The sequence below is a fragment of the Microbacterium sp. SA39 genome, assembly GCF_000967865.1.
Taxonomy (GTDB): Bacteria; Actinomycetota; Actinomycetes; order Actinomycetales; family Microbacteriaceae; genus Microbacterium.
The window spans coordinates 111,440-167,000 of the sequence record NZ_JXRU01000033.1 but is presented as its reverse complement, the minus strand read 5'-3'; the positions used below and the strand labels follow the sequence as shown (position 1 = coordinate 167,000).

Below are 55,561 nucleotides of genomic sequence, written 5' to 3'. Positions count from 1 at the left end.
GCTCTGGAGCGATGCTCTCGGTTCCGCAGGGTCTTGTCTCTGCGGTCGGGAGGAGATCTGCGCTTCGGAGGAGCGGATCCTGGGATCCGGTCCTCCGAACTGCAGATCTCCTCCGCAGCGCGTGACCGTCGCCGCTACTCCGCCTCCCATCGCAGCAGGTCGCCCGGCTGGCAGTCGAGCACTTCGCACAGCGCATCGAGCGTCGTGAAGCGCACGGCCTTGGCACGTCCGTTCTTCAGCACCGCGAGGTTTGTCGGAGTGATGCCGATGCGCTCGGCCAGTTCCCCCACGCTCATCTTGCGGCGGGCCATCATCACGTCGATGTCGACCACGACGGGCATCAGATCACCTCGTTGTCGAGCTCGGAGCGAAGCGTCTGCGCTTCGGTCTCGCGCTCGATCGCCTGACGCAGCAGCGCCTTCATCACGACCATGAGGAGAGCCATGCCGCCGAGCACGAGGGATGCTCCGCAGACGAGTCCGACGATTCCGGGAGCGGTCTGGCCGGGGGCGAGCACGATCGCCAACGCCAACGCCAGCGCGGCCGCCGTCAGGATGGCGCCGATGATCACGTTGACGTACCGGAATGACGACTTCGAGAAGATCGATCCGCGCCGCACCTTGCCCAATAGCATCCACACGCAGATTCCGAACACCTGCATCGTCCGGACCCCGAGAACGACGACCCCGACGAGGAAGATCCTGCCCCACAGCTCTTCCGCCGCGAGATCGAGCCAGAGAAGCGGGGCGATGAGCGTCTGCACGGCGACCGAGCCCACCAGCGCGATCGCGATCACGACCTGCAGCACGACGATGGTCGCTCTGTTCATGACTCCATCTTTTCATCGAGGAACAGCAGGAATCTATCGTTTATCGATGGATAGCGCAAGTTCGACTTGTCGGATGCGATGAGTAAGTGTACGGTCACTCATGTGCCCACCTCGCGTAGTTCGATCCTCTCCACGGCTGACGCTCGTCGGCCGCTCGTGGCGACGGCGGCGCTCGCCGAGTTCGCGCGCGGCGGCTACCACGGCACGACCGTGGCCGACGTCGCCCGCGAGGCCAAGATCTCCCCGGCCTATGTCTTCAAGCTGTACTCCGGGAAAGAGGCGCTGTTCATCGCCGCACTCGAGGCCTGCTTCGAAGCGATCCTGATCGCGCTCGAAGAAGGAGCGGATGCTGTTGCCGACCAGTCGCCGGAAGCTGTTCTCGATGCGATGGGCGACGCGTACGCCCACCTGATCTCCGACCGGAAGCTGCTCATGCTCCAAGTGCACGCGCAGTCCGTCGCCGAGATCCCCGAGATCGGGGCAGCGCTCCGGTCAGGCCTCGGCCGCGTGACGAGTTTCGCGCAGAGCAGGTCCGGCGGCTCCGATGAAGACGTGCAGCGATTCATCGCGTTCGGTCAGCTGTGCCACCTCATCGTCACGACCCAACTGGATGGTCGCATCGAGAAGTGGGCGGAGCTGCTGACCCGTGGCATCCGTCACCCTGACTGAAACACCGCCCGAATCGGAACGGCTGATTCGGGCTTCCGTTTGCGCCGAAGAGTGAGTGAGTAATCACTCATTGATTGGAGAAGAAGATCATGACAACGACCATCTCGGCCGTTCAGGGAACCTCGCCCCGCAGCTCCCGCAGCTCCCGCAGCTCCCGCCGCTGGCTCGCCCTCAGCATCCTCGCCCTCGCGCAATTCCTCGTGGTGCTCGACGCCTCGATCGTGAACATCGCGCTGCCGGTGCTCGGTCAGCAGCTCGGCATGGACACCGTCGCCCTCGCCTGGGTGATCACGGCATACGTGCTTGCGTTCGGCGGACTGCTGCTGCTCGGCGGGCGGCTCGCCGATCGCTACGGCCACCGGCGGGTGTTCCTCGTCGGCACGGCGGGGTTCGTCGCGGCATCCGCTTTCGCCGGGCTCTCGTTCTCGGCCGAGATGCTCCTGGCGGCGCGCGCCCTGCAAGGGGCGTCCGCGGCGTTGCTCGCACCGGCGGCTCTCGCCCTGCTGACGCACCTGTTCCCCGAGGTGAAGGAGCGCACCAAGGCGCTCGGCGTCTGGGGAGGAGTCGCGGGGATCGGATCGGCGGCCGGCGTGCTGCTGGGCGGCGTGCTCACCGCGACGCTCGGCTGGCAGTCGGTGTTCTTCGTGAACGTGCCGGTGGGAGTGGTCGTGCTGGTCGCGATCCCGCTGCTGATCTCCCGAGACACTGCCCGCGTCCAGGGCCGGCTCGATCTCACCGGCGCTGTCACCGTCACGGCGGCGCTCATCTCGCTCGTCGGAGGTTTCAGCGCCGTCGAGCAGCTCGGGTTCCTGCATCCGCTGCCTCTCGTGCTGTTCGTGACCGCACTGCTGCTGGGGGCGGCATTCATCACGATCGAGAGCCGTGCGGCGGAGCCGCTCGTGCCGCTGTCGGTGTTCCGCAACCGCGATCTCGCGCTCGGCAACGTGGTGATGCTGCTCGCCGGCGCCGCGATGGTCGCCCTATTCTTCGCACTGTCCGTCTATATGCAGGCCGTGCTGGGGTACGACGCCCTCACCGCGGGTCTGTCCCAGCTTCAGCTCGCCGGCGCTCTCGTGGTCGTCGCCGGAGTCGTTCCGGCGCTGATCGCTCGTCTCGGCACGCGCCGGGTGCTCTTCGGCTCACTGCTGATGCTCGCCGGTGGACTCGTCTGGCTCGCAGCGGCCCCGTCGGATGCTGTCTTCCTCACCCAACTGCTCGGTCCGACGCTCCTGATCGGCGTGGGGCTCGGCGGGGCTTTCGTCGCCACGACGCAGCTCGCGGTCGCGGGAGTCGAGGGCGGCGAAGCGGGGCTCGCCGGTGGGCTGATCAACACGAGTCAGCAGATCGGCGGCGCGGTCGGCCTTGCCGTGCTCGGGACGATCGCGGGCCTGCGCACAGCAGAGCTCGAGAACGCGGGAGCAACCGCAGCCCATGCCCTCACCGGCGGTTTCTCCTGGCTCTTCCTCGGAGCGGCCGCGCTCGCGGTGGTCGGTGCAGGCGTGGTCGCGGTGTGGCGGAAGGGGGCGAGCGGTGCGGGTGGCGGTAGGGCGTGACGCGCTCGCACGGTGAAGGGAGGAGAACACCCTCTCGGGCGGAGGATCGGTCCAGATTCCTCCGCGTCAGGGTGAGTTCTCCTCCCGATGCTGCCCTCAGCCCTCAGCCCTCAGCCCTCAGTCCGCCCGACGCACCCGCGACACCAATGCCACGACCGCGAGCACGATCACGACGATCCCGTACCCGACGCACACCGCACCGAGCCCGACGAGCCCGACCAGCGCGCCGGCGATCACGGCCGGAACCCCGAAGGCCAGATAGGCCAGCAGGTAGATGACCGCGAAGGTATCCGCGCGCTGCGTGGTGGGGATGCGCGGGGCGAGCGACGCGACGACTCCCGAGAAGGCGGTGCCGAAACCCATCCCGGTCACGGCGGTCGCGGCGATGTAGAAGGGGAGCGAGCCGACGCTGAGAGCCACGAGCGACAGGGCTGTGCCGACGGCCAGGGAGCTCGTGCCGAAGATCACCGACGCGCGCGGCGATCGGTTTCTCATCACGAAGGCGGTGATGGCGCCGACGCCCGCGAGCATCGCCACGGCCAGCCCCTGCCAGAAGTGCGCGGTGCCGCCGAGTTCGTTGTGCACGATGTTCGCGCCGAGTGACAGGAACAGCCCTCCGGTCGCCCACCCGGCGACGACTGCGGGGGCTGCACGCCAGAAGTCTGCGCGGATCACCGCGGGGATCGACAGGCGGAAGCTCAGCGACGCCCATGCGCCCGGCGTGCGGGGCGCGGTCTCCGGAGTCAGGAGGAACAGTGCGGCCAGCACGATGTACGAGATGGTCAGCGGGGCGAACACGTCGAGAAGAGGCGCGTCGGCGAGGTCGAGGATCACGCCCGAGAGAAGCGCGCCGGTCGCGAGGCCGATGCCTGGGCTCAGCGCGTTCCACAGAGCGGCAGTGCGAGCGCGACCGCCCGGGGCCAGGTCGAGCACGGCGGCGGACAGCGCGGAGATGAGCAGACCGCTCGCGAAGCCCTGCAGGATGCGGGCGAGGAACAGCACGCCGACGGCATCCGCGTGCCAGAAGAGGAACGTGCTCGACGCGAGCAACAGGAATCCGGCGACGGCCACCGGTCGGCGGCCGATGTGATCAGAGAGGGAGCCGGCGGTGAGGAGCGTCAAGCAGCACGATCGCGTACACGGCGAAGACCGCGGCGATCACGATGGCGTCGAAGCCGATGTCCTGCGCGAGCACGGGGTAGAACGGCGAGGGCGCGCTCGCCGCGATCATCATCGCGATCTGCGCGACGATCGCGAGGATGAAGCCGAACCGGGCGCGGGGTGTGATGCTCTGTGTCGGGTCGTGCTCGGCGCGCTCTGCGGCTGACGGCAGTGCGATCGGCTGGGTCGTGGTCATGCGTGCTCCTCCAGGGTTCGAGATTTATCGAACTATCGGAGCGTACGCGCTATTCCATGATCGTTCAACTATTATCGAACCATGCCTGGCGATCTTCCGCACCCCGAGCGCTCCGAGATTCAGCTCACGGACGTGCTCTTCGCGCTCAGCGACCCGGAGCGCCTGGCTATCGCGCGCCAGCTCTCCGACGGGCCGCTCGATATGGTCGCCTGTCACGCCACCGATCCGGACCTGCCGAAGTCGACGAAATCGCACTTCATGAAGGTGCTGCGCGAGGCCGGCGTGATCCGCAACGAGCCCAACGGACGCCGACGGATGCTGACGCTCCGGCGAGACGACCTCGACGCCCTGTTCCCGGGGTTGCTGGATTCGGTGCTGCGGGGCTGAGCGCTCCTGCGGACGCGAACGAGTGTGATGGATCAGGAATGCTGGCACAACGCGGCCGGGAGCGGCGTTTCCGATCCAGCCCGGATTTCCCGCGCCCCGGATTGCGCGCGCCGGAGCGCGATCAGCGGAAGTACGAAGCCCCGTTGAGATCGAGAATGCTGCCCGATGCCCACGTCGAACGCCCCGAGGTCAGGTACGCGACGGCGTCGGCCACTTCCTCGGGAGTGCCTACGCGGCCGAACGGACTCTGACCTCTGACCCGCTCGCCCGAGGTGCCCTCGAGGAGCGTCGACTGCCGATCGGTCGAGACCACCCCGGGTGCGACCGACGTGACCGCTATGCCGTGCGGGGCGAGGGCGAGGGCCATCGACTGTCCGAAAGCCTGCAGTCCCGCCTTCGTCGCCGCATAAGCCGGGTGCTCGGCCTCGCCGCGGAACGCGCCGCGTGAGCCGACGTTCACGATCGAGCCGCCTGAGCCGCGCTCGATGAGATGCTGCGCGACGAGCATCGTCACGTTCGAGGCGCCCAGCAGGTTCACCGCGACCATCTGCGTCCACGCCTCTTGCCACTGCTCGTAAGACGTCGATCCGACCGGATGCGCGTTGGCCGCGTTCGGCGCCGCGGCCGCGTTGTTGACCAGGATGTCGAGTGTTCCGACCGCGGCGAGAGCGTCGCTGACTACACGCTTCGCCTCGACGGGATCGCCGATGTCCCCACCGACGACCGCGTGACCCGTGCCGTCAAGCGACGCGAGAGTGTCGTCGGCGGCAGCGCGATCCCTCGCGTAGTGCACGACGACCCGATCGCCTCGTCGGGCGAGCGTCTGTGCGATGGCACGGCCGATGCCGCGCGAGCTGCCGGTGACGAGGGCGTGGGCCATGTATCGAGCTCCTTCAGGGCAGGGTGGTCTCTCGCGAGCCTTTCATGTTCCCGCCGCTTCTCGCTCGGGGACTTCGACCGCGCAGTGGGCAGCGGCCGTGCGGGCGAGACGGCGATCGAGCGTGAGCAGGGCCGACCGCGTGACCTCGGCGAGCGCGACGTAGGCGGCGTCGTAGGCGCTGAGGTTGTGACGAAGATCGAGCACTCGCGGCACCAGGGGGAGCGGCGAAGACAGCTCGAGGCGCAGTCGAGCGAGGTCGGATGCCGCGCGCTCGACGCGTTCGTCGCTGAGCAGGCCGCCCCGGTTGAGCCCACGCAGCGCGGACGCCACCTCGATCGGGAGGATCTCCGGAGCGATCAGAGTTTCATCGGCCAGTCGATCGTGAAGCCGGGTCCTGCCGCCCGTCGCCGTCAACAGGTCGACGACGACGGATGCATCCACGACGATCATCCTGCGCGACGGCCGTCATGGATCGCGGAGACGATCGCGCTGGCCGGGATCGGCTGCTGCGGGGGCCGACTCGCGAAGTCAGTGAAGAGTTCGGCCAGTGTCGGTCGGCCGGCGAGCCGCGTCAGTTCCGCGGTCAGATACTGCTGCAGCGACTGTCCCAGCGCTTCGGCGCGTGCTGCGAGCACCGAATGCACGGCGGGATCGAGATCGCGGATCAGAATGTTCGGCATGCTTACAGTATGCATGCACGCCTCGAAGGGGAGCAATGGGGAGTCATGAGTCCACTGTGGGGGTCGGGATCGTGCTCTGCGGCCGCCGGTTACGCGACCCGTGGAGAGCTTCAACAGATCGCCGGTCGTGCAGTAGGGCAGCTTCTACGATGCGACGCGTCGACCCCTGGCATCCGAGGCGGCACCCGCCCCGAGCTCGGCCCAGACGGCGTCGAGCGAGAGACCCAGCACGTCGCCGATCGCCGCGATCGTGGAGAAGGCCGGCGTCGCGACGCGACCGGACTCGATCTTGCGCAGAGTCTCCGGCGAGACCCCGGCGTCCAGCGCGACGGCCAGCATCGACCGCTCGCCGCGCGCCCGCCGCAGGAGAGCGCCGAGACGTTCGCCACGTTCGACCTCCGCGGGAGTGAGCGGCATCCGGACCATCATGATGCCCATACTAATCCCGGGATAGTATTACCGGGATAGTTATCGGCATCCCATCGACTCCCGGAGAGAAGACATGATCGAGATCCTGAACGACGACCAGCTCGTCCGCGCGAGAGACGCTGGTGCGCTCGTCGGTAACATCCTGCAGTCTCTGAAGAAGCGCACCGTCGTGGGGACGAATCTTCTCGACCTCGATCGCTGGACGAGGCAGATGATCGAAGATGCGGGAGCGGTCTCCTGCTACGTCGACTACGAACCCTCTTTCGGGCGCGGACCTTTCGGTCACTACGTCTGCACAGCCGTGAACGACGCCGTGCTCCACGGCATGCCGCACGACTACGCCCTCGCGGACGGCGACCTGCTCACCCTCGATCTCGCGGTCACGCTCCGCGGCATCTCGGCCGACGCCGCGATCAGCTTCATCGTGGGCGACAGCCGCAACCCCGAGGACGAAGCGCTGATCGACGCGACCGACCGGGCTCTCGCCGCCGCCATCGCTGCCGCACGTCCTGGCGCCCGTATCGGAGACCTTTCGCGCGCCATCGGCGCAGTGCTGCGCGGCGCGGGATACTCCGTGAACCTCGAGTTCGGCGGACACGGCATCGGCTCGACGATGCACCAGGACCCGCACGTCGCGAACGACGGACGTCCGGGCCGCGGCTACGTGCTCCGTCCCGGACTCCTGCTCGCGCTCGAGCCCTGGGTCATGGCCGACACCAAGGAGCTCGTGACGGATGCCGATGGCTGGACGCTCCGCAGTGCGACCGGATGCCGCACCGCCCACACCGAGCATACGATCGCGATCACCGACGAGGGCGCCGAGATCCTGACCCTGCCTCGCGGCTGACGAGGTCCGGATTCCCACCCAACCTCCAGGGTTAACGATATATCGTTGACTATCGTTCACCGCAGACCCAGGAGGTCATCATGAGCAACTCATTCCCCTTCGGCGGCACCGGCAGCAACAACGCCGACAACCCGCTCGGCAGCCTGTTCGGCACCGGCGGACTCGGCGGCGCGAACGGCCCGGCCGGCGCTCTGTTCGACGCGTTCGATCAGTTCCGCAAATCGTTCGAGCAGCGTCCGTCCGGCGGCTCGCGCATGGCTCGAGGCGATGTTCGCGCCGCGGTGCTCTCGCTCCTCGTCGAGAAGCCGATGCACGGCTACCAGATCATCAACGAGATCGCCGAGCGCAGCGGTGGTTCCTGGAAGCCCAGCGCGGGCTCCGTCTACCCGACGCTTCAGCTGCTCGCCGACGAAGGCCTCATCTCCGCCGAGGAGCAGAACGGTCGCAAGACCTATTCGCTCACCGAGGCCGGCCGCGCTGTCGCCTCCGAGTCGTCCGAGACGAAGGCTCCGTGGGAGCCGGCCGCCGGCAAGGAAGGCCACCGCAACGACCCGCGTTTCACCGCTCTCCCCAAGGCGGGCGTCGACCTCGCGGGAGCCGCAGCCGCGGTCGGCCGCAGCGGTTCGCCCGAGCAGGTGCAGGCCGCGATCGACATCCTCGACGACGCGCGCCGTAAGCTCTACTCGATCCTCGCTCAGGACTGACGCCGGGGTGACGAAGGGGACTCACCGATGACGGATGCTGCGGCAGCCCAAGGCATCCACAAGGCCCGCTACCGCCGCATCCTGTCGTTCGCTGCCCGCGAGTTCTTGAAGGTCTGGTGGTACGAGCTCGTCCTGCCGCGCTTCGGCATGACCTCGATCGCCGAGCGGACTCGCGGTCCGCGCATGCAGAAGTTCGCCCGCCGGTTCCACGTGCTCGCGGTCGAGCTCGGCGGCCTCATGATCAAGGTCGGACAGTTCATGTCGTCGCGCCTCGACGTGCTGCCGCCCGAGATCACGGCCGAGCTCGAGGGTCTGCAGGACGAGGTGCCCGCGGTCCCCTTCGCGGACCTCCGCATCGTCGCCGAGGCCGAGCTCGGCATGCCGCTGACGCGCGCCTACGCCTGGTTCGACGAGACTCCGGTGGCAGCGGCATCCCTCGGTCAGGCGCATCGCGCCAGGCTCAACGAGACGGATGCCGCCGACACGGGACTCGAGAACGTCGTCGTCAAGGTGCAGCGCCCCGGCATCGACGAGATCGTGGCGGTCGACCTCGCGGCCCTCCGCCGCGTGGCCCGCTGGGCGATGCGCGTGCGGTTGGTCGCCGATCGCGTCGATGCCCGTGCGCTCGTCGAGGAGTTCGCGCACACGAGCTTCGAGGAGATCGACTACCTGCACGAAGCGGCCAGCGCCGAGCGCTTCCGCGAGAACTTCGCCGAGGACTCGCGCGTCGACACCCCGGAGATCGTCTGGGAGCGCTCGACCCGCCGCGTGCTGACGCTGTCGGATGTCACGGCGATCAAGATCAACGACGTCGTCGCGCTGCGCGCTGCGGGCATCGATCCGTCCGAGGTCGCCGACGTGTTCGCCGAGGTCATGTTCGATCAGGTCTTCACGCACAGCTTCGTGCACGCCGATCCCCACCCCGGGAACATCTTCGTGACGCCCGTCCCTTCGACGGGCTCAGGGGCCCAGGGTGCGTCGACGGATGCCGTCGGCAGGAACTTCCGTCTCACGTTCATCGACTTCGGCATGATGGCCGAAGTCCCCGACAACCTGCGCGCCGGACTCCGCACGCTCCTCATCGCCGTCGCCGGTCGCGACAGCCGCGGCTTGGTCGCCGCTGCGAAGGAGATCGGGGTGCTGCTGCCCTCGGCCGACACCAACGAGCTCGAGCGCGCTCTGACCGCGCTCTTCGCCCGCTTCGGCGGCATGGGGTTCGCCGAGCTGAGCAAGGTCGACCCTCGCGAATTCCACGACTTCGCGGAGGAGTTCGGCGACATGGTGCGGTCGCTGCCGCTCCAGCTGCCCGAGAACATGCTGCTGCTGATCCGCGCGGTCTCGCTGACCTCCGGCATGTGCAGCGGGCTGAACCCCGCCTTCAACGTGTGGGATGCCGCGGAGCCCTACGCCGGCCGGCTGCTGCGCGATGAGTCGGGCAACCTGATGCAGGACCTCGCCCAGCAGGCGATGGCGACCGCGGGCATCACGATGCGACTCCCGCAGCGCATCGACAGCATCATCACCCGCGTGGACGACGGCAATGTGACGTTCGACACCTCGCGCCTGGAACGCCGCCTCGACCGGCTCGAGGGCATCGCGCGCCGCATCGCGTCGGGTGTGCTCTTCGCCGCCATGCTCGTGGGCGGGGCGCTGCTCATCGCACCGCTGCCGCCCCTCGGGATCACGCTGATCTGCGTCTCGGCGCTGCCGCTCCTGCATTCGGTGTTCGCCGGGATCGGGCGGCGCGGGCCGCGTCAGCCACGCCGCGGATCAGAGCCGAAATCCTCCGCAGCATCCGTGTGATCATCCCAGTGCGCCGCGGTTGCCGCAGCTGCTGACTGGCGGCCGCAAGCCGCGTCTCGAGAACGTGCGCGCGTGTCGAGAAGTCGTTCTCGAGTGCGCGATAGCTTCGCGCTCGTCGTTGGATGGCGAAGCCGAGCGCCGCGAAACCGAGAACCGTGTACCCCGAGAACGTGGAGAGCGGGCCGGGGTTCTCCCACATCGCGGAGAGCGATGAACCGATGAACGCAGTGGAGATGACGATGATCCCGGCACCGATCCAGGTGTGAAGTTCCGCCGAATCCTTGGCTCGACGGGCGTACCGTCGTGCGTCCTCGACCGACTCGATCACGCTCGGGTCGGCGAAGCTGGGGCGCGACCGAACCGGCCAGGGGCGATCGGCTGCCCTCTTCTCAGCCTCTGTCATCCCGTCGAAGAAGGCCGCAGACCGACTCGTCCGAGCGATCCTGAGAACGCCTCGCACCGTTGCGATGTCGAGGGCGATGAGGACGCCGGTCGCACCGATGATGAGGAAGGGGCGGGCGTCCCCGAACGGATACCGCAGTATGGCGATCAGCACGAAGGTGAGTGCGACCGCCACCACGGCGAGAAGTGCAGTGCGGGACCGAGCCGAGGCGGCGAAGTGGTCGCGAACGAGATTCTTCGGGCCGACGAATGCGGTGAGCCAGCAGACTGCGGTTCCGGCTCGGAGCATGAACTGTGCGCCGAGCGCCGTGATCGCGAAGGCGAGGGCGTAGGGCAGGGCTGCTTCGATGAACTCGCGTGCGCCGGGCCACAGGAACCAGGCGATGTACCCCGCGGAGACGGATGCAGGAAACACCAGGAGCGCGAGGGATGCGAATGCCAGGATCGCCCCCGTGTTCATCGCGCCTGTTCCCATCGCGACGGTTCGCCCTGAGCGTGTCGTGAATGCCATCTGCTGAGGCTAGGCATCACGGACGCGGGCAGCGTCGGACGCGCTCAGATCGGCAGGATCGTATTCCGGTACATCGGTGCGGCGGCATCCGCTCCCACTCGCCCCGGGTGCCGGAATATCGCCGTGGGAGAATGGTTCTCCATGGACACGCCTGACGAGAAGCCGACCCCACGCTCCGCAGGAAGACCGCCGGGAACAGGTGTCGTCCCGACCGCGAAGAAGATCGTCCGCGACCTCTCGGCTGTGCCGCCGCGCAGCGTGCATCCGGCGCTCGTCCCGGGAGTCTCGGTCGAGGAGACCGGCCGCTCATACCGCACGGACAAGCTCGTCTTCGGTGTCGCTCTCGCGCTCGTGGTGGCGTTCATCGCATGGGGTCTGTTCGCGGGCGCCAACATGTCGGGCACGACGTCGGCGGTCCTCAGCTGGGTCGTCGAGTAATTCGGCTTCTTCTTCACGACTATCGCCACCGTCATCCTGGTGTTCATGCTGTTCGTCGGCTTCAGCCGCTACGGGCGCATCCCGCTGGGCCGTGACGACGAGGAACCCGAGTTCTCGATGTTCTCGTGGATCTCGATGCTCTTCGCCGCGGGCATGGGCATCGGCCTGGTGTTCTGGGGCGCCGCCGAGCCTCTGACGTTCTTCGAGACTCCGCCGCCCGGCACGGTGCAGGCGAACACTCTCGAGGCGATGCACACCGCGCAGGCGCAGGTGCTCTATCACTGGGGTCCTCAGGCGTGGGCGTTCTACGCGCTGGTCGGTGCGGCCATCGCCTACGGCGCGTTCCGCCGTGGCCGGACCCCGCTGAAGGGCACGACCGGCCCGCTCGGCCGCACGATCGACATCTTCTCCATCATCGTCACGCTCTTCGGCACCGCGGCCTCCCTCAGTCTCGGCGCGCTGCAGATCGGCCACGGAGTCGAGATAGTGACAGGCATCGGCGAACTCGGAGCTCGGCGGTCGCGCCTGAGCAGCAGGTTTCTCACCCGCTCCTTCACCCTTCGCATCCGGATACGAAAGTTGTACAATATTCTGTACAGACTCTGGAGGAGTTGTGATGGATGTGACCTCGGTCTCGGATGCGCGGGCGGGCCTCTCGCGCATCATCGGATCGTTTCGCGAGGGATCCGATGAGCCGGTGATCATCGGGTCTCACCGTCGACCGCAAGCAGTACTCCTCCCGTACGATCGATTTCTCGCTGTGACCGAGGGGAGGTCGACGACGATCGGTCTGGATCGGCTGCGGGCGCAGCGCATGCTCATCGAACGCCTGGCCGCGCTCTCCCATCTGGGTGATGTGCAGGTCTACGGATCCATCGCCCGCGGAGACCAGAACGAGCTCAGTGACGTGGACCTGCTGGTCACGCCCGACGCCGACGCCACACTGTTCGATGTCGCCCAGTTCGAGATCGACATGGAGGCACTGCTCGGGGTGCCGGTATCCGTCATGAGCGCGGCGGCGCTGAATTCCGAGCGTGATGCGACGATCCTGCAGGAAGCCGTTCGGTTGTGAATTCCGCCGATCGCGTGAATCGATGGCTCGGCGATCTTCGGGACACCCTCGCCCGAGCCGCGGACCTCGCTGAGCGCGGTCGAGATGCCTTCGACGTCGACCCTGCGCTACCACTGGCATTCGAAGCGCTGTCGAATCGTATCGGTGATCTGTCGAAGCGGCTCGTACACGCGGATGAGGCGCGTTGTTCTCACCTCGTCTGGCGTCAGGCGGCTCGCAACCGCGATTTCGTCGTGCATCACTACGACCGCATCGACAGAGATCTGCTCTGGCGCACGGTGATCACGGCTTTTCCGGAGCTCGCGGCGCGCGTGGAGGCGGAGATCGAATCAGCCGGTCACGCCTGAACAGGTAGTTCAGCGACACCCGTCTCGGCCGCGGCCGTGATCCGCGCCGCCATGCCCGCGAAGATGAAGCCGTGGAACGGCAGCACCGCCAGCCAGTACAGCCGTCCGGCGAGCCCCCGCGGAAAGAACACGGCGCGCTGCTCGTAGCGGGAGCTCGTGCCGTCGGCGATCGCGCGCAGCTCGAGCCATGCCTCACCCGGCACCTTCATCTCGGCGCGCAACCGCAGCAGCCCGGCATCCTCCTCGCCCGAGTGCGGCTGCGACACCGCTTCGACGCGCCAGAAGTCGATCGCATCGCCGATGCGTGCGGCCGTGCGACTGCGCCGTCCGCGACGGAGACCCACGCCGCCGACCAGGCGATCCATGACACCGCGCACCGCCCACAGGAAGGGCGACGAGTACCAGCCGTTCTCGCCGCCGATGCCGATGATCACGCGCCACAGGTCGTCGACGGATGCCTTCGACTTCAGCGTCCGCGCGTCGGTGAAGACCGTCCGTCCTGCCCAGTCCGGGTCGCTCGGCAGCGGGTCGCTCGGTGCGCCCGAGACCTCGGCATCCTGCCAGCTGGTCTCGATCGTGTCGGAGCCGAGGCGTCCGAGCGCCAGTGCCACCGCGCGGCGGTACGGGGTCAGCCCGTCGGCGGGCGGTGGGATGAGCTCGTCGACGACGTGGTCCTTCACCACGCACTCGTTCTGCAGCGACGCGACGAGAGGTCGCGCGATCGATCGCGGCACGGGCGTCACGAGGTTCACCCAGTGCGACGCGAGCCAGGGAGTCAGCACCGGAAGTGAGGCGATCGCCCGCTGGGGGAGGCCTGCCTCGACCGCGTAGCCGTTCATCATCTGCCCGTAGCGGAGCACGTCGGGTCCGCCGATGTCGACCGCGCGGTTGACGCTCTGGTCGACCCGCGCCGCACCGAGCAGGTAGTGCAGCACATCGCGCACCGCGATCGGCTGGATGCGGTTGCGCACCCACTTCGGCGCCGGCATGTACGGCAGCACGTCGGTCAGGTGTCGGATCATCTCGAACGAGGCCGACCCCGAGCCGATCACGACGCCGGCCTGCAGCACGAGCGCCGGCACACCCGACTCCAGGAACGTCTCGCCGACCTCGACGCGCGAGCGCAGGTGCGCAGAGAGCTTCACGTCGTCCGGATGCAGCCCGCCGAGGTACACGATCCGGTGCACGCCGGCGCGCTTCGCGGCATCCGCCACCGTCGTCGCCGCGCGCTGGTCGCTCTCCTCGAACCCCTTGCCCGCCGTCATCGAGTGGATCAGGTAGTACACGACGTCGACGTCGTCGACGGCCTTCGCGACGGCATCCGCATCGTCGGCCGACCCCTCGACGATGTCGCAGTCGGGACCCCAGGGGAAGGATGCCGCGCGCACGGCGTCGCGCGCCAGTACCCGCACCCGATAGCCGGCGTTGAGCAGTCGCGGAGTGAGCCGCCCGCCGATGTAGCCGGTGGCGCCGAGCACGAGGGCACGGGGTGCGGTGCCGTCTTCGCGGGGAACGGCGCGCAGAGCGTCTTCGCGCCCGGTGGGCTGGGTGAGGTCGGTCATGGGTCGAGCGTAAGCCCGAGGGCGAGCGGCGGGAAGCGGGTGGCGCTCGACCGGGCAGGGCTGTAAGGCCGGAGCTCACCGCCTCGATCACGGAGATCGCCGAAGGGCTCTGACCCCGGAGCTACCGGTCGAGGTCGGCTGCCTCCTCGATGGCCGACGTCATGCCGGCCAGGAACCGCGTCACGATGGCCCGCTCCTGATCGGACATCTCGTCCACGAGCGTCAGCATCCGTCGGTGCATGTCGCCGAGCGTGGACTTGACCTCGTCGTCGCTGTGGGTCGTCGGCACCACGACGCCGGCGCGGCGATCGGTCGGATGCGCCTCGCGCCGCGCATGACCGCCCTTCTCCAGCCGGTCGATCAGCGTCGTCGTCGACGCGGTGGAGATGCCCAGCGCCCGTGCGAGATCGATCGGGCGCACGATGCGTCCTGCCCGCTGCTCGCGCAGAAGGAAGCGCAGCGCCAGCAGGTCGGTCTCGTTCATGCCCATCGAGGAACGGGTCCGCGCCCGCATCGCCGTCTCGGCGCCGCGGTAGCGCCGCAGCATGTTGAGGACGTCCACCGTGCTGGCGCTCTCGGTCTCGGGGTACCAGTACCCGGAACGACCGAACTCCTCTGGGCTGTTCATTGCCACCTCGCTGCTCTGACGTCGTCCACCATCCCACCGATATACCGGCGTCATCCGCCGGGGAGCGCCGAACGGGGGCGCACGGTTTCCTGGAGTTCACATGCCTGATGAATGACGGATGCAAGATTTTACTAGAGAGTCTAGTAATCTCTACTCCGTACATTCGACGCGCTCTCCGAGGGGACATCATGGGAAGTCTGAACTACGCCAGCGCCAATGCCCCGATCCAGATGGACGACCGCGTCCTGGCACATGTCCGTGCGATCGTCGTCACCAAGCTGCGTCGCGGGGAGTCTTTCGCGTTGACGATGCCCGAGCGCGATGGGGCCACCGAGACATTGTGGATGCACGCCTCGGTCCCCCTGCGCTTCCACCTCGACACCGATGTCTCACTCGATCACGAACTGCTCACGGTCATGATGAATGAGGCATCCTCCACACGCGGCCTCGACCTCACCGGCCCACGACTTGCTCCACAGGTGGCGAGCGGCAGGCACCTGAAGGCGATGACCGCCTGACCAGTGCCTTTCGGTCGACGGTGACCGGAATATTGGACGGTGGCCAACCCTTCATCTCCCGTATACGTATACACAGGGAATAATTTCCCAGAACATAGGCTTCCCTAAGTTGACTGCATACGTATACCATCACCCGTATGGGACACACACAGCATCGAGCACTGCCGGTACTCGCTCTCGCAGCCGTGGGCATCGTCGCCCTCACCAGCTGCGGCGCGGGCTCCCGCACTGACAATGAGAACTCCACGACGGTGTCGTGCGACTACACCGCCCTCGAAGGCGAGACCACGGTCAACGTCCTCGCTTACAACTCCTCCGCGATCGACCCCTTCACCGACACGATGGTCTCGAGCTGCTCGAACGACGACGTGACGCTGAAGCACGACCCGATCGACTTCGGCGGACAGGTCACGAAGACGACGGCGACGCTCGCCGGCGAGACGGGCACCTACGACATCATCGAGACCTACGGATTCGTCATCCCGGGCTTCGGCGAAGAGGAGAAGCTCGTTCCACTCAACGACCTGTGGGACAAGTACGCCGACGACTACGGCCTCGGCGACATCAGCGAGTCGATGGTCGAGGGCATGTCCTACGACGGCGACATCTACGCGATCCCGATGCAGGCGCAGATGTTCGTGATGGCCTACCGCACCGACATCTTCGAAGACCTCGGCCTCGAGGTCCCCACCACGTTCGACGAGATGATCGAGGCGGCTGAGGCCATCAAGGCCGAGGGCCTCATGGACTACCCGATCGCGCTGCCGTGGCTCGCGACTGCCGACGTCAGCACCGGATTCCAGGGAGCGATGAACTCCCTCGGTGCCGACTTCGTCACAGCGGAGGGCGACGTCACGCTCGACACCCCCGAGGCCCAGCAGGCCCTCGAGGCGATGATCGCGCTCAAGCCGTACATGGACCCGCAGGTCACGACCTTCGACCAGCCCAAGGTGCAGCAGCAGATGTTCAACGGCACGGCCGCGATGTCGATCATGTTCTCCGGTCGCATGTTCGACCTGACGCTCGAGGCGAACTCGAAGCTGTTCGAGAACTTCGGATTCGCGGGGGCGCCGAAGGTGTCGGCCGACGCCGAGTACTCCTACAACCGCCTGTCGATCGACGGCTGGTCCATCCCGTTCAACACGAAGCTCGACCATGACATGCTCTTCGTCATGATGGCCTCCGCCGTGAGCGAAGACGCCTCCAAGGCATCCGTCCCCGCCGCCTACCCGGCGCGCGAGGGAATGGTGACCGACGAGAACTCTCCGTACGGGGCCGCGGCCAACGACTCGATCGCCAGCGCGATGCCGCCGATCGTGTCGCCGATCGTCGCCGACATCACGAACGAGATCCGGCCGATCCTGGTCTCGGTCCTCAACGGCCAGGTCACGGTCGAAGACGGCATGGCACAGATGCAGGCCGCCGGCGAGAAGATCGCCGGCTGACCCGGACCGATCGTCCATGACTGTGGCCTGAGCGCGAGTTCAGGCCACAGTCCGTCCAAGGGAGGACGAATATGAAGGCACGCGAATTCTGGCTGCTCTTCTTCCCGAGCCTGCTGGTGATGGGTGCACTCCTCGTGCTCCCCCTGGTGCGCACGGTGCAGTGGAGCTTCGAGCAGGTCCGCTACGGCACACCCGGCACCTTCGTCGGGCTGGAGAACTTCACCGACGCCCTCACCGATCCACGGTTCCACAAGGCGGTCCTCTTCACAGTGGCTGTCACGGTGGTCACCACGGCGATCCTGCTGGTGTTCGGCTACATCATCGCCACCGGCATCAACCGCATCACCACCTCGCGGCCACTCGTCCTCGGCATCATGCTCGTCTCGTACGTGCTGCCGAACCTCGTCGGCGCGGTCGCCTTCTCGTGGCTGTTCGACGACAACTTCGGTGGGGTCGTGAACCGCCTGATCGGATTCTTCGGCGGGTCGCAGGTGCTGTGGTTCACCGACCAGGTGCCGAACGCGATCCTCGTGATCGCGAACACCGTCTGGCACATGCTGCCGTTCGCGATGCTCATCATCCTCGCTGGGCTCCAGGGCGTGCCGAACGAGTTGAAGGAAGCCGCCAAGATCGACGGCGCGAACGCCTTCCAGACCCACATCAGCGTGATCATCCCGACCATCCGCGGGGTGCTCGGATTCGTGACGCTGATCACGATCATGGACGTGCTGCGCATGTTCGACAACCTCATCCCGCTGTCGCCGCAGGCGCAGAACATCGGGAACGAGTCGATCATGCTCTACGTGTACTCGGTGGCGTTCGCCGACGGAGCCGAGAACCTCGGCCTCGGCAGCGCGATCAACGTGCTCACCATCCTCCTGATCCTCATCATGCTGATCCCGTTCATCCGGGGCATCTTCAAGGAAGCGAAGGCCGAACGATGAGTCTCACCTCCGCAGAGCTCTCGACGAGGGCCATCATCACGGGCGGCGCATCGAAGCGCAAGCGTCGTGGCGTCAACCGTCCGCCGGTCATCACCGGTCTGCTGCTCGCCATCCTCTGCATCGTCATGCTGAGCCCGTTCATCTGGATGACGCTCTCGGTGACCAAGCCCACCGATGTCGCCTTCTCGAACCCACCGGTGCTCTGGGACTATCAGCCGACCCTGCAGGCTTTCGTCGACCTCTGGGAGACCACCTACTTCTCCGACTACCTGATCAACACGCTGGTCGTCGCCGTGGTCTCGACGGTGATCGCGCTGGCGATCGGCATCCCGGCGGCCTATGCGCTGTCTCGGTTCCCGAGCTACGTGTCGGCGCTGCTGCTCGTCGTCGCCCTGATCTTCCGCGCGCTGCCCCGCTTCGCAGTCGTGCTGCCGATGTACGACATCAGCCGGGCGCTCGGCATCTACGACACGACTTTCGCTCTCGCGATCGCCCTCGTGGCGATCAATCAGCCGTTCACGATCTGGTTGCTGCGCAACTTCTTCGCCGAGATCCCCCGCGAGCTCGACGAGGCCGCCATGATCGATGGCTGCACCAGGATCGGCATGCTGCGCCGCGTCATGATCCCGCTGATGGGGCCCGGCATCCTGACCGCCGGCATCTTCGTGTTCCTCTTCGCGTTCCAGGAGTACCTGACGGCCCTCGTGCTCACCGACACCTCGTCGAAGACGGTGCCGGTGTTCATCGCCACTCAGCTCGGGCAGACGCTGCCGATGCTGCAACAGGCGGGAGCCGCGTCGATGCTGCTCACGATCCCCGTGTTCGTGATCGCGTTCGTCGCGCAGAAATATCTTGTGGCAGGACTCGCAGACGGCGCCGTCAAGGGCTGACGTGTCACCGTTGGTGCTGCTGGCCGGCATGAACTGCACCGCCGATCTGTGGGCGGATGCCGGAACAGACGGGGCGGTCCAGCCGGTGCTGGACCGCCCGACCATCCCCCTTCAGGTCTCGGGGCTGCTGGCCTCGCTGCCGGAGCGCTTCGTGCTGGTGGGGCACTCGCTCGGGGCGATCGTGGCGATGTCGCTGGCGCTAGCCGCGCCTGAGCGCGTGGCCGGACTCTGCCTGGTGTCGACGAATGCGAAGGCGCCGACGGATGCGCAGCGAGCGGGCTGGCGGGAGTGGCTGAGCCGGCTCGACGCGGGGGAGGATGCGCGGGAGTTGCAGCGAAGCATCCTGCCAGCGCTGCTCGGCGCCTCGGCGATGCGCGATCGACCTGATCTGGTGGAGCGGACACTGGCGATGGGCACGGAGACCGGCGATGAGCGGCTGCGCGCGCAGCTGGAGCTGCAGCTCGACCGTGGCGACCTGCTCGGGCGGCTGCCTTCGCTGGCAACGCCGACGCTGGTGGTGTCGGGCCTGGACGACGTCATCACGCCGCCGCACTTCCACACCGAGATCGTCACGCGGATGCCCGACGCCCGACTCGTGACGCTGGATGCCGGGCACCTGCTGCCGCTCGAGCGACCCGAGGCGTTCGGCTCACTGCTGCGGTCGTGGCAGACGCAACTGGCGGATGCCGAGGCCGGGGCGGCGCGGCGCTGACCGGGTCTGCGCAGGGGAGGAGATCTGCGCTTCGGAGGAGCGGATGCTGCGCGTGCACCCTCCGTTCTGCAGATCTCCTCCGAAGTGCCGAGGCAGGCCGCGCAGGGGCGGATGCCGCCGGCTCAGCGCTGCGGTGCCGCCAGGTCGCGCAGATGCCGCATGAGCGACGACGCGAGGTTGTAGACCACGAGGTCGGCGCCGGCGGCGAAAGATGCCTCGGCCGCGGCGCGGGTGCCGACGATGTCCATCCGCAGCGAGCCGGCCGTGGCCAGAGCCGCGTGCACGGTGGCGATCGCGTCGGGCACCGGCAGGTCGTCGGGCCCGGAGCTCGCGGCGAGATCCGCCGGACCGACCAGGATGCCGTCGAGCCGGGGCGTCGCGACGATCGCGTCGACGTTCCGCACACCCGCCGGCGACTCGATCATGCCGAGGACCAGCGTGTTCTCCAGGTACCGCTCGAGGTGCTCGGCCGGCGGCGTCTCGCCGAAGCGGCCGGCGCGGCTGTACGTCGCGAACCCGCGGCTGCCGACCGGCGGGTACAGCGACGCGTCGACCAGGGCAGCGGCATCCGCCGCGGAGTCGAGGTGCGGCATCAGGATGCCCTCGGCTCCCTGATCGAGCACGCGCAGGATCTGTCCGCCGTCGTTCTCGCCGACCCGCACGATCACCGGCACGCCGTGCACCGCCGCGAGGGCGATGTGGTTCCGGAGCGCCGTGATGTCGGCCGGGCCGTGCTCGCAGTCGATGAGCACGAAGTCGAACTCGGCAACCGCGAGCATCTCCACGAGCTCTTCCGACGGCATCCGCAGCAGCGCTCCGAGGAGCTTCTCGCCCGCGCGCGCACGCGTCCGCAACCACGTCGTCATCAGGCGACCATACCGGCCGAGAGATCGACGTCGGCACCGCACATGCCCGGCATCGCCAGCATCGCGAGCACTGCGGCGCCGACCTCTTCCTCGGTCACCATGCGTCCGAGGGCGGCGCGCGAGACGAAGACCTGCTCGGCGTCGTCGATGCTCGTGCCCGAGCGTTCGGCTTCGAGGCGGAAGTTCCGCTCCATCCGCGGGCCCTGCACCGGGCCCGGCGACAGCGAGTTCACCCGCACGCCCGCAGGCCCCACCTCGAACGCCAGCGTCGAGGTCAGTCCGATGACGGCCATCTTCGACGCGCAGTACGGAGTGCGATGCGCGAGCGGACGCTTGCCCGAGACCGACGCGATGTTGATGACGTCTCCGTCGCCGCGCTCGATCATGCCGGGGAGAAGGGCCTTGCAGAGCAGGAACGTGCCGCGCACGTTCACGTCGAAGACCTCATCCCAGTCGTCGACCGAGATGTCGGTGAGCGCCGCGACCGGCCCGGGGATACCGGCGTTGTTCACCAGGATCGACACCTCGGTATCGCGGAGCGCGTCGCGCAGGGCGTCGACGGAGGCGGCATCCGACACATCGCACGCGATCCCGCGGGCCCGGGAGCCCAGAGCGGATGCCGTGGCGGCGAGCTTTCCCTCGTCACGCCCGACCAGCACGACCTCGGCGCCGGCGGCGTGCAGCGAACGGGCGATGGCCGCCCCGAGTCCGCTGCCGCCGCCGGTCACCACGGCCGTGCGACCCGTGAGGTCGGTCATCGTGCGTCCGCGACCGCACCCGATGCGACCGCCGCGTGGCTCTCGTCGATCCAGGCGAACTCGGTCCCGGCGTGGCGCCAGGCGCGGGCATCACCGGATCGGGCGTGCCCCTCGAACAGCTCGACGCGGGCCGCACGACCGCAGACGGCGCCGAGCTCGGCCGAGGACTTCGTGTTCTGCACCTCCTGGTAGGTGACGGTGCGCAGGTACTTGCCCACCCAGAGGCCGCCGGTGTAGCGGGCGGCGCCGAGCGTCGGCAGCACATGGTTGGTGCCGATGACCTTGTCGCCGTACGAGACGCACGTGTTCTCGCCGAGGAAGAGCGCGCCGTAGTCATGCATCTTCGTGAGAGCCTCGCGCGGGTTCTCGGTGAAGATCTGCACGTGCTCGAAAGCGAAGTCGTCGGCGATGCGGTACGCCTCGTCGAGGTCATCGGCGACGATGACCTGGCCCCAGTCGCGCCAGGCAGGGCCGGCATAGTCGCGGGTGGGCATGCCGGGGAGGATCTTCTCGATCCAGTCCATGACCTCTTCGGCGAGCGTCTGCGAGGTGGTCACCAGGACCGCGGGGGAGTCAGGGCCGTGCTCGGCCTGCGACAGGAGGTCGACCGCGGTGAAGAAGGGGTCGGCGTGCTCGTCGGCGACGATGAGGATCTCGGTGGGGCCGGCGAACAGGTCGATGCCGACCTCGCCGAACAGCTGGCGCTTGGCCTCGGCGACGTAGGCGTTGCCCGGGCCGGCGATCATGTTGACGCGTTCGATGGAATCGGTGCCGACGGCCATCGCCGCGACGGCCTGCACGCCGCCGAGGAGGTAGATCTCGTCGGCGCCGGCCATCTTCATGGCGGCGATGGTGGCGGCGGGGATCTCCCCGCGGATGGGCGGGGTGCAGGCAACCACTCGGGGGACGCCAGCGACCTTGGCCGTGATGATCGTCATGTGGGCGGATGCCGTGAGCGGGTACTTGCCGCCGGGGATGTACGCGCCGGCGGCCTGCACCGGGGCGTGCTTCTGGCCGAGGAAGACGCCCGGGAGGGTCTCGACCTCGATGTCGGTGAGCGAGTCGCGCTGCGCCTGGGCGAAGCGGCGCACCTGGTTCTGCACGAACTCGATGTCCTGGATGACCTGAGGGGAGAGGGTGGCGACGATCTCCTCGATCTCGGCATCCGTCAGTCGATAGGAATCGCGGCTCGACTTGTCGAACTGCTCGGCGTACTGCCGCACGGCGGCGTCGCCGTTCTCGCGGATGTCTCCGATGATCCCGCGGACGCGCTCGGCGACGTCCTGCTGCGCGGTGTCCGCGAACGTCTTCGTCGGCGCGGACTTCAGATACAGGGGCATGGCCCTTCCTTTCATTGCATACGTATGCTCTGATTATGACCGCGTATGCACAGACCCGTCAAGCGCGGTAGGATTCGCAGGTCAAGGGGAAGGCGTCAGATGGTCGTCACGAGTCGCGATGTCGCGAGGCTGGCGGGGGTGTCACAGCCCACCGTGTCTCGGGCGCTCCGTGATGATTCCCGAGTCTCGGAAGCCACGAAGACGCGGGTCCGCGAGGCGGCGCAGCTGCTCGGGTATGTACCCAGCGAAGCGGGCCGTGCCCTGTCGTCCGGCCGCACGCGGCGCATCGGGCTGCTGCTCACCGACCTCGACAACCAGTTCTACTCGCACATCATCGCGCCTGTGCACCGGGAGCTCGAGACGCTCGGCTACCAGCTCATGCTGCACACCGAGACGGCCGACAACGCCACGATCGTCGAGCGCCTGCTCGCGAACGGGCTCGACGGGCTGATCCTCGCGACGACGACCGTCGAATCCGCCGCGCCGCTGCGCCTCAAGGACCGCGGGCTGCCCTTCGTGTACTTCAACCGCACGGGCTCGCTGATCGAAGCGGATGCCACGGTGGTCGACCCGGTGCCGGGATATCAACAGGCCGTCGATCGGGCCGTCGAACTCGGTCACCGCCGCATCGGCGCTGTGCTGGGTCCGAGCAACACCAGCACCGCGCAGACGCGAGAGGCGGCGCTGCGCGCGGCTCTCCTCGCGCACGGGCTGACACTCGCCGAAGCCGACACCCGGCGGGTGCCCTACAGCGCCGATGAGGGTGAGGCTGCGGCGACCTCGCTTCTGAGCGGCGACGACCGCCCCACCCTGCTGTTCTGCGGCAACGACGTTGTTGCCTACGGTGTGTTGAATGCGGCTCACCGCGCGGGTCTCCGCGTGCCGGAGGACCTCTCGGTCGTCGGCTTCGACGACCTTCCCGAGGCGGCCTGGCCGATCGTCGATCTCGCCACGGTCGGCTACGACATCGTGGGGATGGCCGAAGCCGCGGCCGACCTCATCGTGCGGCGGATCGAGGATCGCGCGGCGCCGATCGAGTACACGCGCTTCACCTCCGCGTTCGTGCCGCGCCGCACCCTCGCGGCCGCACGCGTCGGCTGACGCCGCTTCCCGCTCTGACACCCGTGTGTCGAGAAAGAGTGTCTTGCACTCGATTGTGCATACGCATACACTGACGAAGGAAGCCCGCGATCACCGAAGAAACGCGGACTCATCTTCTAAGGAGTGAAACAGCGTGCCTCTCGATCCGGTCGCCTATCTGCCGTACAAGGACCCCGATGACTTCATCCGTGAGGTCACCGACCTGATCTGGGTGGATCGGTCGATCCACTACATCCGCGAGAACTACGAGCCCGACTCGATCGTGCACGGCGCCTACGGCACCTCCACGACGCGCGACGAGGTCATCGAGGGCACGCTCATGCGCATCTCGTCGACGCCCGACCGCACCGGCCAGGCCGCCGACGTCATCTGGGAGGCCCGCGGAGACGACGCGTTCCTCAGCTCGCACCTCGTGCTCTCCGGTCACCTGCAGTCCTCGGCGCACAGCTACACGATCGCCAACTGCCTCTACCGCAAGGGCCGCATGGTCGAGGAATGGGTCGTCCGCGATTCGCTCGCCGGCGCGCTCGAGACCGGCGAGGACCCCGACGAGCTCGCACGTGCCCAGGCCTTCCGCGGCTACACCGGGTCCTGGACCGAACCGGCACCCGCCGACGTCATCGCGAAGGGCGACTCGGGCGTGCGTCCCGACGACTACCGCTCCGAGGTCGAGACCGTGATCGACATGATCCAGACGATCTGGAACGACCGCGATCTGCAGAAGGTCGAGAAGTACTTCCACCGCGACCTGGTGCTGCAGACCGTCGGCAACAAGGTCGTCATCCGTCCCGAGGGCTACCGCCGCGCACTGCTGCACTTCCTCGAGGCGTTCCCCGGCGGGCAGTTCGAGATCCGCGACATCCAGACCAACTACGACGTGCGCTACGCGGGCCTCCGGGTCGCCGTGACGTGGAAGTTCACCGGCCTCTACAACGGCAAGCCGAACTACGGTCCGCTCACCGGCAAGCCGGTCGACGTGCTCGGCATCTCGCAGTTCACCTTCCACAACGGCGCCCTTGTCAAGGAGGTGCGCCTGTGGGACGACATCGCCCTCCGGGCCCAGATCGCCGGCATGCGCGGCGACGAGCCGGTCGGCCCCAGCAACATCTACTGATCAACGACTGATCGACACCGTCAGGAACAAGGAGAAGAAGAAATGAGCGACGTCATCGTCGACGACCGTCAGGTCACCGTCGACACGGCTGAGATCGAGCGACGCACGATCCGCCGATCGGACTGGGTCCCCTGCAACTCGGCATTCATCGACTGCCGCACGCCCGGGTCCGACCGCAAGGAGAACTACGCCTTCATCGGCGCGGGTGTCTCGCAGAACGCGAACCAGTACGTGAACCTCGAAGAGAACCACGGGTTCAACACGGGTGCCGCGGGCATGCCGAACGGCATCTCGAACAACCTCCACCTGCACTTCACCGCCGAGGTGTTCATCAACCTCGGTGGCGAGTTCCGCCTCCGCTGGGGCGTGGACGGCAAGCAGGGCGAGTACATCAGCCACGACGGCGACATCGTCACGATCCCCACCTGGATCTTCCGCGGCTTCACGAACGAAGGACCGGACGAGGGCATCCTCTACACGGTGCTCGGTCGCGACGACAACGGCGGCATCATCTGGGGCCCCTCGGTGCTCCGCGAGGCGGAGTCGTACGGCCTGCACCTCACGGCCGACAACCGCCTGATCGACACCGTCGCCGGCGACGTGCTGCCCGACGACGTCGCGCTCATCACGCCGATGAAGCAGCACTACATCGACGAGCTGACCGAGTACACGGTCGAGGACATGCGTTCGCGCGTCATCCAGCCGGCCGACCGCAAGTACTCGAAGGCCGCGCTGCTGTGCGCCGCCGTCGACGGCGGGCGCGTCGAGCTCGCCACCGCGATCGGCTACGGCATGAGCGAGAACCGCCGCCAGGTGCCGAACGTCACCGAGCCGCACTCGTTCAACCTCGCGTGGGTCAAGGCCGAGCCCGGTCAGGGCGTGCTGCGCCACCGTCACGACAAGACGCAGGCGCTGCTGTTCAAGACCGGTCGCTGGGAGGTCACTCTCAACGACGACTCGACGACGGCCGTGAACCTGGGCCCCGGCGACGCGTTCTCCGTTCCCGAGGGCGTCTGGCGCTCGTACCGCTGTGTCGAGGCCGACGAGACCGGCTCCGGCACGGTGCTCGTGATCAACGGCGGCGACGACCGCGTCTATCTCGAGTGGGCACCGGAGGTCGTCGAGGCGGCTGCCGCGGCCGACTGGACGATCGACCCGAACGGCTACCTCGCGCCGCTCGGCGTGATGGTCACCGCGACCGAAGACGACTGAGACCGACGAAGCGCGAGGGGCCACCGGCTCCTCGCGCTTCGGCGTCTCCGAGGGGAAGATGAGAGTCATGCCTGAACCAGTCGACGAACTGCGCGTCGCCGCGCTGTCTCCCGAGGTCGTGATCGGCGATCTCGACGGCAACCTCGCCCGCATCCGCGACGCGATCGTGGCTGCGGGACGCCGCGACGCCCGCCTGATCGTGCTGCCGGAGCTCGCCACCAGCGGCTACGTGTTCGAGGATCGCGCCGAGGCCGGGACGGTCGCGCTGAGCGCCGACGACCCGCGCTGGGCGCTGCTCCAGCAGGTCATCCCCGCGGATGCCGTCGTGGTGGTCGGCTATGCGGAGACCCACGGGGAGCAGCTCTTCAACACGGCAGCTGTGCTCACGCGCGACGCGCGCCTGGCCGACTACCGGAAGTCGCACCTCTGGGGTAGCGAGAAGCTCGTCTTCGATCACGGCACCGAGGCGGGGCTCGTGGTCGACACCTCATTCGGGCGTCTCGGCGTGGCGATCTGCTACGACAACGAGTTCCCCGAGGTGCCGCGCCGGCTCGCGCTCGCGGGGGCCGACATCCTCGCCCTGCCGGTCAACTGGCCACTGGTCTCTCGGCCCGAGGGAGAGCATGCCCCGGAGCTGATCCAGGCCATGGCATCCGCCCGCTCCTCCCGGATGCCGGTGGTCGTCGCCGACCGCTGGGGCTCCGAGCGCGGAGTCGACTGGACCGACGGCACCGCCATCATCGACGAGCAGGGCTGGATCGTCGCGTTCCGGGCCGTCATGGGTGCCACCGCCACGCTCTCGCTGACTGCCGTGCGCGAGAAGTCGCTGCCCCCGCACAACCACCTCTTCGACGACCGTCGGGGCGACCTGTACTGAGTCTCTCTGCCGAAACGCAGAGTGGATCAGAAGTGCTGGTTGCGGGGCATCCTCCGCTGCATTTCTGATCCACTCCGACGCTGACGGGGCTCAGTCGAGCGCGGTGCGGCCCTGATGTTCGGGCAACCTCTCGCGCAGCATCCGCTCGGCCAGGTCGGCGAGCCGTTGGGTCGCGGGTGACAGCAGCATCCCTTCCCGTTTCACGAGGGCGATCGTGTCGTGCATGGTTTCGGCGAACGGGAACGTGCGGATGCCGGCGGCGAAGCCCTCGGCTTCGGTGATCGACCGCGACACGATGGTGTCGGCGGCTCCCGCGGCGACGAGGCTCAGCGCCGTCTCGACGTTCTCGACCTCGACGGCCGGGTCGATGGTGAGGCCGCGCAGGCGGGCGCGCTCGAGCAGCTGACGCCTGGTCGGATCGTCCCACCCGGCGAACGCGTCATAGAGCACGAGCTTCGCGCCGGCGACCTCGTCGATCGTGACGGGCCCTGCGTCAGGTGCGCGCGTGGCTGATGCGTAGAGGACCTCATCGCGGAACAGCGGATGCACCTCCAGGCCCTCCTCGTCGACGGGGAGCACGAGGAGCCCGGCCTCCAGCTCACCGCTCGCGATCGACCGCGCGACGTGCGCGGAGTTGATGCCGACCAGCCGCAGGCGCACATTCGGATGCCGGTGGTGGAAGGTCTCCGCGAGATCTGCGAGGGCGTAGTACGCGGCGTTGCGCAGCACCCCGAAGGTGCAGGTGCCGCGATCGAGCGAGGTGAGCGCCTGGATCGTGTCGATGCCGTTCTGCACCGCGCTGACAGCCTGAGTCGCATGCGGACGGAGCTCGAGGGCCGCCGCGGTTGGTACGAGGCGGCGACTGCCGCGGGTGAAGAGCGTGACTCCGAGCTCGCGTTCGAGGCGGGCGACGAGCTCTGACACCGAGGCCTGCGTCATCGACAGATGCGTGGCGGCAGCGGTGAAGGATCCGTGCTCGAGAGCGGCCAGGAAGGCGGTCAGCTGGGTGATGGTCACAGCCAATGGTAAACCCGATGAATGGTCTCGGACCATCAGGCTTGTCGGATAACTGCGATCGATCTAGCCTTCCAGCATGCGTTACTCCTCACCAGTGCTCTCGCGCCTCGACGGCGCCTTCCATCACCTCAAGACTCCGCTCATCGACGCGCCCGCCGCGCAGCGGGATCCGGCCGTGATCGAGACCGTGACGAACATGCTCGCCGACATCCGCGACCGCGGTCTCGACGCCGTCCTCGACTACGCCCGCAAGCTCGACAACTACCAGGGCGCCGGCATCGAGCTCACCGCCGAGCAGATCGCGACCAGCGGCGATCGTCTCGCTCCCGACCTGCGCGCCGCGATCGAGCTGGGTGCCGCGCGCACGCAGGCGTTCGCGAAGGAGTCACGCTCCCACCTCAGCGACTTCGAGACCGAGCTCGTGCCCGGCATCGTCACCGGCGCGAAGTACATCCCGGTCTCCCGCGTCGGCGCGTATCTCCCGGCCGGACGCTTCCCGCTCACGGCGAGCGCGTTCATGACGGTCGGCGTCGCCAAGGCCGCCGGCGTTCCCACCGTCATCGCCTGCACGCCCCCGCAGCCCGACGGCAACGCGAACGACGCCGTCGTCTACGCCGCGCACCTCTCGGGCGTCGATCGCGTGTTCGTGATCGGCGGCGTGCAGGCGCTCGCCGCCATGGCGTACGGCCTGCTCGGCGAGCTTCCCGTCGACATGCTGGTGGGTGCCGGCAACGCGTTCGTCGCCGAGGCCAAGCGCCAGCTGTTCGGCACGGTCGCGATCGACCTGCTCGCCGGTCCCAGTGAGGTCGCGGTGATCTCCGACGAGACCGCCGACCCCGAGATCGTCGCCGCCGACCTGCTGGGTCAGGCCGAGCACGGTCCGAACTCTCCGGCAGCGCTCGTCACGACATCCGAAGAGCACGGCCGCGCGGTCATCGCCGCGGTCGAGCGCCAGCTCGAGACGCTCGCCACCGCCGACATCTGCGGTCCGGCGTGGCGCGACTACGGCGTGGTCACCGTCGCGAAGGACCGCGAGACCGCGGCCGCGCTGATGGACGACCTGGCCCCCGAGCACCTCGAGCTCATCACAGCCGACGACGAGTGGTATCACGAGAACCTGCGCAACTACGGCTCGTTGTTCATCGGCCCGTGGAGCACGGTCGCCTACTCCGACAAGGGCATGGCCGGCACGAACCACGTGCTGCCGACCGCCGGCGGAGCCAAGCACAGCGCCGGCCTTTCGGTCTCCCGCTTCCTCAAGCCGCTGACGTACCAGCGCATCGGGCGCGAAGCGACGCCCGAGCTGGCGAACGCCGTCCAGGTCATCTCCGACTCCGAGGGCATGGCCGCGCACAGCGCGACCGCGACGATGCGGCTCGCGACGTACCAGTAGGCCGCAGTCGTCCGGAACCCCAGTCCGGATCTCCCCAGGAGGAGTGCCCGTCACCGAGAGGTGGCGGGCACTTCTGCGCTCCGGCATCCGCTCCCGACAGCTGCACCGACGGGTGCCGACGGATTTCGCCGTTGAATCAGCCCACCGCTAATCTGGCTATATGCGAATGAGAATCATTATCACTACGGGTGCGGCGCTCGCCGCCCTGACCCTGGCCGGCTGCGGCTCGACTCCCGCGGCAATCGAGACCTCCGACGCGTCGGCATCCGACTCCTTCCCTCTGACGCTGGAGAACTGCGACACCGAGGTCACCGTCGAGCAGGCGCCGGAGCGCGCCGTCTCTCTCAACCAGTCCGCGACCGAGATACTCATCGCGCTCGGCGTCGAGGGCCGCATGGCGGGCACGTCCTACGAGACCGATCCGGTCTCCGACGACATCTCCGAGGCGTACGACAGCATCCCGCTCCTCACCGACGGCGTGCTCGGTCACGAGACCCTGCTCGAGGCGCAGCCCGACTTCGTCTACTCGTCCTTCGCCTCGTTCTTCACCGCCGAGAACGCCGGGGAGCGCGCGGAACTGCAGGAACTCGGCGTCCCGACGTACCTGAGCGAGTTCGACTGCACGTACCACGAGGCCGTCGAAGGCGGAGCGAAGTTCGACATGCTGTTCGACGAGATCGAGACGGTGGCGGAGATCTTCGACGTGCCGGATGCCGGTGCAGAGGTCGTCGCAGAGCAGAAGGCCGTCGTCGGCGAGGGTGAGGAGATCGCCGAGCAGATCGAGGGCACACCGCGGCTGGTGTGGTTCTACTCGACGGCAGCATCCGCCGCGACTCCGTCCGTCGCTGGACCGGGAGGCCTCCCGCAGACCGTCACCGAGATGCTCGGGGCTGAGAACGTCTTCGCGGATGCCGCGACGAAGTGGCCGGAGGTCAGCTGGGACGAGGTCGCGCTGCGCGACCCCGACGTCATCGTGCTCGCCGACCTGACCCGCGGCTACCCCGGTGACACGGCCGAGGAGAAGATCGAGTTCCTGAAGAGCGACCCGCTCACCTCGACCATGGATGCCGTGATCAACGACCGCTTCATCATCGTGCCCGGCCAGTACATGGACCCGTCGATCCACAGCGTGCAGGCGCTCCCCACGGTGGCGCAGGGAATCGTCGACCTGGAGCTCGGCAAGTGACCGATTCGCTCGCAGACATCGTCCGGCGCTGGGACGATCAGCAGGCGGCGTACATCACGCAGCGCGAGCAGCGCTTCGACATCATGCTCGACGTGATCGCGCGGGTATGCGAGAGCTCGGCGGAGTTCGACTCGGACGGCGCCGGCCTCGTCGTCGTCGACCTCGCGTGCGGCCCCGGCAGTCTCTCGCAGCGAATCCTCGATCGCTTCCCGGCGGTGCGGGTGATCGGCATCGACTACGACCCGGTGCTTCTCGCGCTCGCGGGCGCGTGGCTCGGTGAACGGCACGGGGCACGCTTCACCGCGGTGGATGCCGATCTCGCCGCCCCCGGGTGGCCGGAGAAGCTCGACGTCGACGGCATCCACATCGCCGTCTCGTCCACGGCGCTGCACTGGCTGGAACCGGCGCAGCTCGTCGCGCTTTACTCGACCCTCGGTACCGTCCTTCCTGAGGACGGCGTCTTCATGAATGCCGACCATCTGCGCTACGACCCGACGGTTCAGCCATTCCTCACGTCTGTCGCCGCCGCCGACGACGAGCGCACTCAGAGCGCCGCGCACTCCCAAGGCGTGCAGACCTGGGACGAATGGTGGACGGATGCCGTCGCCCACCCGGTGCTCGCCGCGCACGAAGAAGACCGGACGCGCCGCTTCGCCGACCGGCCGCCGACCCCGCACGCGCCCCTCGACCTGCACCTGAGTGCACTGCGCACCGCAGGCTTCGCGGAGACGGGTGTGATCTGGCGGCTGTACGACGACGTCGTCGTGCTCGCGCGGCGATGAGGACGTGGGGCGCGGTGCGGGCCGGTGATCCGGTCGTCCCGCCGACGCTCGACGTGCCGGTCATCGAGGCGCCCAGGCGCCGCGGCCGGCGGCTGGGAGCGTCGGCGATCATCGTGCTCTTCGTCGTCGGGCTCGGGGCGTCCGTCATCGCGGCATCCTTCATCGGCACGGCGAACATCGGCTTCCTCGACGTGCTCGCGATCGTCCTTCGGCACATCGGCCTCGGGATGCTGGCACCCGTCGAGCCGGCCCCGCCCCTCATCGACGCGCTCATCTGGGAATCGCGGCTGCCGCGGGTGCTGCTCGCGGCGACGGTGGGTATGGGGCTCGCCGTCTCCGGCGCCGTGCTGCAGTCGGTCACGCGCAACCCGCTGGCGGAGCCGTATCTGCTCGGCGTCTCGTCCGGTGCATCGACCGGAGCCGTCGCAGTGATGATCCTCGGTCTCGGCTCCGGAGCCGTCAGCCTCTCGATGGGAGCCTTCGCCGGGGCGATCCTCGCTTTCGCGATCGTCCTGGTCCTGATCGGCGGCGGTCGCGTGTCGAATCCGGCGAGAGTCGTGCTGACCGGGGTGCTCGTGTCGCAGTTCTTCTCGGCGATGACGTCCCTCGTGCTGATGCTGAACGGCGACGCCGACTCGACGCGCGGATTCACCTACTGGCTGCTCGGCTCGCTGGGCGGTGCCCGGTGGGAGCCGCTCGCCGTGGCATCCGCCGTCATCGTGGTCTGCGCGCTGCTCTGCCTGCTCTTCGCGTCGGCGCTCGACGCGTTCACGTTCGGATGGGACACGGCGGCATCCCTCGGCATCGACGTGGCTCGCGCGCGGGTGGCGCTCATGGTGCTCACCGCGCTGATGACGGCGGCTGCCGTCGCGGCATCCGGAGCGATCGGATTCATCGGTCTGCTGGTGCCGCATATCGTCCGTCTGCTCGCCGGGCCGGCGCATCGGATGCTGCTGCCGCTGTCGGGCCTGGGTGGGGCGATCTTCCTCATCTGGGTGGACGGACTCGCCCGCGTCGCCTTCGCGCCGCATGAGATTCCGGTCGGAGTGATCACCGCGCTCCTCGGTGCACCCATGTTCGCCATCGTGCTGCGCAAGGCGGCCGCGCGATGACGGCGCTCGAGGTGCGCGGCATCGTCTGGACTGTGGGCGGCGCCGGCATCCTCTCCGGAGTCTCGCTCGCCGTGCGGTCGGGCGAGGTGCTGGGAATTCTCGGACCGAACGGGGCCGGGAAGACCTCGCTGCTGCGCGTGCTCGCGGGGCTCCGTCGGCCGGATGCCGGGGTTGTGCTGCTCGGCGGTGAGGATCTGCGCGGGATGCGGCGACGCACGGCGGCGCGGCGGCTCGCGATCGTGGAGCAGTCGCCGGAGGTGCACGAGGACATCACCGTGCAGGACACGGTCGCCCTCGGCCGCACTCCGCACCGTCGCACGTTCGGAGCGCTCGACGGCGACGACCGTCGTGCGATGGACCACGCTCTCGCCCTGACCGGGATGTCGTCGTTCCGCGACCGCTCGTGGCGCAGCCTCTCGGGCGGGGAGCAGCAGCGGGCGCAGCTCGCGCGGGCGCTGGCGCAGGAGCCCGAGGTCATCGTCCTCGACGAGCCGACCAACCATCTCGACATCCGCTACCAGCTGGAGGTGCTCGGGCTGCTCGCGTCGCTGGACATGACCGTGGTCACCGCACTGCACGACCTCAACCTGGCGGCCCGCTTCTGCGACGAGGTGGTGGTCATCGATGGCGGCCGCGTGCGCGCAGCCGGACCTCCGGCGGATGTCGTCACCTCCACCCTGTTGCGGGAGGTCTACGCGGTCGATGCGATCGTTGAGGAGTCTCCACACACGGGAACGCCCGTCGCGACTTTTCTCGGGAGCGCGCGGGCGCGTTGATCGCGGGTCGGGGGCGGTCGCGGCTCGTGCTGTCCCTCGTACGCCGTCAGTGGGAGGATGCAGATCTCGGACTCGTGGAACTGAAGGAGAAGCGATGGCTGTTTTCGGAGGTCGCCGCCGCGAGGAGAACGGGGCCGTCCCGCCAGGTCAGCATCTGACGGATGGCTTCCCGGTGCTGTCGGCCGGTCCGACTCCGACGATCGAGACCGAGGAGTGGGAGTTCGTCATCCGCACCGAGGCCGGGGTCGTGCACCGCTGGTCGTGGGATGACCTGCACGCGCTTCCTTCCGAAGGCATCACCGTCGACATCCACTGCGTCACGAGCTGGTCGAAGCTCGGCACCGGGTGGCGCGGCGTCTCGCTCGACACCCTGTTCGCCGACGTCGAGACCGGCCTGGAGTTCGTCATGGTGCACTCGTACGGCGGCTACACGACCAACCTCGCGATGGAGGACCTGCTCGAGGGCAAGGCGTGGATCGCCTACGAGTACGACGGGGACGACCTCGATCCGGAGCACGGCGGCCCCGCCCGCCTGCTCGTTCCCCACCTCTACTTCTGGAAGAGCGCCAAGTGGGTGCGCGGAATCGCCATGCAGGATGACGACTACCCCGGCTTCTGGGAGGAGAACGGCTACCACCTGCACGGAGACCCGTGGCGCGAAGAGCGGTACGCGTGAGCGTTTCCTCCGCCTGGTTCCCCGCCACGCTCGTCCGCGCGCGAGCGCTGACCGCTACGGCGCGGAGTCTGACGTTCGCCGCGGACGGATGGCCGGGGAACGCGGCCGGTCAGCACGTCGACGTCCGGCTGTCCGCTCCGGACGGTTACCAGGCGGTGCGCTCGTATTCGATCGCCAGCGCGGGCGACGGGGCCGAGATCGAATTGGCCGTCGATCGACTGCCGGATGGCGAGGTGTCGCCCTTCCTCGTCGACGACATCGAGGTCGGTGACACGGTCGAGCTGCGCGGCCCTCTCGGCGGATGGTTCGTGTGGACGCCGGAGGACGAGCGTCCCGTGCAGCTCATCGGCGGAGGCTCCGGCGTCGTGCCGTTCGTCGCGATGGCGCGAATGCATGCGCTGACGGCGAGCGCTGCCCCGATGCAGCTGCTCTACTCGCTGCGCAGCCCGGCGGACGCGTTCTACGCCGAAGAGCTGTCGTCGTTAGGCGGGCTGGAGACGGCGTGGCACTACACGCGTGCCGCCCCGTCCGGCTGGACGCGACCGGCAGCACGCATCACGGCGGACGACCTGCAGCGAGAGACGCTCGCTCCGGATCTGGCCCCGTCGATCTTCATCTGCGGACCGACCGGGTTCGTCGAGACCGTCTCGCGCGCGATGCTCGAACTCGGGCATGCCGAACGCCTCATCCGCACCGAACGATTCGGAGGCACGTGATGGATCACCTCGACGGGAACGTCCTCGCCGGACCGCTCGGTGCCGTCCTGGCCTTCGAGCCGACGACGGCCGAGGGGCAGTGCCGCGGATGCGGCGATGTCGCGGTGCTCGCGCAGGCGGTCGTGTACGGACAGCCCATGGGCTTCGTGCTGCGCTGTCGCGTGTGCGACGACGTGCTGATGGTGGTCGTCGAGCGGGACGGGCGGGCTTCGGTGAACGTGCGCGGGATGCGGTGGGTCGCCGGGAGAGACCGCCTAGACCCGATAAGCGGAATAGAGGGTCGGTGAGCCGAGTATCGGCAGAGTTTCGCCCGTGCCCGTGGTCGTCACGCCCAGGTTCCGCTGCTGCTGCGGGGTCGGAGCGGTTCCGGCCACCGTCCAGGTGAACGGAAGGATCTGCTCGCCGCCACGTGCGGTCACAGTGACCGGCATGTCGGTGTAGCGGACGACGAACACTCCGTTCTCGGCCACTCGTGCCCCGTAGGACGTGCCGTTGATCACGATCGGCGTGGCCGAAGGCTGAGGGAACGTCCACGGCGGCGCGTAGCGCGTCGTCACGGTTCCGTTGAACGGCGCCTCCGTGGTGTTGCGGACAACCAGTGAGGGTGTGCCCGCAACGCTCCCGGCCCCGCCGGGGGTGACGGCCATCCACAGCAGCTGATAGGGCGATGCCACGGTCGCGGCACCCACCGGGGTGATGGTTCCCAGTGTCGAATCGATCGACGCGGACAGGGGCTGCACCTCGGGAGCCGGGCTCGGGTACGGTCCCGTCCATTCCAGATCGATCTGGAGTGACTGCCCGGCCGGGAGGAACACCGCAGGAAGCGTCCACGTGATGTTCGTTCCATCCGTGCCCTGCACCATCACCTCGCCACGGTGCGTTCAGACCCGGTAAGCGGAGTAGATGGTCGGTGAGCCGAGCAGGGGCAGCGTTTCGCCGGTGCCCGTGGTCGTGACGCCCAAGTTCCGCTGCTGCTGTGCGATGGCCGGCCCGCCTGGCAAAACCCACGTGAAGGGGAGCGCCTGCTCTCCCCCACGCGCAGCGACGCTCACCGGCATGTTGTTGTACCGAGCGACGAAGACTCCGTTCTCGGCGACTCGAGTCCCGTAGGACGTGCCGTTGATCACGATAGGCGTAGCCGACACCAGCGGGAACGTCCACGTCGGCGTGTAGCGCGTCGTTACGGCTCCGTTGAACGGCGTCTCGGTCGTGTTCGCGATGAACAGAGACGGCGTTCCATTGACGTTCCCCGCCCCGCCCGGGGTGACGCCGAACCACAGCAGCTGGTACGGCGATGCCACGGTCGGGCCGCCGACCGGAGTGATGGTCCCCAGAGTCGAGTCGATCGACGCGGACAGGGGCTGCACCTCAGCGGTGAGGGGCCAAGCTCCTGTCGTCCATTCCAAATCGATCTGGAGCGACTGCCCCGCCGGGAGGAAGCCTGCCGGAAGCGTCCAAGTGATGTTCGAGCCATCCGTGCCCTGCACCATGACGGCGGAGGTGAACGGAGCGATCGTCGCCCACGCCGGCGTCGAGAACACGATCGCGCCGGTGAAAGCCTCCGTGCCCGTGTTGGTCACCGTAAGCGCCTGGGCCCCGTACGGGGCGTCGATGTCCACGAGCGGCGCAACGGCGAACGTCAGGGCCGCCGCCCCTACTGAGGCCGCGGCCAGCGGTGTGGAGACCGCTACGGCCACGACCGGAATCGACCATGCCGCGGTCTTGATGACCGTTCGGCGCGGCACCCCCTTCGCTCCGTCCGGCCCGTCTTTCACGTCAAGATCCTTCATTTTTCCCTCTCCCCGCCACGACCAGTGGCGCCACTGTTTCGACGGAGACCAGGTGGCGTTCGCCGACGAAAAAAGGCTAGCCGGGCACGCGCTGCTGCTCGCCACTCGGGGGGTGAAAAGCAGGGGTGAATTAACGCAAAACGGCGATCACTGCTCTCGCCGAAACGACATGCTTGCTGAGGCCTGAGCGAGCCCGTTGGAACCTGATGGTGCCCAACGGGTGTGCCGTCTGAAGGGGACGGGGGCTATCCGTGAGCGCACGCGCGCACCGGTATGTACAAGGGGAGAGCAGTCTTGATTTTTCGTGGTGCCCAGAAGAGGCAGTCGACACCAACGTCTCAGCAATCGTCGGAGCGACGCCGTTGGCAGAAGGGCCTGAAGAGGCTGGTCAGTAGTTTCGTCAGTACGGCCGTCGTCGCATCGTCGATGGTCTTCGTCGGCGGCACGCTGACAGCGGCTCCCGCATCGGCCGCGGAGGAGTTCCTCTGCACCCCGGGCGCTGTCTACGTGCAGAGCGCCACGCAGATCCGCGAGTTCGCGGTGAACGAGCAGGGCGGTGCCCCTGGTGACGGCGGCACGCTCGGCTCCACCGGCTTCGGCGACAATCACTCCGACAACGGCCTCGGCATCTCCGCGGGCGGTCGCTACGCCTACACGGTGACGAACAGCTCCTCCAGCAAGGTGCTCGCCAAGCACGATCGCGTCACCGACACCACCACGCGTACGTCGTTCACCCTGAACTCGGCCGTGCTGCGCGGTGCGGTGCATCCGGTCACCGGCGTCTACTACTTCGCGAGCAGCACGTCGAACAACGCGATCAACCTGTTCGCCTGGGATGAGAGCGTCTCGCCGCAGACCTATGTCCAGGTCGGCACGCTGCGCCCGACGGCCGGCAGCAGCGCGTTCGGCGCCAACGGCGACATGGCGTTCAGCGCCTCCGGCCAGCTCGTCCTCGTCGCCGACCGCTACATCTACTCTGCGGACCTTCCGACGACCCTCGAGTCCAGCACGGCGACGATCGACGCCAAGCAGGTGCACGACATGGGTGACGGCATTCAGGGCAACGGCATCGCGTTCGGTAACCGTGGTCACATCTTCGTCTCCGTCTCCGGCGGTGGCAGTCGCATCCTCGAGGTTGACCTTCCCCGCGGCGAGACCGTCAACACCACGTCGCTGGGCAGCTTCGCGCCGACCGACATGTCGAGCTGCACGTTCCCCAACACCCTCACGCTCAAGAAGGACCTTCCGGGTGGCCGCCAGGCGCCCACCGACCAGTTCGGGCTCAGCGTCCAGGCTCCCGTCGGCTACCAGGACCTGCAGACGGATGCCACGACGACAGGTACCGCGTCCGGTGTGCAGCCGGACTACGCCGGTCCGATATTCACCAATCAGGGTGATGCCTTCGAGCTCGCCGAGACGGCCTCCGGGACGACCGACCTGAACCGCTACGACGCATCCCTGGTCTGTGAACAGCTCAACCCGGACGGCTCGACCACGCCGGTCGCCGTCACAGCATCGAATCAGGTCACGCAGCCCGCCGGCGCGCTCGGCACCGACGTGGTCTGCACCTTCTCCAACGCGCTGCTGGTGCCCGGACTCGAGCTGCGCAAGTCGTCCGACCCGGCCGCAGGCACCGCCGTCGCCGCAGGTCAGCAGATCACCTACATGGTCGAGGCCGAGAACAGCGGCACGACGACCCTCGATCCCGTCCAGATCAGCGACGACCTCTCCGGGGTCTTCGACGACGCCGAGTACCAGGGCGACGTCGCCACCGAGATCGACGGCACTCCTGTCACCTCGGGCGCGGCATCCGTCACGGGAGACACGCTCGCCTGGACCGGCGCGCTCGCGCCCGGCCAGATCGTCGGCATCACCTACTCGGTCATCGTCGACGACGACGTCGAGGGCGCGAGCATCGACAACAGCGTCACGGCCTCGGGCACGCCTCCCAGCGGATTCGACCCGATCATTCCTCCCGCCGTCACGACTGGGCACCCGGTCGCCGGCTTCGAGATCGCCAAGAGCGCCGACCCGGCTTCCGGCACGGTCGTCGAGCCCGGTCAGGTCATCGAGTACACGGTGACCGGCACCAACACCGGCGGCACGACACTGAACCCGGCATCCGTCGCCGATGACCTGGCGGATGTGCTCACTCACGCCGCATACAACGCCGACATCTCGACCGCGATCGACGGCGTCCCGCTCACCACGGGAGGCGCGACCCTCACGGGCAGCGACCTCTCCTGGAGTGGCGCGCTGCAGCCCGGACAGGTCGTGACGATCACCTACTCGGTGACCGTGAACGACGGCACGTCCGGCGAGATCCTGAGCAACGTGGCCTCCGGAACGGCCACCCCGACCACGCCGAACCCTGCCGACCCCGCAGGTCCGCAGATCCCTGGCCAGCCGATCGTGCCTCCGACGGCGACGACCGAGCACCCGGTGATCGGTTCCGGCTTCACCATCAGCAAGTCGGCCGACCCGGCCTCCGGAACCGCCGTCGAGGCCGGGGACAGGATCGAGTACACGATCACCGGCACCAACACGGGCGACACCGATCTCGACCCCGCCGAGATCGTCGATGACCTCTCCGGAGTGCTCGACGACGCGGCGTACAACGATGACGTGACTGCCGACCGGGGCACTCCGACCATCGCCGGCTCCACCCTCACCTGGACCGGCTCGATCCCGCAGGGCGAGTCCGTCACGATCCGCTACAGCGTGACCGTCGACGAGGGCGTCGAGAGCGCTCTTCTGGAGAACGTGGCGAACGGCGAGGCGACCCCGCTCATCCCGGTCGATCCCGCCGACCCCGACGGCCCGACCACTCCGGGCACGCCGATCACTCCGCCGCAGGCCGAGACCTCGCACCCCGTGGTCGACTCCGGCTTCGAGGTCAGCAAGTCCGCAGACCCGGCCTCCGGCACCGCCGTCAGCCCGGGTGACACCATCGAGTACACGGTCACCGGTACGAACACCGGCAACACGGTGCTCGACCCGGCGACCATCTCCGACGACCTGTCGGCCGTGCTGACGGATGCCGTCTACAACGGCGACGCCGTCGCCTCGGTAGGCGCCGTGAGCGTGGTGGGCACGAGCCTCAGCTGGACGGGCGCACTCGCACCCGGCGACGACGTCGTGATCACCTACACGGTGACCGTCAACGCCGGTGCGACCGGGGTCCTGCTGCAGAACTCTGCAGATGGAGAGGCCACACCGCTGATCCCGGCGGATCCGACTGATCCCGGCAGCCCGACGACGCCCGGCGCTCCCGTCACGACGCCGCCCGCCGTCACCGAGCACCCGGTGGTCAACCCCGGCTTCACGGTGGCCAAGACGGCCGATCCCGTGTCGGGGACGGCAGTCGATCCGGGCAGCGTCATCGAGTACACCGTGACCGGCACCAACACGGGCGACACCGTGCTGGACCCCGCCGAGATCACGGATGACCTCGCCGCTGTCCTGGCCCACGCCTCGTACAACGACGACGTGGTCGCCTCTCGCGGTACTGCCGACGTCACGGGCGCGGCGCTGATCTGGAGCGGTTCGCTCGCTCCCGGTGAGAACGTGTCCATCACCTACTCGGTGACGATCGACGGGGATGCCGGCGGCGAGACCGTGCGGAACTCCGTGACGGGTTCTGCGACGCCTCTGCTGCCGGAGGACCCGAGCGACCCCCAGAGTCCGACCACACCCGGCACGCCGGTCGTGCCGCCGACGGTGACCACGGAGCACCCGGTCAACGAGCCCGGCTTCGCGTTCGCCAAGACCGTCGACCCGGCATCCGGGACCGCGGTCGACCCCGGGCAGGTGCTCACGTACACGCTGACCGGCATCAACACCGGACAGACCGCGCTGGACACCGTCGCGATCGTCGACGACCTGTCCGGAGTGCTCGATAACGCCTCGTTCAACGATGACGCCTCGGCGACCATCGGAGGGGCCGCCGCTGGACCCGTGGAGCTCGTGGGTGACGAGCTCTCGTGGACCGGAGCGCTGGCGGTCGGCGAAACGGTCACCGTCACCTACTCGGTGACGGTCGGCTCCGGTGCGGCCGGAGCGGTGCTGGAGAACACGGCGACGGGTACGGCGACGCCTCCTGGCGGTGACGAGATCGTCTCTCCCGACAGCGTCACCGCGAACCCGGTCAACGTGCCCGGCTTCTCGGTCTCGAAGAGCGCGGCACCCGCGACCGGAACGGCGGTCGACCCCGGCAGCGTCGTCACCTACACGGTGACCGGCACGAACACCGGGCAGACCGCGCTGAACCCGGTGGAACTCGTCGACGACCTGTCCGGTGTGCTGGCGCACGCCGCGTACAACGGAGACGCCAGTGCCACGATCGACGGTGCGCCCGCTGCGGCGCCTTCCCTCACAGGTGACGAGCTCTCCTGGGCCGGTGCGCTGCCTGTCGGCGCGGTGGTGACGATCACCTACTCGGTGACGGTCGCCGCCGATGCCGGTGGCGAGACGCTGGAGAACTCCGTCAGCGGTCTCGCGACGCCTCCGGGCGGCGTGACTCCGATCGCGACACCTCCGGCGATCACCGAGCACTCGGTCAACCAGCCCGGCTTCGAGCTGGTCAAGTCGGCTGATCCCGCCTCGGGAACCCGCGTGGACCCGGGCAGCGTCATCACCTACACCGTGATCGGCATCAACACGGGTGAGACGGCCCTCGACCCGGTGTCGATCGCCGATGACCTGTCGGGCGTGCTCGCTCACGCCGCCTACAACGGGGATGCAGCGGCAACGGTGGCCGGAGCATCCGCCCCGGCACCGGTGGTCGCCGGGGATGAGCTCACCTGGCAGGGCGAGCTCGCGGTCCGCGAGCGCGTCGAAATCACTTACTCGGTGACCGTGAACGGCGATGCGGGCGGGGCGACCATCGCGAACGTCGCGACGGGCATCGCGACCGCGCCTGGTGGCTCCGAACTCGATCCCGCTCCGTCGGAGACGCAGCACCGAGTCGGAGAGCCCGGCTTCACGTTCGTGAAGACGGCCGACCCGAGCTCCGGAACAGCCATCGCCACCGGCAGCGTGGTGACGTACACGCTGACGGGCGTCAACACCGGCGAGACGGCCCTCGACGATGTCGTCATCATGGATGACCTCAGCGGAGTGCTGCGTCATGCCGCCTTGGTGGGCGACGCCGTGGCGACGATCGGCGGCAGCCAGGTCGCCGCTCCGATCATCGACGGAACAGACCTGCGCTGGGCCGGCAGCCTCGCCGAAGGTGACACCGTGACGATCACCTACGCGGTGAAGATCGACGCGGACGCCGCGGGCGAGACGCTGGAGAACCTGGCACTCGCATCCGCGACAGCTCCCGGGGGCGAGACGATCGCACCGCCCGCGAGCGGTACGACCCACCCGGTGCAGACCCCGTTGGCAATCACCGGTGGACAGGTCGCGCCCTGGCTCCTGCTCTTCGCGTTCGGTCTGCTCATCACAGGTGGGGTACTGCTGGTGCTGCGGCGCCGTCAGGCCACCATCTGAGAAAACTCCGGGTGTGTGCGGGTTCCCTCGCCTGCGCACACCCGGACACCCTTTCTGGACGTGAAAACGTCGGTACAGGCGGGTAAGACGTCGGGAAAGTCGTCGGAATCACTGCTCGGAGAGCAGGCTGTACCCGATGGCCTTTTCCACCGCGTCGGACCGGTTCTTCGCTTCGAGCTTCCGGTAGATGCTGCGCAGTTGCGTCTTGAGCGTGTTCTGAGACACGTTCAGATCGGCGGCGATGGACTGCAGCGAGGCGCCCGACGTGAGCGCGCGAAGTACGACCTTCTCCCTCGATGACAACTGCGGACGAGTCGACATCGACGGGAGGAGCGCCGTGACAGAGGAGGTGTCGACTCCGCGCTCACCAACGAGATCCCGAAGGAACGAGAAGTCCTCCGGGTCGAGGAGCGAAACGGGCGTGACCAGGTCGCGGTCCGCGAGTTGGATGCTCAATGCCTCGGCGGACTTGGCAGCCGCTGCCGCACCGGCTGTGTGCAGGAGCGCGGCGCTCAGCACCGCGGCCCGCTCCGCTCGTTCGCGGGCGCTCTCCGGTTCCAGCCGGGTCTGCGCCAGCATCCGCGAGGCGTCCGAGGCGCGCCCCTCCAGCATCGCAAGTCGCGCGCGCTCGAGGACGGTCCCGAACCGATCGGATTGCGCATCCCGCTGCAGTGTGTCCTTCGCTGACCGGGTATCCCCGAGGGCGAGGTGCAGGAGCGTTCGCGGCCGGCTGAGGGTGTGCCGGGCGTGGGTCGCCCCTGCCTCGCGACCGCGCGATCGGGTGAGCGACTCCAGTTGTTCGAGCCCCGCGGCAGGGTCTCCCTCGTGGAGAGCGACCCACCCTTCGACGACACCCATCGTGGCCCAATGCTCACTGGTCGAACGATGCGGTCCGAAGACGCTCACGTGCTCGCGCGCCGAGGCCGTGTCGCCGGCCTCGACGGCGAGGATCGCCTCGGCGACGCGATAGAACGTGCCGCGATATCCGTCCCTGAAGCTCTCGTCCCAGGGGCCTTCGCGGACGAGGTCGACGTAGTAGCGGGCCTCGGGCATATCGCCGTTCAGGGCATGGATGCCGCTGAGCAGGCAGACGCTGTGAAACGCATTCTGGATCTCATGCGATGCGGCCAGAGACGCGGCGTAGTCGAAGCACTCCAGCGCCTGCGGGCGGCGCCCGCCGTAGTAGAGGGAGAGACCGAGTTGCGTGTAGAGCAACGGCACTTCAGCGGCGTACGCTTCCCAGTCCGACTCCGGAGTGCTGCTGAACAGAGTGAGTGCCCGTGTGGCGACATGACTCGCCCGATCCATCATGCCGATCAATCGGAGGGCAGCGCTCTCGGCGGTCCAGATGAACAGCCGCTCCGGCGCGGACAGTCCGCTGCGACGGGAGTTCGCCGCAGCGATCGCGACTCGGAGCAACTGCAACCCGCGAATGCGCCGAAGCCTGCTGGCGAGGTAGCAGATCGCCAGCAGCATGGCGACGAGCGGTTCATCCTTCAAGCGCGAGACCGGGAGCTGACCCAGCAGCTTCACGACAGCCTTGCCATCGTTATCGAGCAGGTGGGTCCAGCCCGTCATGATCACGTGAGTGGCAAGCGCGAGGTCATCCTGTTCGATCGCGAGGCGGAGGGCCTCGAACGGTGATCTGCGGTGCAGCGCGCTGTGAATCGCTTCGCGTTTCAGCCGCGGGGTCTCATCGAGGTGAGAGCGATGAAGCTCGCGGCGCAGGAGAACACGCGCCACGGGGGCGAAGGTGAAGATCCGGTCACCGGACGTCGACCAGCGCCCGAACCCGAATGCCTCGGCATCGTCGAGGATGCCCGCCACGTCCGTGACACCGGTCAGCGTCCGTGCGAGTTGCAGGTCGAGCGCATCCGACACGCTCATCTTCACCAGGGCTTCGAGAGCCTTCGGATCGAAACCGGAATGCTCGATCCGGGCGCGCATGTACTCTTCCACCGCCGTGGCTGCATCATCCAGGAGCGTCTCTTCCTTCACAGGGAGGGACCGTCTCGCTGCGGCGTGGATCACAGCGGGGAAACCGCCTGTCGATGCGAGAATCTCGGATGCTGTCGTCGCGTCGACACCCAAGGCGCGGGCTATCTCATCTCCGTCGAACATGAGCTCGTCCGGAGCGACCACCCTGCGATCGATGACCAGGTCGAGCCCATCGCCGTCGAACGGACTGCGTCGGTTCGTCGCAGCGATCACGCGTGCTCTGCCTGCCGCGGCGACGACACGGCACACGTCGAACACGCTTTCGCGCGTAAGCGCCGCGGCGTCGTCGAGAACGAGCACGATCGGTTGGGGCGCTGCTCGAAGCGCTTCCTGGACGGCTCTCCAGGGGCGGTCCGACGTGTCACCGGTGAAACTGCCGAGTCCTCGTCGCTCCATCGCCCGCATCACGTCGCGCGCGAGATCAACGCTTGTTGCCGCGCTTGCGTCGACATCGACCCAGACGGCGATGGATGGAGTCGTGTGCGCCCATTCCGCGAGCGCCACGGTCTTGCCGGTTCCGGATGCGCCGCGGACAAGCGTCAGAGGACTGTCGTTCTCCAGTGCTGCAACCAGTCTGGGCCGCGCGATCACATCGCTCGGAACGCGAGGGGCGTCAGAGCGCAGCTGTGCGACGGATGCCGTCATCGTTCCTCCCCGGGTAGTGCACAACTAACGATATTCCGAGATATCGCTGCGGGGGGAGGTACTGCGGCGCTCAGCTCGAAGAACGGGGACGGTTTTGCAGCAGCCGGCGCACGTGAATGTCAGCCCCAGCGGTCTCTCCGGCTCAGTCGCGCGCGATCGCGGCAAATCCGCTTGATGGAATCGAGACCTAGGATCGACAAGTGAAATTTGCCCGAGTCGAGACGCCCAGACGCGTAAGCACGAGCGCACTCCTGGTGAGTGCCGCATTCGGCGCCGTGCAGTCATTGCTGTTCGTCGCCGTCGTGCCGCTGACGACGGTGCTCGCGCTCTCCGCGCCCCCGGCGTATGCGCTGATCGCCGGCGTGCACAGCCTCATGCCGTTTCTCGCCCGGATCGTCACCCGAACTCCCGGGATGGCCACCTTCACGGCTTTCGTGACCGGTCTCCTCACCTCAGCGATCTCTCCGATCGGTCCCCTCGCCGCCGTGCCCATGCTTTTGGCAGGGCTGGCGTTCGACCTCTCGCTGCCGTTGCGGCGAGAGAAGCCGACGCGCAGCCGTCGTATCCTCCTGGCCGCGGCCGGAGTCGGAGTCGTGCTCTTCTTCGTCGCGCTTCCGGTTTTCTCACCCGAGCACCTGGTCCCCCCGGTGCTCATCGCCACCTTCGCCGCGCGCGTCGCCGGCGAATTGGTGATCGGCGGCGTCGTGATCGCCGTTCACAAGGCTCTCGTGCGCGCAGGCGCGGCGCGATAGCAGGACCACAGCCCGACGACATTCGAACTTCGGCGCTCGCTCTCCTGCCCGAGAATCCTCTTGACACGGCATCCGCTTCGCTCTAACCTACAACCAAATGGTTGTACAAAGAGAACTCAGCGAAGCGGAGGTCGACCGTGTGTTCCACGCATTGGCGACGTCGACCCGGCGTGACATCCTGCGCCGGACGATCGAGCGGGAGCAGTCCGTCTCGACCCTCGCATCCGAATACGAGATGTCGTTCGCAGCAGTGCAGAAGCACGTGGCCGTGCTCGAAGCCGCGAACCTCATCGTCAAGCGCGCCGAGGGACGCGAGCGGCTCGTCCGCGCGAACCCCGAGATGATCGCCCGCGCCAGGGCGCTCCTCGCCCGATACGAAGAGCTGTGGCGGTCGCGCATCGCCCGACTCGACGACCTGCTCGCCGAGCCGGCCGTCACCGACGACAAGAACGACCGACCTGAGGAAAGAGACTGACAATGCCTGTCACCGACGTCATCACCGACACCGAGAACCTGACCATGACGGTCGTGGCCGATTTCGCGGCACCCGTCGAACGGGTGTGGAGCGCATACAGCGACCCGCGCCAGCTCGAGCGCTTCTGGGGCCCTCCCGGATGGCCGGCGACCTTCAGCGAATGGGACCACACCGTCGGCGGACGAGCCCAGTACACGATGAACGGTCCGCGCGGTGAGCGCTCCTCCGGCTCGTGGGAGTTCCTCTCGATCGAGGCGCCGCACCGCTTCGAGGTGCTCGATTCCTTCGTGGACGAAGACGGAAAGCCGCTCGAGGGCTTCCCCGCCCAGCGGATGTCGTTCGCCTTCGAGCCGACGGATGCCGGTACCCGCATGGTGACGACGAGTCACTTCGCCTCGGTCGACGCGATCGAGCAGGTCGTGTCGATGGGCCAGGTCGAAGGCCTCAAGCTGGCGATGTCGCAGCTCGACATCGTGCTGCAGGACCTCCGCGAGTACGCCCAGGGCAAGGGGCTGACCGTCGACCTGCTCGACGACGTGCATGTGCGCATCACCCGCCTCGTCGAGGGTCCGCGCGAGCTGGTCTGGCGCGCCCACAACGAGCCGGAGCTGATGAAGCAGTGGCTGCTCGGCCCCGACGGCTGGGAGATGACGGAGTGCATCGTCGCCACCGAGGTCGGCCAGACGCACCGCACCTCGTGGGCGCCGGTCGGCGACACCGAGGGTGAGCCGTTCGGATTCGAGGGCGAGGCGCTGGTCATCGACGCCCCGCGCCGGTCCGTGCAGACCGAGCGGATGATCGGGATGCCGGTCGAGACGCTCAACGACCTGAACCTCTACGAGGAGGACGGCGCGACGCTCATCACGCTCTACATCGAGTATCCCGACAAGGAGACGCGCGACATGATCCTCGCCACCGGCATGGCCGACGGCATGGAGGCCTCGTACGCGCGACTCGAGCAGGAGCTGCTCACCGTCTGACCGTTCACAATTCAGTCAGAAACCGGCCGATCCGCCCGGATCGGCCGGTTTCTGCCGTCGCCGCGAGATTCTTGCTGAGTTGTGAACGCTCGGATGCTGTCGCTCGAACCACCCGGGCGGGATAAAGTGGCGACACGATGAGGATCACGCGCCGCACTCTGCTCATGGGCGCCGGAGTCGGTGCCGTCTCGGTGCTCCTGGCGTCGTGCACACCGGACCCTGAGCCCACGCCCACCCCGACGCCGACCCGCGAACCGAAGCCGCAGCCGGGCATCCCAGAGCCGTCCGCCCGCCGCCGCAGCACCTGGACCACCGACCCGTTCTCCTACGGCGCCGTGAGCTTCACCCCGGTCGGCGTCCTCGCCGAGACCCGATCCCAGCTCGCCCGGCCCGTCGGCGACCGCCTGTTCTTCGCCGGCGAGGCGACGGACGCCGACGAACCAGGCACCATGCGCGGCGCGATCCGATCCGGGGCTCGCGCGGCGGATGAGGTCGAAGACGTCGCCGAGCCGGGAGAGCGCGTCGCCATCATCGGTGCAGGCCTCGCCGGCGCGACGGTCGCTGCTCGTCTCGCGGCTGCCGACCTGCAGGTCACGGTCTTCGAGGCGCGCGATCGCATCGGCGGCCGTGTCCACTCGGTGACCGACGACTCCTGGCCGATGCCCGTGCAGCTCGGTGCCTGGCTCTTCGCCGAGGCCGACGATGACCTGCGCCGCCGGATGGAGGCCTGGGAGATCGGCACCGTCGACCTCACCCCCGAGCAGTGGCAGGCGCCGGAGGGGGAGACCGATCCGGTCGACCCGCAGCCGCTGCAGGCCGCGATCGCCTCAGCGCAGGCGGCCCCCGCCGATGTCTCGCTGACGGACGCGCTCGTCGACGCGGGTGCCGACCCCGAGGACCCGTCGACCGCAGCGCTCCTCGCCTACCTCGCGACGACGGCGGGCGCGGATGCCGCCGAGCTGTCCAGCTGGTTCCCGCCACTGCTTCCGGCGGCGCCCGTGGCGGGTGCGCGTGACGATCTCACCCCCCTCGTCGAGGACGCCCTCGACGGCGTGAAAGTCTCGCTGTCCTCGCCGATCAGCCGGCTCGCGTACGACGACACCGGCGCGAGCGTGCGGCTCGGCACGGGCGAGGCGCTGTCGTTCGACCGCGTCGTGGTGACCGTGCCGCTCGGTGTGCTGCAGGAGCAGGACATCGAGTTCGTCCCGCCGCTGCCCTTCGTCAACCGCACCGCCATCGGCGCGCTCGGCATGGGACGCATCGAGACGATCTGGCTGCAGTTCGATGAGCCGTTCTGGGACACGGATGCCGCGATCTGGCACACGGTGGGTGCCGATGTCGGCATCCGCACCTGGGTCAATATGCGCCCTGCGACGGGCGAGAACATCCTGGTGGGGATCGTCGGCGGTGCCGCCGCCGAGGAGTTCGCCGCGCTCGACGACACCGAGGCGCTCGAGTCGGCGCTGGCGTCGCTCGCGATCTACGCGCCCTGACGCGCGCTCAGCGCCAGCTCGTCGCGATCTGGGTGCGCCCGCGCCTCGGATGCAGGAGCACGCCACGCCTCCCGCGTCGGCATCCTACTGATCAGCACGAGTCCCGAGGCGACCAGCGCGAACACCGCGAGAGCCACTCCGGAGAACGCGAGGAACTCCGCCGGCCCGCTGACCTGCCGCGGGTCGAGGAAGTAGTACGGGTACCAGCCGATGAGGGGGCCGCGCCACAGCGTGAAAGCTCCCCAGAGGAGCGGGTAGGCCAGGGTGATCGGCACGACCCGCCACGGCACGGAGCGATGCCCCGGCGCCAGCGCCCACGCGGCGATCGTGCACGCCGGCAGCCAGAAATGGAGCACCTGATCCGACCACGGCACATCGATGCGGATGCCGCGCTCGCCGCCCTGCCAGACCATCACCGCGAACACGATGCCGGCCGTGATCGTCCAGGAGAGCACCAGTGCGAGGGCGACCGTGAGCCACCGCGGGTCCTCCGCACGACGCAGCGCGATGACGCCGGCGATGATCAGCAGCACCACGAAGGCGATGTTGGACTGATTCGTCAGGTAGGCGAAGAAGTTCTGGCTGGCGATCGTGTTCGACGCGAGACCCCAGGCCAGCCGGTGGATCAACGAGACGAGGCAGATGGCGGCGGCACCGAGGCGGAGCACGCCGAAGACCGTGCGGGCCTTCACCGTCGCGTCACCGTCCATGCCATCAGCCGAGTCTACGGATCGTCGTCCGAAGAGCCGCTCAGCGGATCATCGCGAGAAGCAGGTGTCCGGCCTCGTCGCGGGACGGGGCGGTGAACATCGGGAGCGTCAGCACGTAGCGGCCGAAGACGAAGCCGACGACGGCGACCGCGATACGACGCGCGTGCTCGCGACCGAAGTCGTCGACGAGCGGCTGGAAGACCGCGTGCTGGATGTACTCGCTGATCGATCCGGCGGACCCGTCGCCGGTCGCGAGGCGGCGCGCGAAACCCGCGAGCCGTGCGCCATGCTCCGGGTGCTCCCACACCGCCAGGATGCCGTGCGCCAGACGCGACAGATCGATCACGCCGTCGCGATCGCGAGAGAGCGCGATGACGTCGTGCGGGGCGGCGCGCAGTGCGATGGCGGCGGCGACGAGACCGTCGCGGGAGCCGAAGTGATAATTGACCAGCGTGTGGCTGACACCCACCTCGGCGGCCAGGTCTCTCGATGAGACTTCGCTGAGATCACCGCGCTCGAAATGCCGCTGTGCGGCATCCATCAATCGTTGCTGCGCCGTCGACGACCCTCGCGGGCGCCCGGGGCGTTTATTGACCATGCTCGCATCGTCGCACTCGCTGCAAGACGCTGTGAGCATGGACACGCGAAGCGACACCGACTGCATCATCGTCGGCGGTGGACCCGCCGGTCTCATGCTGGGGCTGCTGCTCGCCCGGCGCGGGCTCGACGTCACGGTCGTCGAGAAGCACGCCGACTTCCTCCGGGACTTCCGCGGCGACACGATCCACCCGTCGACGCAGCAACTGCTCGGGCAGCTCGGCCTCCTCGACGAGTTCCTGCAGAGGCCGCATGCCGACATGTCGCGAGTCACCCTCAGCTGGCACGGCACCGAGCTCACCCTCGCGGACTTCGCCCACCTTCCCACCGCGCGCAAGGTCATGACCTTCATGCCGCAGTGGGACTTCCTCGATCTGCTGGCCGACGCCGCGGGTCGGCATCCGGGCTTCCACCTGCTCCGCTCGACCCGCATCGACGGCGTTGTCAGGGAGGGTGGACGGATCACCGGCGTCACCGGCACTGGCCCCGAAGGTGCCGTCGAGATCCGTGCACGGCTCGTCGTCGATGCATCCGGTCGGGACTCCGAGGTCCGGACGGCCGCGGGGTTGGCGCCGACGGAGGTGGCCGCCGCCATGGACGTGCTGTGGTTCCGCCTGCCGAAGCACGAGGGCGAGGCCTACCCGTTCGTCCAGGCGGGGGCGGGCATGATCATCACGATCGATCGCGGCGACTTCTTCCAGATCGCACACGTCATCCCGGCCGGCACCTGGACGGGAGAAGCCGAGGACGTGCCCGAGATGATCGCGCGCCTCCGTCGGATCTCGCCCCGCCTCGGCGAGGCCGCAGCCAGCCTGACCCGCGACGACGTGCACCTGCTGCGGGTGCGGCTCGAACGGCTGCGCCGCTGGTACGTCGACGGGCTGCTGTGCATCGGCGACTCCGCGCACGCGATGTCGCCGGCCGGAGGCGTCGGCATCAACCTCGCGATTCAGGATGCCGTGACCACGGCTCGTATCCTCGGGCCGGTGTTGGAGAACCGGGCGCCGCTTCCTCGCGACCTCCGCCGGGTCCAGCGGCGCCGGGCGTGGCCGGTCATCGTCACCCAGGCGGTGCAGCGTCAGATGCAGCGTCCGCTGCTGACCACGACGCAACCGGGGGCGCCGTTGCCTCGTCCGTTGCGGATGCTGCGCGACCACCCCGCCCTGACGCGGATGACGGGCCGGTTCGTCGGGCTGGGGGCGTGACCCGAGCGACTCTGACGGCGGCATCGGGCACGCCGGCTCAGGCGTCCGCGCGGAATCAGGCCGCAATCGCGGGAACGCGCCTGATTCGAGGTGTCTGCCTGATTTCGCGGGGCGAGGAGTGACCGTCAGCGACGAGGTTCGCGCGTGGACCAGAGGGCCAGCGCGACGAGCACGGGCTGGAAGAACAGGCGCACGAAGCGCTTCATCTCGGTGTCGAGCCCGAAGCCGTCGCGATGGTGCATCCACTGCGCCAGGTTCCCCGGGAACACCGCGACGAAGAACAGCGCGGCGATGATGCCGACGCGCCGCCGGTGGCCGTGCGCCCAGAGCAGCGCGGAACCGAGCGCCACTTCGGCCACCCCTGAGGCGACCACGGTCACGTCGGGATCGAGCGGCAGCGACTCGGGCACCTGCGCCTGGAACTCCTCACGCGCGAAGGTGAGGTGCGAGACGCCGGCGAAGACGAGGGAGGAACCCAGGAAGATACGGCCGATCATGCGGGCGGTAGTCGACATGATGCGAGTGTACGCCTGGCATCCGCTGTCAGATCAGGCGGCGGAGCGCCTCTTCCAGGGTCACGCCCTGCGCCTCGGCACGATCGCGGAGTCGCGCGTGCTCGTCGCCGGTGAGCGCGAGGCGCACCTCGATCGGGTCGTCGACGGGGGCGTCCAGACCGTCGAGCAGATCGGATGCCTCGGCCCAGAGCGGCTCGGCCGTCGCGGCCCGTGCGGCCGGCGGCGGCGTCGCGGGGGAGCCTGCGCTCGCGGCGATCGGAGCGGATGCCGCGACGGCGGCCCCGGCATCCGTCGCTCGTGTGAAGCCCGGCCCGCGGCGCGGCTCCTGCTTGTTCTTGTACGCGTTCGCTGCGGCGTTCGCGCGCTCGTCGGCTGCTTCGTTGAGCTCGTCGCCGGCGTGGCCCTTCACCCAGGAGAACTGCACGTCGCGTCCGCGCATGGCCTCGTCGATGCCCTCGAGCAGGTCGCGGTTGAGCACCGGGCCGCCGTCGGACTTGCGCCAGCCCTTGCGCTTCCATCCCGGCATCCACTTGGTCACCGAGTCGATCACGTATCGGCTGTCGCACCAGATGTGCAGCTTCTCGTCGGTGCCGGCGGTGGCCTTCAGCAGTTCGAGGACGGCCTGGAGCTCGCCCTGATTGTTCGTGCCGTGCGCGGACCCGCCCGCCGCCCAGTTGTCGTCGTCGATGTACCAGGCCCACCCGTTGGGGCCGGGGTTGCCCAGGGCGGAGCCGTCTGCGGCGGCGGTGATCGTCATCCTTCCACCGTAGCCGCGGCGGGCGACGCAGCCCGACCAGGGCGAGCGGCGAGAGACGCAGCCCGACCGACGTCAGTCGTCGGTCTCGTCCTCCGGCTCACTGTTCTCCGTCGAGACGGCATCCGGCACCTGCGGCGCGACCGGGAAGACGATCGAAGTCACCTGCGCACCGAGACCGAGCGCCATCGGATCGACCGGAGGCGCCGTGTCGAGCACATCGGCGGCTCCGCGGTCGAGCGGCTCGGACGGAAGGCCCGCCCATTGGTTCTCTTCTTCCTTGCGCTGCTCGAACATTCCCATGCGACCCATTGTCGCCCCGCCCGACGGGAGACCCGAGCGATTCACACCCGATTGATCGGATGCCGCGGGCGTCAGCTCTCGCGGCGCGACGCCGCGCGCACCGCATCGACGAGCTCGCGCCACGGGCCGTCGACCTCGGAGTCGCTGAGCTCTCTCTCGCGTCGTTCCGAGGGTGTGCGGGCGCGGATGCTCCAGACGAACCGGTCGGCCCCGGCCGCGGCATCCGCTTCCTGATCCCAGGGGCAGCTGTCGATCAGGGTGATCCAGTCATCGGCGTCGGGCGCCTCCGCCTCGACCCGCCACTGACGGCGGATGCCGGCGATGCCGCCCGAGCGCACCACCGCGATCACGACGCGGATGTCAGTCGGAGGAGGGGACTCGCTCATCCTCATAGACTCCCACGCCGGTCCACGCGCGTCGAGCGGCTGTGGCCAGACGCCGGCGACCGTCCCCCGACACTCCGACGACGGCAGGCGGAATCCGGCCAGGTGGCGGGGGTGCTCTCGTCTGGTGACGGATACCGCGGACAGCCGGCAGCGCCGAGGCTGACGGAGGCAGCGTCACGGGTCGCTGCATGGATGAACGTGATCGTGCGTGTGGCTGTGTCGGGTGGGGCTGTGTCGGGTGGGGCTGTGTCTGGTGAGGTCGAATCTCGGAGCCGTGCTGCTCGCCGGAGCTCGGAGTCGGCACCGTACGAACTCTCGGACTTCTCTCGTGTCCGCAAGTTCGACGCCCACGTGCACCTGAACGTCGAGGACCCGACTCTTCCCGATCTCGCTCGGGAGAACGGGTTCGAGCTGCTGTCGATCAACGCGGACTCCCCGGACTTCCCCGACCTCCTCGACCAGCGCGCGGTGGCGGCCGCACTGGCGAAGGACGACCCCGCGCGCATCCACTGGGCGACGACCTTCTCGATGATGGGCTTCGGGACGCGTCGCTGGCTCGGTCGCGTCACAGCCGGGCTGGCCGAGGCGAAGGCCGAGGGCGCGTGCGCGGTGAAGGTCTGGAAGAACATCGGCATGACCGAGCGAGACGCGGACGGCCGACTGATCCTGCTGGACCACCCGGTCCTCGAGCCGGTGATCGACCATGCACGGTCGTTGGGGTTGCCGGTGATCGGCCACCAGGGCGAGCCGCACAACTGCTGGCTGCCGCTCGAGCACATGACGACGGACAGCGACCGACGGTATTTCGAGCGGCATCCGCACTTCCACATGCATCGGTGGCCCGATCGGCCGAGCTACGAAGACCTGATCGCGATGCGGGATCGCTTCCTCACGACGCATCCCCGACTGCAGTTCGTCGGCGCGCACATGGGCAGCCTGGAGCACGACATCGACCGGCTCGCCGGATTCCTCGACCGGTTCCCGCGCGCCGTCGTCGATCTGGCATCGCGGATGAGCCATGTGCAGTGCCAGTCGCTGCGCGACCACGAGCATGTGCGCGCCTTCTTCATCCGCTACCAGGACCGGCTGCTCTACGGCAGTGACATGACCTTCAACGCGCACACCGATCCGGTGCGATTCCGCCGCGTCGCGCCGGCCATCTGGGTGTCGGACTGGCGCTACCTGGCGACCGCGGAGAGCCAGCGCGTGGGGAGTCTGCGCGCCGACGTGCCAGGCCTCGCCCTGCCGCGCGACGTGATCGACAAGGTCTACTGCCGCAATGCCCTGCGCGTGTACGCGATCAGTGGTGACGGATGCTGATCGTCAGGGTGTGAGCTCCGTCGGGCTCGATCCGTGTCGTGAGCGTTCCGCCGAGGAGCTCGGCGCGTTCGCGGAGACCGATCAGGCCGTGCCGTGCGGAGGGGAGAGTCATCGAGGGTGTGGTGCCGGCGGTGTTGTGGATGGCGAGCGTGATGTAGTCCCCGGCGGTGCGGCCGGTGATCCGGACGTCGACGCCGGGGGCGTGCTTTCGGATGTTCGTCAGCGCTTCCTGCACGGTGCGGTAGATGGTCCGAGGCGCATGCGCCGGCAGATCGGCAGGCAGGTCGAGGGCTGCCGTGGCGCGGATGCCGGACTCCTGGATGAGCCTGCCGAGGTCGTCGAGCGTGGCAGGAGGCTCAGGGTGGAGGCAAGGGATTCCACGGACGCGAAGGACGGCGACCATCTGACGAAGCTCGTCGAGAGCCTTCACGGCGTGTGAGCGCATCCGTCGAGCGGTGGCTTGCACCGCAGGATCCGTCGCCTGCATCTGAAGCGCACCGGCCTCGACCGCGATCAGGGAGACCTGGTGGGACACGACATCGTGCATCTCGCGGGCGATCCGCGCGCGCTCCGCGGCGAGGATCTCTTCGACGACGTGGCGACGTTCGACGTCGTGCGCGTGTTCGAGATGACGCAGACGCGTGGTCAGTTCACGGCGGGTGCGAGCAAGCAGGGCGAGGACGATGATCGCGGCGACCGTGACGGCGGAGGTCGCGACGGCGACCGCGACGAGGAGCGAATCGGCCAGGGCGGGCGAGTGCTCACTCCAACCCGCCGTCATCGGTCGACCGCGGAGAATGACGTGGTCAGACCCGCACGCTCGGACACGAGAGCGGCCTGCAGCCTGGTGGCCACGCCGAGCTTGCGGAGGATCGCGCTGACATGGTCCTTGATCGTCCCCACGCTGAGGTGCAGGGTGCTGCCGATCTCGCGGTTGGACTCGCCCGCGACCAGTCGCGCCAGCACCTGGCGTTCGCGTTCGGTGAGAGCCTCGATCAGCCTCGACGCGGCGCGATCGCCCGCGCCGAGATACCCGTCGATCACCGTGCGCGAGATCGAGGGTGACAGCACTATGCCTCCGGCGGCCAGAGAACGTACGAGGGTGGGGAGCTGTTCCGGATCGGTGTCCTTGACGAGAAAACCCGCAGCGCCGTCGCCGAGAGCGCGAGCGATGTGATCGTCGGAGGCGAACGTGGTGAGAACGGCCACCGCGGGCGGAGTCGGCATCTCCCGGATGTCGTGGAGGATGTCCAGGCCGCTGCGGCCCCGCATCCGAATGTCGAGCAGCACGACGTCGGGCTTTCCACCGACGATGGCGTCCGTCGTTTCGGAGCCGTCGAAGGTGCCGACCACTTCGAGGTCGGGTGCGGCGCTGAGGATCAACCGGAAGCCGGAGCGCACCAGTGCTTCGTCGTCGACGATCGCCACTCTGATCACAGGGCCCCTCTCCCGGCTCGCGCCATCGCCGCTGTTGCAGCGGGATCGGCGGACAGCCCCCACCGCAGGTGTTCCTTCTTCGTCATACCCAGTCCATCCATCGCCGACCACTCCGTCGGCAAGGGTGGACGCGCCGCGGGGGAAAGTCAATCAGCGAGCGCGATATAGCGGT

General features: G+C 68.2%; 58 protein-coding genes and 1 pseudogene. 34 read left to right on the top strand and 25 right to left on the bottom strand.

The annotated features are described in order from the left end of the window. Positions 1-134: 134 nt before the first annotated feature. Together RS85_RS09685 and RS85_RS09680 are read right to left on the bottom strand one after the other, a co-directional pair. On the bottom strand, positions 135-341 hold the full coding sequence (locus RS85_RS09685) for a helix-turn-helix domain-containing protein (protein WP_046013232.1): 207 nt from the start codon (positions 339-341) through the stop codon (positions 135-137). After that, positions 341-829, bottom strand: a complete 489-nt coding sequence (locus RS85_RS09680; protein WP_046013231.1) for a DUF2975 domain-containing protein — start codon at positions 827-829, stop codon at positions 341-343. The genes RS85_RS09685 and RS85_RS09680 overlap by 1 nt, the downstream gene beginning before the upstream one ends. Positions 830-931: 102 nt before the next feature. On the opposite strand from RS85_RS09680, the gene RS85_RS09675 reads away from it, so the two are divergent. After that, a complete protein-coding gene (locus tag RS85_RS09675) occupies positions 932-1,498 on the top strand; it encodes a TetR/AcrR family transcriptional regulator (protein ID WP_235282400.1) in 567 nt (188 codons plus the stop codon). A gap of 89 nt (positions 1,499-1,587) precedes the next feature. Then, a complete protein-coding gene (locus RS85_RS09670; RefSeq protein WP_046013286.1) occupies positions 1,588-3,051 on the top strand; it encodes a DHA2 family efflux MFS transporter permease subunit in 1,464 nt (487 codons plus the stop codon). 117 nt (positions 3,052-3,168) lie between these two features. Here the strand turns inward: RS85_RS09670 and RS85_RS09665 are convergent, their stop codons facing one another. After that, positions 3,169-4,173, bottom strand: coding sequence for an MFS transporter (locus RS85_RS09665; protein WP_235282399.1), 1,005 nt, complete (start codon positions 4,171-4,173; stop codon positions 3,169-3,171). Then, the gene (locus RS85_RS20010) at positions 4,142-4,408 is read right to left on the bottom strand and encodes a hypothetical protein (RefSeq protein ID WP_235282398.1); all 267 of its coding nucleotides are present in this window, start codon (positions 4,406-4,408) and stop codon (positions 4,142-4,144) included. Before RS85_RS20010 ends, RS85_RS09665 begins: the two co-directional genes overlap by 32 nt. An 81-nt stretch (positions 4,409-4,489) precedes the next feature. On the opposite strand from RS85_RS20010, the gene RS85_RS09660 reads away from it, so the two are divergent. After that, positions 4,490-4,795 (top strand): ArsR/SmtB family transcription factor, encoded by a 306-nt coding sequence (locus tag RS85_RS09660; RefSeq protein ID WP_046013229.1) that lies wholly within the window; start codon positions 4,490-4,492, stop codon positions 4,793-4,795. Between the two features lie 121 nt (positions 4,796-4,916). Here RS85_RS09660 and RS85_RS09655 read toward each other — a convergent pair whose 3' ends face one another. From RS85_RS09655 to RS85_RS09640, 4 genes are all read right to left on the bottom strand, one after another. Then, positions 4,917-5,675: an SDR family NAD(P)-dependent oxidoreductase gene (locus tag RS85_RS09655; protein ID WP_046013228.1), complete on the bottom strand. Its 759-nt coding sequence runs from the start codon at positions 5,673-5,675 to the stop codon at positions 4,917-4,919. A 42-nt stretch (positions 5,676-5,717) separates the two neighbouring features. Then, positions 5,718-6,116 (bottom strand): type II toxin-antitoxin system VapC family toxin, encoded by a 399-nt coding sequence (locus RS85_RS09650; RefSeq protein WP_200894817.1) that lies wholly within the window; start codon positions 6,114-6,116, stop codon positions 5,718-5,720. A gap of 5 nt (positions 6,117-6,121) precedes the next feature. Then, positions 6,122-6,355 carry a FitA-like ribbon-helix-helix domain-containing protein gene (locus RS85_RS09645; protein ID WP_052703510.1) on the bottom strand — a complete coding sequence of 78 codons (234 nt, stop codon included), beginning with the start codon at positions 6,353-6,355 and terminating at the stop codon, positions 6,122-6,124. A 144-nt stretch (positions 6,356-6,499) separates the two neighbouring features. After that, positions 6,500-6,781, bottom strand: coding sequence for a helix-turn-helix transcriptional regulator (locus RS85_RS09640; RefSeq protein ID WP_046013285.1), 282 nt, complete (start codon positions 6,779-6,781; stop codon positions 6,500-6,502). A gap of 76 nt (positions 6,782-6,857) precedes the next feature. On the opposite strand from RS85_RS09640, the gene map reads away from it, so the two are divergent. From map to RS85_RS09610, 7 genes and pseudogenes are all read left to right on the top strand, one after another. Beyond that, the gene (gene map / locus RS85_RS09635) at positions 6,858-7,631 is read left to right on the top strand and encodes a type I methionyl aminopeptidase (protein ID WP_046013225.1); all 774 of its coding nucleotides are present in this window, start codon (positions 6,858-6,860) and stop codon (positions 7,629-7,631) included. An 80-nt stretch (positions 7,632-7,711) separates the two neighbouring features. Beyond that, the gene (locus RS85_RS09630) at positions 7,712-8,335 is read left to right on the top strand and encodes a PadR family transcriptional regulator (RefSeq protein WP_046013224.1); all 624 of its coding nucleotides are present in this window, start codon (positions 7,712-7,714) and stop codon (positions 8,333-8,335) included. Between the two features lie 27 nt (positions 8,336-8,362). After that, the gene (locus RS85_RS09625) at positions 8,363-10,138 is read left to right on the top strand and encodes an ABC1 kinase family protein (protein WP_046013223.1); all 1,776 of its coding nucleotides are present in this window, start codon (positions 8,363-8,365) and stop codon (positions 10,136-10,138) included. Positions 10,139-11,192: 1,054 nt separating this feature from the next. After that, positions 11,193-11,489 (top strand): hypothetical protein, encoded by a 297-nt coding sequence (locus RS85_RS20005; protein WP_235282397.1) that lies wholly within the window; start codon positions 11,193-11,195, stop codon positions 11,487-11,489. Positions 11,490-11,501: 12 nt separating this feature from the next. After that, a pseudogene (locus RS85_RS20000) lies at positions 11,502-12,182 on the top strand (BCCT family transporter); the annotation flags it as partial. A gap of 67 nt (positions 12,183-12,249) precedes the next feature. After that, positions 12,250-12,561: a nucleotidyltransferase family protein gene (locus RS85_RS18990; RefSeq protein WP_235282395.1), complete on the top strand. Its 312-nt coding sequence runs from the start codon at positions 12,250-12,252 to the stop codon at positions 12,559-12,561. Continuing rightward, positions 12,558-12,908, top strand: coding sequence for a HepT-like ribonuclease domain-containing protein (locus tag RS85_RS09610; protein WP_046013222.1), 351 nt, complete (start codon positions 12,558-12,560; stop codon positions 12,906-12,908). Before RS85_RS18990 ends, RS85_RS09610 begins: the two co-directional genes overlap by 4 nt. Here the strand turns inward: RS85_RS09610 and RS85_RS09605 are convergent. Together RS85_RS09605 and RS85_RS09600 are read right to left on the bottom strand one after the other, a co-directional pair. Further along, positions 12,899-14,470 (bottom strand): SDR family oxidoreductase, encoded by a 1,572-nt coding sequence (locus RS85_RS09605; protein ID WP_046013221.1) that lies wholly within the window; start codon positions 14,468-14,470, stop codon positions 12,899-12,901. The two genes, RS85_RS09610 and RS85_RS09605, sit on opposite strands and share 10 nt — an antisense overlap. A gap of 121 nt (positions 14,471-14,591) precedes the next feature. Next, entirely contained in the window at positions 14,592-15,098 is a 507-nt protein-coding gene (locus RS85_RS09600; RefSeq protein ID WP_046013220.1) for a MarR family winged helix-turn-helix transcriptional regulator, read from the bottom strand. Between the two features lie 188 nt (positions 15,099-15,286). Between RS85_RS09600 and RS85_RS09595 the strand changes: the two genes are divergently transcribed. The 5 genes from RS85_RS09595 to RS85_RS09575 all read left to right on the top strand — a co-directional run bounded on the left by RS85_RS09595 (position 15,287) and on the right by RS85_RS09575 (position 19,607). Continuing rightward, on the top strand, positions 15,287-15,616 hold the full coding sequence (locus RS85_RS09595) for a DUF7882 family protein (protein ID WP_046013219.1): 330 nt from the start codon (positions 15,287-15,289) through the stop codon (positions 15,614-15,616). Positions 15,617-15,753: 137 nt separating this feature from the next. After that, complete coding sequence (locus RS85_RS09590) at positions 15,754-17,061, top strand: ABC transporter substrate-binding protein (RefSeq protein ID WP_082087569.1); 1,308 nt, start codon at positions 15,754-15,756, stop codon at positions 17,059-17,061. 71 nt (positions 17,062-17,132) lie between these two features. Further along, entirely contained in the window at positions 17,133-18,005 is an 873-nt protein-coding gene (locus RS85_RS09585; RefSeq protein WP_046013217.1) for a carbohydrate ABC transporter permease, read from the top strand. Beyond that, positions 18,002-18,895 (top strand): carbohydrate ABC transporter permease, encoded by an 894-nt coding sequence (locus tag RS85_RS09580; RefSeq protein ID WP_046013216.1) that lies wholly within the window; start codon positions 18,002-18,004, stop codon positions 18,893-18,895. Before RS85_RS09585 ends, RS85_RS09580 begins: the two co-directional genes overlap by 4 nt. A 1-nt stretch (position 18,896) precedes the next feature. After that, complete coding sequence (locus tag RS85_RS09575; RefSeq protein ID WP_052703508.1) at positions 18,897-19,607, top strand: alpha/beta fold hydrolase; 711 nt, start codon at positions 18,897-18,899, stop codon at positions 19,605-19,607. Between the two features lie 122 nt (positions 19,608-19,729). Here RS85_RS09575 and RS85_RS09570 read toward each other — a convergent pair whose 3' ends face one another. From RS85_RS09570 to hisD (RS85_RS09560), 3 genes are read right to left on the bottom strand one after another with little or no spacing between them, the layout of a single operon-like run. Then, the gene (locus tag RS85_RS09570; RefSeq protein WP_046013215.1) at positions 19,730-20,473 is read right to left on the bottom strand and encodes an HpcH/HpaI aldolase family protein; all 744 of its coding nucleotides are present in this window, start codon (positions 20,471-20,473) and stop codon (positions 19,730-19,732) included. Further along, entirely contained in the window at positions 20,473-21,231 is a 759-nt protein-coding gene (locus RS85_RS09565; protein ID WP_046013214.1) for an SDR family NAD(P)-dependent oxidoreductase, read from the bottom strand. Before RS85_RS09565 ends, RS85_RS09570 begins: the two co-directional genes overlap by 1 nt. Further along, complete coding sequence (gene hisD, locus RS85_RS09560; RefSeq protein WP_046013213.1) at positions 21,228-22,571, bottom strand: histidinol dehydrogenase; 1,344 nt, start codon at positions 22,569-22,571, stop codon at positions 21,228-21,230. The genes RS85_RS09565 and hisD (RS85_RS09560) overlap by 4 nt, the downstream gene beginning before the upstream one ends. Positions 22,572-22,616: 45 nt before the next feature. Between hisD (RS85_RS09560) and RS85_RS09555 the strand changes: the two genes are divergently transcribed. The 4 genes from RS85_RS09555 (at position 22,617) to RS85_RS09540 (ending at position 26,875) form a co-directional block, all read left to right on the top strand. Next, positions 22,617-23,672 (top strand): LacI family DNA-binding transcriptional regulator, encoded by a 1,056-nt coding sequence (locus tag RS85_RS09555; RefSeq protein WP_152642379.1) that lies wholly within the window; start codon positions 22,617-22,619, stop codon positions 23,670-23,672. A gap of 133 nt (positions 23,673-23,805) precedes the next feature. After that, a complete protein-coding gene (locus RS85_RS09550) occupies positions 23,806-24,786 on the top strand; it encodes a nuclear transport factor 2 family protein (RefSeq protein ID WP_046013211.1) in 981 nt (326 codons plus the stop codon). Positions 24,787-24,828: 42 nt separating this feature from the next. Continuing rightward, the gene (locus RS85_RS09545; protein WP_046013210.1) at positions 24,829-25,998 is read left to right on the top strand and encodes a cupin domain-containing protein; all 1,170 of its coding nucleotides are present in this window, start codon (positions 24,829-24,831) and stop codon (positions 25,996-25,998) included. A gap of 67 nt (positions 25,999-26,065) precedes the next feature. After that, positions 26,066-26,875 carry a nitrilase-related carbon-nitrogen hydrolase gene (locus tag RS85_RS09540; protein ID WP_046013209.1) on the top strand — a complete coding sequence of 270 codons (810 nt, stop codon included), beginning with the start codon at positions 26,066-26,068 and terminating at the stop codon, positions 26,873-26,875. 90 nt (positions 26,876-26,965) lie between these two features. On the opposite strand, the gene RS85_RS09535 is transcribed toward RS85_RS09540, so the two are convergent. Continuing rightward, a complete protein-coding gene (locus RS85_RS09535) occupies positions 26,966-27,892 on the bottom strand; it encodes a LysR family transcriptional regulator (protein WP_046013208.1) in 927 nt (308 codons plus the stop codon). Between the two features lie 76 nt (positions 27,893-27,968). Between RS85_RS09535 and hisD (RS85_RS09530) the strand changes: the two genes are divergently transcribed. The 8 genes from hisD (RS85_RS09530) to RS85_RS09495 all read left to right on the top strand — a co-directional run bounded on the left by hisD (RS85_RS09530) (position 27,969) and on the right by RS85_RS09495 (position 34,820). After that, positions 27,969-29,285 carry a histidinol dehydrogenase gene (gene hisD, locus RS85_RS09530; RefSeq protein ID WP_046013207.1) on the top strand — a complete coding sequence of 439 codons (1,317 nt, stop codon included), beginning with the start codon at positions 27,969-27,971 and terminating at the stop codon, positions 29,283-29,285. Between the two features lie 166 nt (positions 29,286-29,451). Beyond that, complete coding sequence (locus tag RS85_RS09525; protein WP_046013206.1) at positions 29,452-30,471, top strand: ABC transporter substrate-binding protein; 1,020 nt, start codon at positions 29,452-29,454, stop codon at positions 30,469-30,471. Then, on the top strand, positions 30,468-31,253 hold the full coding sequence (locus RS85_RS09520) for a class I SAM-dependent methyltransferase (protein ID WP_046013205.1): 786 nt from the start codon (positions 30,468-30,470) through the stop codon (positions 31,251-31,253). Before RS85_RS09525 ends, RS85_RS09520 begins: the two co-directional genes overlap by 4 nt. Next, positions 31,250-32,365 (top strand): FecCD family ABC transporter permease, encoded by a 1,116-nt coding sequence (locus RS85_RS09515; protein WP_082087567.1) that lies wholly within the window; start codon positions 31,250-31,252, stop codon positions 32,363-32,365. The genes RS85_RS09520 and RS85_RS09515 overlap by 4 nt, the downstream gene beginning before the upstream one ends. Next, on the top strand, positions 32,362-33,141 hold the full coding sequence (locus RS85_RS09510; protein WP_046013204.1) for an ABC transporter ATP-binding protein: 780 nt from the start codon (positions 32,362-32,364) through the stop codon (positions 33,139-33,141). Before RS85_RS09515 ends, RS85_RS09510 begins: the two co-directional genes overlap by 4 nt. A gap of 94 nt (positions 33,142-33,235) precedes the next feature. Next, complete coding sequence (locus tag RS85_RS09505) at positions 33,236-33,817, top strand: molybdopterin-dependent oxidoreductase (protein ID WP_046013203.1); 582 nt, start codon at positions 33,236-33,238, stop codon at positions 33,815-33,817. Further along, on the top strand, positions 33,814-34,533 hold the full coding sequence (locus tag RS85_RS09500; RefSeq protein WP_200894816.1) for an FAD-binding oxidoreductase: 720 nt from the start codon (positions 33,814-33,816) through the stop codon (positions 34,531-34,533). The genes RS85_RS09505 and RS85_RS09500 overlap by 4 nt, the downstream gene beginning before the upstream one ends. Beyond that, positions 34,533-34,820, top strand: a complete 288-nt coding sequence (locus RS85_RS09495) for a DUF6510 family protein (RefSeq protein WP_046013201.1) — start codon at positions 34,533-34,535, stop codon at positions 34,818-34,820. The genes RS85_RS09500 and RS85_RS09495 overlap by 1 nt, the downstream gene beginning before the upstream one ends. Here RS85_RS09495 and RS85_RS09490 read toward each other — a convergent pair. Both RS85_RS09490 and RS85_RS09485 read right to left on the bottom strand, forming a co-directional pair. Continuing rightward, the gene (locus RS85_RS09490; RefSeq protein WP_046013200.1) at positions 34,788-35,396 is read right to left on the bottom strand and encodes a hypothetical protein; all 609 of its coding nucleotides are present in this window, start codon (positions 35,394-35,396) and stop codon (positions 34,788-34,790) included. The genes RS85_RS09495 and RS85_RS09490 overlap by 33 nt on opposite strands. 18 nt (positions 35,397-35,414) lie before the next feature. After that, positions 35,415-36,323: a hypothetical protein gene (locus RS85_RS09485; RefSeq protein ID WP_046013199.1), complete on the bottom strand. Its 909-nt coding sequence runs from the start codon at positions 36,321-36,323 to the stop codon at positions 35,415-35,417. 426 nt (positions 36,324-36,749) lie between these two features. Between RS85_RS09485 and RS85_RS09480 the strand changes: the two genes are divergently transcribed. Then, positions 36,750-41,819 carry a DUF7927 domain-containing protein gene (locus RS85_RS09480; RefSeq protein ID WP_235282394.1) on the top strand — a complete coding sequence of 1,690 codons (5,070 nt, stop codon included), beginning with the start codon at positions 36,750-36,752 and terminating at the stop codon, positions 41,817-41,819. 108 nt (positions 41,820-41,927) lie between these two features. Here the strand turns inward: RS85_RS09480 and RS85_RS09475 are convergent, their stop codons facing one another. Then, positions 41,928-44,462 (bottom strand): helix-turn-helix transcriptional regulator, encoded by a 2,535-nt coding sequence (locus RS85_RS09475; protein WP_082087565.1) that lies wholly within the window; start codon positions 44,460-44,462, stop codon positions 41,928-41,930. A 254-nt stretch (positions 44,463-44,716) separates the two neighbouring features. On the opposite strand from RS85_RS09475, the gene RS85_RS09470 reads away from it, so the two are divergent. The 4 genes from RS85_RS09470 to RS85_RS09455 all read left to right on the top strand — a co-directional run bounded on the left by RS85_RS09470 (position 44,717) and on the right by RS85_RS09455 (position 48,162). Beyond that, on the top strand, positions 44,717-45,214 hold the full coding sequence (locus RS85_RS09470) for an ECF transporter S component (RefSeq protein ID WP_160298619.1): 498 nt from the start codon (positions 44,717-44,719) through the stop codon (positions 45,212-45,214). Positions 45,215-45,311: 97 nt separating this feature from the next. Further along, the gene (locus RS85_RS09465) at positions 45,312-45,689 is read left to right on the top strand and encodes an ArsR/SmtB family transcription factor (RefSeq protein ID WP_046013196.1); all 378 of its coding nucleotides are present in this window, start codon (positions 45,312-45,314) and stop codon (positions 45,687-45,689) included. Between the two features lie 2 nt (positions 45,690-45,691). Next, positions 45,692-46,669: an SRPBCC family protein gene (locus RS85_RS09460; protein WP_046013195.1), complete on the top strand. Its 978-nt coding sequence runs from the start codon at positions 45,692-45,694 to the stop codon at positions 46,667-46,669. Positions 46,670-46,806: 137 nt separating this feature from the next. Continuing rightward, complete coding sequence (locus tag RS85_RS09455) at positions 46,807-48,162, top strand: flavin monoamine oxidase family protein (protein WP_046013194.1); 1,356 nt, start codon at positions 46,807-46,809, stop codon at positions 48,160-48,162. On the opposite strand, the gene RS85_RS09450 is transcribed toward RS85_RS09455, so the two are convergent. Both RS85_RS09450 and RS85_RS18985 read right to left on the bottom strand, forming a co-directional pair. Then, positions 48,150-48,872 carry a Pr6Pr family membrane protein gene (locus tag RS85_RS09450; RefSeq protein WP_046013193.1) on the bottom strand — a complete coding sequence of 241 codons (723 nt, stop codon included), beginning with the start codon at positions 48,870-48,872 and terminating at the stop codon, positions 48,150-48,152. The genes RS85_RS09455 and RS85_RS09450 overlap by 13 nt on opposite strands. Positions 48,873-48,912: 40 nt before the next feature. Next, on the bottom strand, positions 48,913-49,470 hold the full coding sequence (locus RS85_RS18985) for a TetR/AcrR family transcriptional regulator (protein ID WP_160298618.1): 558 nt from the start codon (positions 49,468-49,470) through the stop codon (positions 48,913-48,915). A gap of 37 nt (positions 49,471-49,507) precedes the next feature. Here RS85_RS18985 and RS85_RS09440 point away from each other — a divergent pair, with 37 nt between their 5' ends. Then, positions 49,508-50,674, top strand: a complete 1,167-nt coding sequence (locus tag RS85_RS09440) for an FAD-dependent monooxygenase (RefSeq protein WP_046013279.1) — start codon at positions 49,508-49,510, stop codon at positions 50,672-50,674. A gap of 125 nt (positions 50,675-50,799) precedes the next feature. Here RS85_RS09440 and RS85_RS09435 read toward each other — a convergent pair whose 3' ends face one another. The 4 genes from RS85_RS09435 to RS85_RS09420 all read right to left on the bottom strand — a co-directional run bounded on the left by RS85_RS09435 (position 50,800) and on the right by RS85_RS09420 (position 52,632). Next, positions 50,800-51,189, bottom strand: coding sequence for a DoxX family protein (locus RS85_RS09435; protein WP_046013192.1), 390 nt, complete (start codon positions 51,187-51,189; stop codon positions 50,800-50,802). A 28-nt stretch (positions 51,190-51,217) separates the two neighbouring features. After that, entirely contained in the window at positions 51,218-51,946 is a 729-nt protein-coding gene (locus tag RS85_RS09430) for a ribonuclease H family protein (protein ID WP_046013191.1), read from the bottom strand. 72 nt (positions 51,947-52,018) lie between these two features. After that, entirely contained in the window at positions 52,019-52,246 is a 228-nt protein-coding gene (locus tag RS85_RS09425) for a hypothetical protein (protein ID WP_046013190.1), read from the bottom strand. 71 nt (positions 52,247-52,317) lie between these two features. Beyond that, positions 52,318-52,632: a protealysin inhibitor emfourin gene (locus RS85_RS09420; protein WP_046013189.1), complete on the bottom strand. Its 315-nt coding sequence runs from the start codon at positions 52,630-52,632 to the stop codon at positions 52,318-52,320. Positions 52,633-52,878: 246 nt separating this feature from the next. Here RS85_RS09420 and RS85_RS09415 point away from each other — a divergent pair, with 246 nt between their 5' ends. Then, complete coding sequence (locus RS85_RS09415; protein ID WP_200894815.1) at positions 52,879-53,952, top strand: amidohydrolase family protein; 1,074 nt, start codon at positions 52,879-52,881, stop codon at positions 53,950-53,952. On the opposite strand, the gene RS85_RS09410 is transcribed toward RS85_RS09415, so the two are convergent. Together RS85_RS09410 and RS85_RS09405 are read right to left on the bottom strand one after the other, a co-directional pair. Beyond that, entirely contained in the window at positions 53,933-54,733 is an 801-nt protein-coding gene (locus RS85_RS09410) for a sensor histidine kinase (RefSeq protein ID WP_052703506.1), read from the bottom strand. The genes RS85_RS09415 and RS85_RS09410 overlap by 20 nt on opposite strands. Continuing rightward, positions 54,730-55,389 carry a response regulator gene (locus RS85_RS09405; protein ID WP_046013187.1) on the bottom strand — a complete coding sequence of 220 codons (660 nt, stop codon included), beginning with the start codon at positions 55,387-55,389 and terminating at the stop codon, positions 54,730-54,732. The genes RS85_RS09410 and RS85_RS09405 overlap by 4 nt, the downstream gene beginning before the upstream one ends. Positions 55,390-55,561: the final 172 nt, after the last annotated feature.

Bases quoted from the DNA above. Each gene is read 5' to 3' on its own strand.
- RS85_RS09685 (WP_046013232.1), bottom strand. From the start codon at position 341: ATGCCCGTCGTGGTCGACATCGACGTGATGATGGCCCGCCGCAAGATG.
- RS85_RS09680 (WP_046013231.1), bottom strand. From the start codon at position 829: ATGAACAGAGCGACCATCGTCGTGCTGCAGGTCGTGATCGCGATCGCG.
- RS85_RS09670 (WP_046013286.1), top strand. From the start codon at position 1,588: ATGACAACGACCATCTCGGCCGTTCAGGGAACCTCGCCCCGCAGCTCC.
- RS85_RS20010 (WP_235282398.1), bottom strand. From the start codon at position 4,408: ATGACCACGACCCAGCCGATCGCACTGCCGTCAGCCGCAGAGCGCGCC.
- RS85_RS09660 (WP_046013229.1), top strand. From the start codon at position 4,490: ATGCCTGGCGATCTTCCGCACCCCGAGCGCTCCGAGATTCAGCTCACG.
- RS85_RS09655 (WP_046013228.1), bottom strand. From the start codon at position 5,675: ATGGCCCACGCCCTCGTCACCGGCAGCTCGCGCGGCATCGGCCGTGCC.
- RS85_RS09645 (WP_052703510.1), bottom strand. From the start codon at position 6,355: ATGCCGAACATTCTGATCCGCGATCTCGATCCCGCCGTGCATTCGGTG.
- RS85_RS09640 (WP_046013285.1), bottom strand. From the start codon at position 6,781: ATGGTCCGGATGCCGCTCACTCCCGCGGAGGTCGAACGTGGCGAACGT.
- map (WP_046013225.1), top strand. From the start codon at position 6,858: ATGATCGAGATCCTGAACGACGACCAGCTCGTCCGCGCGAGAGACGCT.
- RS85_RS09630 (WP_046013224.1), top strand. From the start codon at position 7,712: ATGAGCAACTCATTCCCCTTCGGCGGCACCGGCAGCAACAACGCCGAC.
- RS85_RS09625 (WP_046013223.1), top strand. From the start codon at position 8,363: ATGACGGATGCTGCGGCAGCCCAAGGCATCCACAAGGCCCGCTACCGC.
- RS85_RS20005 (WP_235282397.1), top strand. From the start codon at position 11,193: ATGGACACGCCTGACGAGAAGCCGACCCCACGCTCCGCAGGAAGACCG.
- RS85_RS09605 (WP_046013221.1), bottom strand. From the start codon at position 14,470: ATGACCGACCTCACCCAGCCCACCGGGCGCGAAGACGCTCTGCGCGCC.
- RS85_RS09600 (WP_046013220.1), bottom strand. From the start codon at position 15,098: ATGAACAGCCCAGAGGAGTTCGGTCGTTCCGGGTACTGGTACCCCGAG.
- RS85_RS09595 (WP_046013219.1), top strand. From the start codon at position 15,287: ATGGGAAGTCTGAACTACGCCAGCGCCAATGCCCCGATCCAGATGGAC.
- RS85_RS09590 (WP_082087569.1), top strand. From the start codon at position 15,754: ATGGGACACACACAGCATCGAGCACTGCCGGTACTCGCTCTCGCAGCC.
- RS85_RS09585 (WP_046013217.1), top strand. From the start codon at position 17,133: ATGAAGGCACGCGAATTCTGGCTGCTCTTCTTCCCGAGCCTGCTGGTG.
- RS85_RS09580 (WP_046013216.1), top strand. From the start codon at position 18,002: ATGAGTCTCACCTCCGCAGAGCTCTCGACGAGGGCCATCATCACGGGC.
- RS85_RS09570 (WP_046013215.1), bottom strand. From the start codon at position 20,473: ATGACGACGTGGTTGCGGACGCGTGCGCGCGCGGGCGAGAAGCTCCTC.
- RS85_RS09565 (WP_046013214.1), bottom strand. From the start codon at position 21,231: ATGACCGACCTCACGGGTCGCACGGCCGTGGTGACCGGCGGCGGCAGC.
- hisD (WP_046013213.1), bottom strand. From the start codon at position 22,571: ATGCCCCTGTATCTGAAGTCCGCGCCGACGAAGACGTTCGCGGACACC.
- RS85_RS09555 (WP_152642379.1), top strand. From the start codon at position 22,617: ATGCACAGACCCGTCAAGCGCGGTAGGATTCGCAGGTCAAGGGGAAGG.
- RS85_RS09545 (WP_046013210.1), top strand. From the start codon at position 24,829: ATGAGCGACGTCATCGTCGACGACCGTCAGGTCACCGTCGACACGGCT.
- RS85_RS09540 (WP_046013209.1), top strand. From the start codon at position 26,066: ATGCCTGAACCAGTCGACGAACTGCGCGTCGCCGCGCTGTCTCCCGAG.
- hisD (WP_046013207.1), top strand. From the start codon at position 27,969: ATGCGTTACTCCTCACCAGTGCTCTCGCGCCTCGACGGCGCCTTCCAT.
- RS85_RS09525 (WP_046013206.1), top strand. From the start codon at position 29,452: ATGAGAATCATTATCACTACGGGTGCGGCGCTCGCCGCCCTGACCCTG.
- RS85_RS09515 (WP_082087567.1), top strand. From the start codon at position 31,250: ATGAGGACGTGGGGCGCGGTGCGGGCCGGTGATCCGGTCGTCCCGCCG.
- RS85_RS09510 (WP_046013204.1), top strand. From the start codon at position 32,362: ATGACGGCGCTCGAGGTGCGCGGCATCGTCTGGACTGTGGGCGGCGCC.
- RS85_RS09505 (WP_046013203.1), top strand. From the start codon at position 33,236: ATGGCTGTTTTCGGAGGTCGCCGCCGCGAGGAGAACGGGGCCGTCCCG.
- RS85_RS09495 (WP_046013201.1), top strand. From the start codon at position 34,533: ATGGATCACCTCGACGGGAACGTCCTCGCCGGACCGCTCGGTGCCGTC.
- RS85_RS09490 (WP_046013200.1), bottom strand. From the start codon at position 35,396: ATGGTGCAGGGCACGGATGGAACGAACATCACGTGGACGCTTCCTGCG.
- RS85_RS09485 (WP_046013199.1), bottom strand. From the start codon at position 36,323: ATGAAGGATCTTGACGTGAAAGACGGGCCGGACGGAGCGAAGGGGGTG.
- RS85_RS09480 (WP_235282394.1), top strand. From the start codon at position 36,750: ATGGTCTTCGTCGGCGGCACGCTGACAGCGGCTCCCGCATCGGCCGCG.
- RS85_RS09475 (WP_082087565.1), bottom strand. From the start codon at position 44,462: ATGACGGCATCCGTCGCACAGCTGCGCTCTGACGCCCCTCGCGTTCCG.
- RS85_RS09465 (WP_046013196.1), top strand. From the start codon at position 45,312: ATGGTTGTACAAAGAGAACTCAGCGAAGCGGAGGTCGACCGTGTGTTC.
- RS85_RS09460 (WP_046013195.1), top strand. From the start codon at position 45,692: ATGCCTGTCACCGACGTCATCACCGACACCGAGAACCTGACCATGACG.
- RS85_RS09455 (WP_046013194.1), top strand. From the start codon at position 46,807: ATGAGGATCACGCGCCGCACTCTGCTCATGGGCGCCGGAGTCGGTGCC.
- RS85_RS09450 (WP_046013193.1), bottom strand. From the start codon at position 48,872: ATGGACGGTGACGCGACGGTGAAGGCCCGCACGGTCTTCGGCGTGCTC.
- RS85_RS18985 (WP_160298618.1), bottom strand. From the start codon at position 49,470: ATGGTCAATAAACGCCCCGGGCGCCCGCGAGGGTCGTCGACGGCGCAG.
- RS85_RS09440 (WP_046013279.1), top strand. From the start codon at position 49,508: ATGGACACGCGAAGCGACACCGACTGCATCATCGTCGGCGGTGGACCC.
- RS85_RS09435 (WP_046013192.1), bottom strand. From the start codon at position 51,189: ATGTCGACTACCGCCCGCATGATCGGCCGTATCTTCCTGGGTTCCTCC.
- RS85_RS09430 (WP_046013191.1), bottom strand. From the start codon at position 51,946: ATGACGATCACCGCCGCCGCAGACGGCTCCGCCCTGGGCAACCCCGGC.
- RS85_RS09425 (WP_046013190.1), bottom strand. From the start codon at position 52,246: ATGGGAATGTTCGAGCAGCGCAAGGAAGAAGAGAACCAATGGGCGGGC.
- RS85_RS09420 (WP_046013189.1), bottom strand. From the start codon at position 52,632: ATGAGCGAGTCCCCTCCTCCGACTGACATCCGCGTCGTGATCGCGGTG.
- RS85_RS09410 (WP_052703506.1), bottom strand. From the start codon at position 54,733: ATGACGGCGGGTTGGAGTGAGCACTCGCCCGCCCTGGCCGATTCGCTC.